The sequence below is a fragment of the Streptomyces sp. NPDC050263 genome, assembly GCF_040655955.1.
GTDB lineage: Bacteria > Actinomycetota > Actinomycetes > Streptomycetales > Streptomycetaceae > Streptomyces.
On sequence record NZ_JBFAKW010000016.1, the window covers coordinates 1 to 55909 of the forward strand.

Below are 55909 nucleotides of genomic sequence, written 5' to 3' on the forward strand. Positions count from 1 at the left end.
CCGGCCTCGTTTCCGACCGCACCGCCGAGCGGTGATCGCCCACCAGCCAACCCGCCAGGCCGGCACACCCCGACCTCAGTCGCGCACCACGTCGTTAGCTTCCCGGGGTGTTCTCTCTCCATGAGCCTCCCCTCTTCACCCGGCTGCGCGATGCGCGCCGGGTGCTTCTCGCGGGCGCGGGCGGCGGTTTCGACGTGTACGCCGGCCTTCCGTTGGCCCTCGCCCTGCGGGCGGCGGGCAAGGAAGTCCACCTGGCCAACCTCTCCTTCACCGACCTGTACGGCCTGCCCTCCGAGGTCTGGCTGGAGCCGGACGTCGCGGCCGTCGGGCCGGACACACCCGTGCGCGGCGACTACTTCCCCGAGCGCACGCTGGCCCGCTGGCTCGACCGGCACGGACTCCCCGCCACCGTGTACGCCTTCCCGCGCACCGGCGTGGCGCCGCTGCGGGCCGCCTACCGAGCGCTCGTCGACCGTCTCGGCGGGGTGGACGCCGTCGTCCTGGTGGACGGCGGCACGGACATCCTGATGCGGGGCGACGAGCACGGTCTGGGCACGCCCGAGGAGGACATGGCCAGCCTGGCGGCCGTACAGGCCCTCGACGACGTCCCGCAGCGGCTGGTGGCCTGCCTCGGCTTCGGCGTGGACGCCTACCACGGGGTGAACCACTCCCTCGTGCTGGAGAACCTGGCCGCGCTGGACCGCGAGGGCGCCTACCTCGGCGCGTTCTCCCTGCCCCGCGAGAGCACGGAGGGCGCCCTCTACCTCGACGCGGTCGCCGACGCCCAGGCGTCCACCCCCGGCCACCCGAGCATCGTCAACGGCTCGGTCGCGGCGTCCGTGCGCGGCGATTTCGGCGATGTGCGCTTCACCGAACGCACCCGCGACAGCGAGCTGTTCGTGAACCCGCTGATGGCGGTGTACTTCTGCGTCGACGCCGTGGGGCTGGCCCGCCGCAACCTCTATCTGGACCGCCTCGCGGACACCGTCCTCATGCGTCAGATCAGCACCCGCATCGAGGAGTTCCGGGAGGAGGTTCCGATCCTGCGCCGGCCGCGGGCGTTCCCGCACTGAGACCGGCCAGGTCCCGGCCGCCGACGACGGCCAGCGCCGCGGTCGACAGCAGGGCGGCCGCGGCCTGGGTCAGGAAGGCGGCCAGCGTCACCGCGGGGACCGGGACGTCGAGCCAGGAGTACAGGGCGGCCAGCCGAAGCGCGAGGACCAGCAGGCCGAGGACCGCGAGCGCCAGGGTGGCCTCCACGTTCCCGGCAGGGCGCCGGGCGCGCCGCACAAGCCGTCCGAGGGCCACGACGAGGAAGCAGGTCGCCGGCGCCCAGACCGGGTCGGCGGCCATCGGCACCAGCACGACCGAGGCGCCCATGACCACACAGCACGCCAGGTAGGCCAGGCCCGGTGGCAGTACGGGCAACTCGGCGGCGGGGGCGTCGCGGTGGTGGGCGGCGCACAGCCCCAGGGCCGTCAGCCAGGCGAAGACCACGCAGACCGAGGCGTACGGCGAATCCGGCAGGAAGGCGTCGGTCACCAACGGCGCCAGGAACGGCCACAGGCTGGGCAGCGCGGCGAGGAGCGCGCCGGCCTGCGCGAGGCGGCGACGGCCGTGCAGGAGCGCGAAGTAGGCGACCGTCCACAGCAGGGGCAGCACCCAGATCGCCCCGGCGGCGATCCCCTGCACGGCCCCGTGGCCGGTGAATCCGGACCGGAACAGCTGCCACTGCGCGGGCCCGCCGGTCGACGCCCAGGTCAGTTCCAGAGCCCGGTCGACGACCGCGGCGGCCGCCTGCAACAGGACGGCGAACAGCGCGAAGAGACGGACGGCCGAGCCGGCGAGCGCGTACCGGCGCGGCGCACCGCCCGCGGCGCCCAGCCGGGTGCGGACGCCGAGGGCGGCGATGCTGGCCACCTCGCCGAGCGTGGGGCGACTCTGGTCCTGGGTGTCCCGGTCGACGTCCCACAGGTAGACCTCGACCATCTCCTCCTCGCGCTCCCGGCGGTAGTAGGCGGGAAGCAGCCGCAGAACGGTGCGGTAGCGCGTTTCGAGGAGGGTCGCAGGGGCGCCGCCGGCCGCGTTGTCGGTCGTCATGCCATGCCTCCGGCGAGTCCGGGCCCGGTGGCGGGCGGAGTGACGGCTCCGGGGGCCCGACGGCCCTCGGCGAGGCGACGTCGGGCAGCACCGGCGCCCGCCGCCATCCGGTCGGCCTCCGCGCCCAGGGCCTGGACGCCCTCGTCGGTGACGCGGTAGTAGCGCCTGAGCCGGCCCTGCCGGACCTCCTCGCGGTCCAGGGCGATGAGTCCGTCGGCGGTGAGCCGGTCGAGCACGCCGTAGAGCGTGCCGACCCTCAACTGCACCTCGCCGTCAGAGAGTTCCGCTATCTCGCGCAGGATCCCGTACCCGTGCCGGGGCTGGTCGGCGAGGGCCGTCAGCACGAAGAAGGCGGCGCGCGTCATGCTAGTCGTTCCCATGGACTGAATATATCGGCTCCCGATATATTCTGCATAGCGAAACACGTCGGCAGGACGCCCTCCCGGGCGAGGCGTTGAATGGTGGGTATGGGTGTTCGACGCAGGAGGGCACACCACCGAGGGAAGGTCCGGGCGGCGGCCGTCGTCCTGGCGCCGCTCCTCGTCGTCCCGGGCGTACTCGCCGCCGCTCCCCCGCCCCAGCCGCCCCCGCAGCTGACGCAGTCGGAGGTGGACGCGGCCGTCGGCAAGCTCGATTCGATCGTGCGCGCAGGGATGGACCGCACCGGCGTGCCCGGGGTCGCGGTGGGCGTCGTGCACAAGGACAAGGTCGTCTACCTGAAGGGCTTCGGCTTCCGGCACGCGGGGCAGTCCGCACGGATCGACCCGGACACGGTGTTCGAACTGGCGTCGCTGTCCAAGCCGCTGACGTCGACCGTCATCGCCGGATCGGTCGGCGACAAGACCATCGACTGGGACGATCCGGTGGCCGGGCAGCTGCCCGGCTTCGCCCTCAAGGACCCCTGGGTCACGCGGCGGGTCACGGTGGCCGACCTGCTCTCGCACCGCAGCGGCCTGCCCGACCACGCGGGCGACCTGCTGGAGGACCTCGGCTACGACCGCACCTACATCCTGAACCACCTCCGGTACGAACCGCTGACCCCGTTCCGCGCCTCGTACGCCTACACCAACTACGGCCCGACGGCGGCTGGGCAGGCGGTCGCGGACGCCGAGGGCACGACCTGGGAGAAGCTCGCCGAGGACACCCTCTACAAGCCCGCCGGGATGGACTCCAGCAGCTACCTCTTCGCCGACTACGAGGCCGCGAAGAACCGGGCCGACGTACACGTCCGGGCGGCCGACGGCACCTGGAAGGCCCAGTTCGTGCGCGACGCCGACGCGCAGTCCCCGGCCGGCGGCGCCAGTTCCTCCGTCCGTGACATGTCCCGCTGGCTGCGCCTGCAACTGGCGAACGGCAAGCTCGACGGCGAGCAGATCATCCCGGCCGAGCAGCTCGAGCACACCCACGTCCCCGCGATCGTCTCCCAGCCCCCGCCCGCACCGGCGGGCCGCACGGGCTTCTACGGCCTCGGCTGGAACGTGAGCTACGACGACCTCGGCCGACTGCGACTGAGCCACTCGGGGGCCTTCGCACTCGGCGCGAACACCAACGTCACGATGCTCCCCGGCGAGGAACTGGGCATCGTGCTCCTCACCAACGGCATGCCCGTCGGCCTCGCCGACTCCATCGCGCAGAACTTCTTCGACACCGCCGAGCACGGGAAGCCCACGACCGACTGGCTCGACCTGATCGGGAAGGTCTACGCGCAGCAGGAGGAGGCGCAGCGCTCACCCACCGACTACGCCGAGCCGCCCGCCGACGCGGCAGCGGCCCGCCCCGACGCCGCCTACACCGGGACGTACGCCAACAGCTACTACGGTCCGCTGACGGTCTCCGTGTCGGGCGACCGACTGACCATGCGGCTGGGCCCGAAGCCGACGACGTTCCGGCTGACCCACTACGACGGGAACACGTTCAGCTTCGCGACCGTCGGCGAGAACGCCGTCGGGCTGTCCGGCGTCACCTTCCAGGGCGACCGGGACGGCAAGGCCGCCCGGGTGACCGTGGAGGCGTTCGACGAGAACGGGCTCGGCACCTTCACCCGCGGCTAGGACCGGCTAGGACCTGTCCGGGCCGCCGGTCACGCTCAGCCGTCGTCGCGCGGGTGGGTCTCTATCACCCGACCGTGCACGTCGGCCTCGATCCAGGCGCTGCCGTAGTCGTCGGACATGTAGACGCTCATCGACGGATCACTGTCGAAGACGGTGGAGGCCGGGCTGATCGACAGGTAGCGGGCCGTGGGATCCGCGATGTTGAGGGTGCTGTCGGCCTTGGCCAGCAGCGCGGGCACGGCGTCCCAGTCGTAGATGCCGAGGTCGACGGGGACCGCTCCCGTCATGATCGTGCCGCCCGGACCGTCCTTCACCGCCACCTCCCCGCCCCGGTAGGTGTACCGGTCGTAGAGCTTGGGGTGGCCGACGACCGGGACGTTGGCCATGGCGTACTCCCCGTACACGACGAAGCTGGTGACCTTCGTCGTGCCCATGGCCGCGGTCAGTTTCGCGACGGCCCGTTTGACGCCGTCCGCGTTGAGCAGGTCGGCCTTCTCCGCGGAGACGCCGTCGGAAGAGGCCCCGGACGAGCCGGACGTCGCCTTCGCGCCCGATGACACCGAGGCGCTCGCCGTGCTGCCGCTGCCACTGCTCTTGTCGTCGGTCCTCGTCTGCGAGAGCAGCGACCACGCCAGGGTCCCCGTCAGGGCTGTGGCGACGACGGCTCCGGTGACGGCCATGACCCGGGCCCGGCGCGCTCGGGGCGGGTCGCCCGCGTTCGGGGCGGTCGCGAGGTAGGGATGCGGGGCGGGCGTCACGTCGGCGACGGCTGCGGCCGCGGGCGGGGAGAGCGGGTAGGAGGTCGGCATCGGCGCGTGCCCGGCGGTCGCCGACGACGGCTGCGAGGACTGCGGCTGGGGCTGGGGGGCGCCGTCGATCACGGCCGCGAGCATCCGGTCGACCTCCGCCGCGTCGGGGCGGGCGAGCGGGTCCCGGACGAGCAGTGCCGTGAGGACGCCGGTCAGGGGTCCGGCGCGGCGCGGCGCGGGAACGTCCTCGCCGAGCACGGCGGCCAGCGTGGCGAGCGTGCTCTCCCGGCGCAGCGGATGGCGGCCCTCCACGGCGACGTACAGCAGCATCGCCAGCGACCAGAGGTCGGCGGCGGGACCGCCCTCCTTGCCCCTGACCCGCTCCGGGGCCATGAAGTCGGGCGAGCCGATGACGGCGCCGGTGGCGGTGAGGCTCGCGGACTCCCGGATGGCGGCGATGCCGAAGTCGGTGAGCACGGGCCGCCCGTCGGGGCGCAGCAGGACGTTGGCGGGTTTCACATCGCGGTGCTCGATGCCGACGGCGTGCGCGGCGCGCAGTGCGAACAGCACCTCGCGCCCCAGCCGTGCGGCCTCCACCGGCGTCATCGGCCCCTGCTGGAGCCGGTCCTGGAGCGAGCCGCCCTCGACCAGCTCCATCACGATCCACGGATACGTGTGCTCGCCGCCGTCGACGATGTGATGGATCGTGACGACGTTCGGGTGGTGGACGCGCGCCAGCGCGCGGGCCTCCCGCAGGACGCGCTCGCGCAGTGTGCGGGCGCCCTCGGGGTCGTATTCGGCCAGCGCCGGATCCGGAGGGCGCACCTCCTTCACGGCCACGTCCCGGTGCAGGGCCAGATCGCGGGCCCGCCACACCAGGCCCATGCCTCCGCCGCCCAGTCGCTTCACCAGTTCGAAGCGGCCGTCGACGACGCGTCTGTGGGGTCCCCCTGTGCTCATGGGAGGGAGCTTAGGGGTACCGACCGACAGTCGGTGTGTCGGCCAGAGGGAGCACATCGCGAATGGTCCGCGAAGCCACGGGCATGCTGTGAACGAGGTCACATCCGGAGGGCCGTACCGGGACACCCCGGACCGCCCCCTCAGGCTCCCCACTCACTCGCCGCCCTCCCCTCCGCCCACGAAGGACATGTGCTTTGGCTCTTATGTACCCCGACGCCCCCTCGGCCCGCCGACCGGGCCGCTGCTGGACGATCCGTGTGGTCGGGCACCGGGACCGCACCGCCTCGGTCACCTGCTCCTCGGCGTGCGCGATGCCGCCGCGCTCCCGGGACCTCACGGCCGTGCGCCGCTTCGCGGTGGCCCATGCGGCCGCGCACGCCAAGGCGGCGGCGGTGCATCCCGACGCCGCCTGCTGGTGCCGCCGCCAGCGCTGCGCGCTGCACGAGGGCACGCGGGTCGCCTGCGCGGGCGCGGTCGTCCTCGTCCTGCGGCACGACCCGGCGGTCGGCCAGGTGTGGACGCTCAGCGAGGTCTGCTCGGCGTGCGCCTCGTCGCTCCCCCACGCACGCGTGCTGAGCCGCCCGGCTCCGCCGCGGCCCCGGGTCGCGGAAGCGACGCCCCCGGCCCCGCGGCCGCCGCGCCTCGTCCCCGGCGGCTTCAGCGCGCCCTCGGCGAAGGCGAAGGCGAAGGCGAAGGCGGAAGCGGCGGTGGAGGCGGAGGTGGAGGACGGCGCGGCGTGACGGGCGCGGGGCGCCGCTGGTTCAGCGCTCGCGCCGGGACTGCGGCGGGATCCGGATGGGCAGCGCGCCGAGCAGCCGTTCGCGGGCCGGCGGTGCCGCGGGCTCGCCGTCGGCGACGGCGGGCCGGTCGGCCGTGAACCGGGCGGCCGCCACCAGTTCGGCGATGCGCGCGCCGCTGCGCCGCCCCTCCAGGTGCAGCCGGCCGACGTTGGCCCGGTCGTCGGCGAGCAGTGTCAGGACGGCGTTCGGCCCGGCCGCGTAGGTCGCCAGGTAGCCGTCGGCCCCGCGCACCAGCAGTTCGCGGAACTCGCCGCGGGCCGCGAGGTCGACCATGCGACTGCCGACGCCGAGGGCCGCAGCGGTGAGCGCGGCCAGCCCCTCCGGCTGTACGTCCGGCATGTCCTGGGCGAGGACCAGACCGTCCACGCTGGCCGCCAGCGCCCCCGTCAACTGCGGCATGCGGGCGCGCAGCCGGTGCAGTTCGTGCAGAACCTCGGCCTCGACGGCCATGACCGGTGTCCCTTCGGCGCGTTGTCGTGCCTCCATGGCCGAGGCTACGGAAAACAGCCGCCGGAATCCATGACTTTGGCATTTTCCAACGGAACATGCTGCACAGCGCATCGTGATCTCAACATGCCTGCGAGCAAGGCGAGTTGAGGGTTGCGTGACCGCTGCGGACGTCCCATGCCGGCCGCATGACCGAGGCCGGGGGCCACGAGATGCGATACGGACGCGGTATACGAGTCGCCGTCTTGCTGAGTGTGCTGACGCTGACGGCCGCCTGCTCGAACGGCGACGACGGCAAGGACGCGGCAGGTGTCACGTCGGCGCCCGAGACCTCGAGCAGCCCGAGCCCGTCCGAGTCTGCGTACTACGACGGCGACGACAACGTGCTGACGGCCAAGGACGACTGCTACGGACCCCCGACAGGTGACCAGCAAGGGAATGCCGTGGAGATGCCCTGCGACGACCCGGACGCCGTCGGCAAGGTCATCAAGCGCGTCGAGGAGGAAATGGGGATGGCCTCCTACGCCGACTGCCCCGACTCCACGGACGACGTGCTGTGCATCACCGGCGAACCCGGATGGGAGATCGCGGGCTCGCGCGACTACGTCAAGTACGCGAGCGGTGTGGGCTACGCCTGTGTGCGCACCCTCAAGGCCCCGCACCCCGGCGAACCGGGCGGCGGCATGGACATCGACGTCGGCGACTGCCTGGAGGCCTCGGACACGGGAGAGAAGTACGAGGATGTCCCCTGCGAAGGGGAGGTCGTCCCCGACGGCAAGGTCGTCGACATGACGGATGCGGACGGCAGGTGTCCGCGTACGGACGACATCGTGGTGAGGGAGGACTCGCTCGGCAGCGTCATCCTCGGCGTTCGCAAGTACTGCGTGCGGGCCTGCACGCAACCGTGAGAACGCCTGACGTACGCCGGTGCCGAGCATGTATCAGACCATGCTGTTGGTCTTCCTGGAACGGGAGTTGGGGCTCGAGGCCTTCGGCATCGGCCTCGTGCTGTCGGGAATGGGCTGTGGCGCCCTGCTGGGCGCCCTGTCGGCGACCGGGATCTCGCGGCGGGTCGGCCACGGTCCGGTCATCTGGCTCGCGCCGCTGGTCACCTGTCCGCCGACCGCCCTGATGCCGTTGGCGCGACCCGGCTGGAGCGTGTGCGTCGCGGCGATCGGACTCGCGGTGCTCTCCCTGGGCGGAGTCGTCCGCGTCGTGGCCCAGTCGAGCGTCCAACTGGCCCTCACGCCGGATCGACTCCTGGGCCGGATGAGCGCGACGGCCCGCTGCGTGTCCTGGGGCGGCCTTCCGCTGGGCGCGCTCCTGGGCGGAGCCTCGGGCTCGGTGTTCGGCGCGACAGCCACCCTGTGGATCGGCGCGGCCGGCATGACGCTGAGCTTCCTCCCGAACTCCCTGTCACCGCTGCGCACCATGCGCGCATTGCCCGCCGACGAGGCATGAACGGCGCGGTGTTGTGCGAAGATCCGGTGCCATGCGTCCACTGGTGCCTGATGACCCGTCGCACATCGGCGCGTACCGGCTGCTCGGGCGGCTCGGGGCCGGCGGGATGGGGCGGGTGTATCTCGGGCGGGCCCCGGGCGGGCGGATCGTCGCGGTCAAGCTGGTCCACGCGGAACTGGCGCGGCAGACGGAGTTCCGGGAGCGCTTCGCGCGGGAGGTGACGGCCGCGCGGCGGGTCGGCGGGGAGTGGACCGCGGCCGTGCTGGACGCCGACACCGACGCCGAGGTGCCGTGGGTGGCGACCGGGTACGTGGCCGGGCCCTCGCTGGAGTCGGTCGTGAGCGAGGGGTACGGGCCGTTGCCGCCCGCCTCCGCACGCGCCCTCGCCCACCGACTCGCCCTCGCGCTGGCCTCGATCCACGACGCGGGCCTGGTGCACCGCGACCTCAAGCCCTCCAACATCCTGCTCACGGTCGACGGACCGCGAGTCATCGACTTCGGCATCGCACGCGCCCTGGACACCGTCACCGGCGGCGGGCTCACCCGGACCGGCGCGCTGATCGGGTCGCCCGGGTTCATGTCGCCGGAGCAGGTCCGGGGCGAGCGCGTCACCAAGGCCTCCGATGTCTTCGCCCTCGGCTCCGTGCTGGCTTACGCGGCGACCGGCCGCATGCCCTTCGGCAGCTCCGAGATCGGACTGCACGCCGTGATGTACCGCATCGCTCAGGACGAACCCGACCTGAGCGAGCTGCCCGAGGAACTCGTCGCGCTGGTCCGCGACTGCCTGGCCAAGGAACCGGGCGAACGCCCCGCTGTGAAAGACATCGTCGAGCGCACCCGTGCCGCCGATACATCGGATGCCTCCGACACGGCCTGGTTGCCCGGCGGCCTGCTCGCCGACCTCGGCAGTCACGCGTTACGGCTGCTGGACACCGACGGACCGGAGCCGACGGTCGTCGACACCCCCGCCCCGCCGCCATCCGCTCCCGCCCCGCCGCCGCCCGCACCCGAACCGTCGGCATCCGCGCCCGGACCGGCCGTCGCCGCCGATGACGCCGAGGGCAAGCCGCCCAAGGTGCGGCGGCGCATCGCCGTCCTCGGCGCCGTGTCGGCGTTGCTCGCGGTGGCGGTCGTGTTCGCCGTGCTGCGGCCCGGCAAAGGCTCCGGGGACGACCAGCAGGGGGCCGAGGGCCCCACCGGCAGGGCGACGACGACCGGGGCGGCGTCCGCGTCCGGCTCCTCCACGCCCTCCTCCTCGTCCTCGGCCTCCGTCTCCCCGTCCGCCTCTCTTTCCCCTTCCTCCTCCGTCCCGGGGGCCGCCGGGGCCGAGCGGATGCCGGAGTCGCTGGTGGGGGCCTGGGAGGGGAAGGTGAAGACCGACGACGGGATGGCCCGCGCACCGCGCGTCCGGATCGAGCTGAAGGCGGGCACGCGGGGGCAGCCGCTCGCGGTCTACACCCGGCTCGGCTACTTCTCCCGCTGCGAGGCACGCAGTCCGCTCCGCTCCGTCGACGGCGACTCGATCACGCTGGGCGAGGCGCGCTGGGTCGACGAGCAGACGGTCGAGGGCGAGAACCGGGAGGAGTGCGGGGCGCCGCCGTCCGGGCAGACGGTGAAGCTGCGGTCCGAGGGCGCCGTCGACTGGTCCGGCGGCGGCGGCAGCCTCGAACTGGCCCGGGCCGCGAGCGGCTCGGCGGCCGTCCCCGAGGAGTACGTCGGCAAGTGGGAGTTCGTCGACCTGGAGAACAACCGCACCGGCGAGTTCCTCACCATCGCGCAGGGCCCGGCCGGCGGCCCGCTCATCACCGTGGGCGGCTGGGCCGGCTGCGAGTACGTCCAGACCCTGACCACCATCGACGACGGTCTCGGCTACGGTCCGGCGCAGCTCAGTCTCGACGACGACAGCGAGGGCGCCGACGCCTGCGAGCGAGGGGCGAACGGCAGCTCGGTCATCGAGCCGTCCGCCGACGGCGGTCTCCTGCTGTGGCAGATGTACGACCTCGGCAGCGAACCGGGCACGCTCGTGCGCGCCCGCTCGTCGTGACCGGGCGCGCGCGGACAGGGCCCGCCCCGACGCGGATGGTGGGCGAGCCCTGTCCGCCGGTCCGATTCTCGGATCCCGGCGCCCGGCGGGCCCATGGGTGCGGGCCCGTCGACGGTCGTGAACGGCGCGCACCCCGTACGGGCGACGCGCACCCCGTACGGGGTCCCGCGGATCCGGACGCGTGGCCCGCCTCGCACCGGGGAAGGCGCACTCCGACAGGGTGCTTTCGGCATCCGCGCCGCCGACCCGCTTGATCGCACACGCGCCGCGGCGAGCGATACTGGCGTTCGTACCTCGCCGCCATGTCGTCGCCGCCCTCACGAATGGACTCATGCACATCTCCGCGACCGTTCCGTCCACGGCTCCCGCCACGGTGTGGCAGTCCCGTGGCCGCCACACCGGCCCCACCGCGCCGGCCGTCCTGCGCAAGAACCTCCAGGCCCTCAAGGACGCCGAGACCGTCCAGGACTTCAAGGAGCTGCCCGACACCGACACGCCCGAGGGGCCGACGGCCTTCGAGGCCCGGTGGCTGGTGGCGGACGACGTGACCGTCCGGGCCCGCCTGACCCTCGCCGAATGGTCGGGCCAGGGCCAGGAATGGACGCTGACGGCGGAGGCCGAGCAGCCCTGGGACCTGCGCTGGCCGTCGCCCGCCGGCATGTTCTGGCCCTGGGAGGCGGACGCCGCGTGGGGGCACGAGACCGTCACCGGTGAGCGCTACCTCGACACCAACCCGCTCCCCGCGGACGAGAAGGAGCTGCGGCGCACGCTCCGCAACGCCCTGCGCGACACCTGGACCGTCCATGTCGTCGTCCACGAGGCCATGACGCCGAACGAGCGGGGCCGGCGGTCGATGGTCCCGCTGCTGCCGCCCGGTCTGCATCACCGGGTCGTCGAGCACCGGGCGGCCCCGCACCAGCTGCGCACCGTGAACTGGGCTCTCAAGGATTCCGGGGTGGAGGTGCCGCGCGGCGGTGCGCTGGTGCTGCCCGGCGTGCCGGCTCCGGCCGACTACGTCGTCGCCGACTTCTCGGTGCGCAGCGTGTTCCTGGACGGCACGCATCCCACCGAAGTACTGGACGCGGTACGCCGCTTCGCCGCCCTGCCCAGGCCGCTGCCGGAGGGCGCCGAGGCCGCGCTCACCGCACTGCGCGAGCAGTGGCAGCTGCTGACCCTGGAGGAGGAGCTGGCGCGCGAGCGCAAGCTGGTGGTGATGTACAAGGAGGCGCTGGAGGCGATGACGGAGTCCCGGGATCTGTACCGGGAGGCCGCCGAGCACGCCCATGAGGCGCTGGCCGCGTACCGGGAGGCGGCCGCCGAGGCCGGTGAGGTCCGGCAGCCGCCGGCCAGGAAGAGCGGCTCGCCGTTCCAGCAGCTGGGCCGGACCCTGGAGCGGCTCAAGGAGACGACCATGGGACTGCGCCCCGCGCCCACGTCGTCCCCCGCCGCTCCTCCGGTCGACCCGCCGACCGACCTGCCGGAGCACACGGGCACCACCCACGGCGCCACCCACGGCACCGCAGACGGCACCGCAGACGGCACCGCAGACGGCACCGCAGACGGCGCCGCCGAGCCGAAGCCGACCGAACGGTAGACCCCCCGGCGGCCCGCAGACACGCTGTCTGCGGCTGCTGAGCCGGCGTCGATCCGAGGCCGTCAGCACCATCGCCGTCCACGAGAGCACCGCGTCGGACGACTCCGGTACGGCCGGTGCCGGGGACCGGGGGTGACGAGCCGGGCGACGTCGTCCAGCGGCCACTCGGACGCGGCACCCGGGTGAGATCCCGCCCGTGACGCGTCCGATGCGGTAATCCCGTCGGAAACGGGAATTCGGAACCCTGAAGCGGGGAAATCGTCAGGGAGACAAACAGGGCAGACGCCGCGCGACGGACCATACGGGAGGGCCCGTGGATGCGCCAACCACGCTCGTCGTCGTCGCGGTGGCGATCGCCGCCGTCCTGTTCGCCGTGGCCGCCGCGGTGCTGGTGCGTCTGGTCCGGGCCCGCCGCGGCCTCAGACGGGCGGGGCTGCCCACCGGCCCGCGCTGGGTGTTCTGGGGGGCGGTCGCGTACTTCGTGCTCCCGGCCGACGCACTGCCCGACCCGGTCTATCTGGACGACATCGGCGTCCTCCTGCTGGCGCTGCGCTCCCTGCGCCGAGCACCCGAGAACACCCCGACAGAAGCTCCCGACTGACGTTCTCCGAAGCGTATTTCAACCATCCCCGAGCCCGATCTCCCCTGCTCCGAGCCCTGGTCGAGGCCCAACTCCCCGATGATCACGGAGAGTAAGGAAACCAACCACCCGTTCGATTCGTATAAGTGACTGAAGGACGCACACATCCAGCAGCACTGAAGCGGGCCCGAGTGACGTCGCACAGCGGCACCGCTTGATCGAGGCAGTACCGACGAGGGAGAGACGATGCAACCGTTCACGCTCAACTACACACGCCCTGCGGCCGAGTTGGAGTTCGCCACTCCGTACGCCTATGACCCCGGACTGCAGTTGAACGTGACTCTCGACGGCCGGATCGCCGCTCGTGATCACGCTCTGCTGAGAGAACTCGGGACCACGACCTCGACTGCGGGCTCCAAGACCCACTTCGACGACTGAACACGGACCGACAAAAATGACCGTGCTCATTCTGACCTGTGAAGAGGACGTCACGGCGGACATGGTGGTCGTGCACCTGAACGCCGCGGGCGTCCCCGTCGTCCGGCTCGATCCCGCCGACCTGACCTGTTCCGTCGCGCTCTCCGGCGAGTACGTGCACGGTGCCTTCCGGGGCCACCTGTCGTCCGCCGGGCGGCTGGTGAGCCTCGACGGGGTCAGGTCCGTGTGGGTCCGCCGGCCCGGCTCCCCCGCGGCCAAGGCGCCCGAACCGTCCGCGTGGCTCACGGAGGAGGCCTCGCAGGCGCTGTACGGCATGCTCCGCGGTACGGACGCGCGCTGGATGAACCACCCGGACGCGTCACTGCGGGCCCGGCACAAGCCCTGGCAGCTGCGGCTCGCGCAGCGCAGCGGGCTGCCCGTGCCGGCCACGCTCATCACCACGTTCCCGCAGGCGGCCCGCGAGTTCGCGGACCGCTACCCGGATCTGGTGGTCAAGCCGGTGTCCGGGGCGCATCCGCAGGATCCGCCCCGTGCCGTGCCCACCACCCGGGTCCCGGCGGGCGCCGACTTCGCCGCCGTCGCCTACGGTCCGACGCTGCTCCAGCGCCGGGTGGCCAAGCGGGCGGACATCCGGCTGACCGCGGTCGGCGACCGGCTCCTGGCCGCCCGCAAGGAGACGGCCCCCGGAAGCGACCCGGAGGTGGTGGACGTGCGCTTCGCGCCGTCCACCGCACCGTGGCGCCCCGCCGACGTCCCGCCGCGTCTCGGCGAGGCCGTGCGGAGGTATCTGCGGGAGGCCGAACTGGCCTACGGCGCCTTCGACTTCGCGGAGGACGCCGACGGGACGTGGTGGTTCCTGGAGTGCAACCAGTCCGGGCAGTTCGGCTTCGTCGAGGTGGACACCGGCCAGCCGGTCGCCCGCACCATCGCGGAGTGGCTGGCCGGGTCGCCCCCGGAGCGGGCCGCCCGGCGAACCGACCGGTGCGGCTCGGCCGCCGGCTGAGGCGCCGGGCTCCTGGCCGTCCTCAGACGGCCAGGGACAGTCCGCTCTCCGCGTCCCTCGCGGGCTTCGAGTCCCTCGCGGGCGTGATGGCCGACGACTCGAGCAGGACGTCCGCCGCGGCGACCGCCTCCCGGACGTCGGCCGTGCCCATGAGCACGCACAAGGTGTAGGTCACGTCCTGGAGTTCACGAGCCGTCTGCGGCCGCTCCCTCTCCGACTGAGCGATCTTCAGCGTCGCGTACCGGGTCAGCAACGTCCTGGCGACCTTCGGGTCCGGAACGATCACGAGCGCCCCTCTCTGTGGTTTTGCGCTGCGTGTGCCCGGACCTGGGCGAATCATGCGCGTCGGGCGGACTTGTCACCCGCCGGGGTCATGATCAGGCCACGTGGAGCGGGCGGGCCGTCACGCGACCTGCCCGCTGTGCAGATCCGTGTACGCGCCGCCGCGCCCCAGGAGTTCGTCGTGCGTGCCGGTCTCCAGGATCCGGCCCTCCCCCATCACCACGATCCGGTCCGCGCCGCGCACGGTGGAGAGGCGGTGTGCCACCACGAAGGTGGTGCGGCCGTGCAGCAGCCGGGCGAGGGCCTGTTGGACGAGCGCCTCGGACCGGGTGTCGAGCGCGGACGTCGCCTCGTCCAGGACCAGCACCTTCGGGTCCCGGATCAGGGCGCGGGCGATGGCGAGGCGCTGCTTCTGCCCGCCCGACAGCCGGGCCCCGCGCTCGCCGACGAGGGTGTTCAGACCGTCCAGGAGCCGCTCGACGAACTCCAGCGCGTTGGCGTCGCGCAGGGCCGCGCGGACCCTCTCCTCGTCGGCCTCGTCCTCCATGCCGTAGGCGACGTTCTCGCGGATCGTGCCGTCGAAGAGGATCGACTCCTGCGGCACCACCGACACGAACCGCCGGTAGGTGCGCAGATCGAGGGTGTTCATGTCGGTTCCGTCGAGCAGCACCCGGCCCGAAGTCGGCCGGATGAAGCCGATGACGAGGTTGAGGACCGTGGACTTGCCCGCGCCGGACGCCCCGACGAGGGCGACGGTCTCGCCCGGTGCGGCCGAGAGGGTGAAGTCGCGCACCGCCGGACTGCCGTCGTCGTAGGCGTAGTCGACGTCCTCGAAGCTCACGGACCCGTGCAGCGCGGTGAGTTCGGTTTTGCCCGCGTTGTCCTCCAGCTCGGGCGCCTGGAGGACCTCGCCGACCGAACGCACCGACTCCAGGCCCTTGGTGATGACCGGGGCCAGCCCGGTCAGGGTGGTGGTGGAGTTGGTGAGGGTGGTCAGAAAGGCGCTGAGCATCACGACGTCGCCGGCGGTGACGCCCCAGAGGCCGTGGTAGGAGATCAGCGCGGCGCCGGTGAGGACGAGCACGCCGATCACGTTGAGCAGCACCCAGGCCAGCGAGCCGAACCGGCCGTTGAGCAGGTCGAGGCGCATGCCGGAGGTGAGGAGCCGGCTGAGGGCGCCGTCCATGCGGCGCAGCGCCTTGCGCTCCAGGCCGTGGGCGCGGGTGACCGGAATGAGCCGGGTCATCTCGGTGACGCGGGAGGAGAGGGTCTCCACCTCGTGCCGGAAGTCCTCGTTGTGGGTGCGCAGCCGGGCCCGCAGGCGGTCCACGAGCAGGGCGGCGGCGGGCACCACGACGAGGAAGACGGGCACGAACTCCGGGGTGCGCCAGGCGATGATGACGAGGCCGCCGGTGAGCACGGTCAGCGCGCCGAGGCCCTGTTCGGCGGTCTGCTGCACCATCTGCTCCACGGTCTCGACGTCCCGCACCACCTTGGCCTGGAGCACTCCGGCGCTGACCCGGGAGTGGTAGCCGATGGACAGCTGCTGCATCCGGGTGCAGAGCGCGGAGCGCACGGTGGTGCCCATGCGGCGGACGCTGCCGTAGAGCAGGCGGACGTAGAGGAGGTGCAGGGGGTAGTTGACCAGCAGGATGAACAGGATGATCCCGGTGCTGGTCCAGAGCCGGCCGATCGGCTGGTGCTCGACGACGGTGTCGATGATGGACGCGGTGATCAGCGGCAGCAGCCAGACCGGGCTGTGCTTGACCGTGAACACGCCGGCCGCGGCGGCGAGGCTGCGGCGGTCGGCGCGCAGGAGGTAGCCGAGGGTGCGGATGGGGTGCTCGCCCCGGTAACGGTGGTCGAGCGGTCCTTCGTGCGACGACGCCATGAACGTCGGTCCTCTCGATCGGTCCTCTCGTGCGGCCCGTTCCTCGGGCGGGTCAGCCGGCGGCGTCCAGTTCCGCGAGTTCCTCGGCCGTGAGGCGGAGTTCCGTCGCGGCGAGGGAGTCGAGGACGGTCTCCGGGCGGCTGGCTCCCGGGATCGGCGCCACGACCGGCGACTTGGCGAGCATCCAGGCCAGGCAGACGCGCTGCGGGCTGACCCCGTGGGCCTCGGCGACATGGGCGAACGGCGCGTAGGAGGAGCCCAGTTCCCGGGCGCGGGCGATGCCGCCGAGCGGGCTCCACGGCAGGAACGCGATGCCGAGCTCGTCGCACAGGCGCAGTTCGGGCTCGCTGGAGCGGAAGGCCGGGGAGAACTGGTTCTGCACGGCGACGAGCCGGCCGCCGAGGATCTCGTTCGCCTGCCTGATCTGCTGGGGGTTCGCGTTGGAGATGCCGGCCGCGCGGATCTTGCCCTCGTCCAGCAGGTCGCGCACCGCGCCGACGGACTCCGCGTACGGGATCCGCGGGTCGGGGCGGTGGAACTGGTACAGGTCGATCGCCTCCACGCCGAGCCGGCGCAGCGAGGCCTCGCAGGCCGCCTTGAGGTGCTCGGGGCTGCCGTCCAGGGTCCAACTGCCGTCGCCGGGGCGCAGATGGCCGCCCTTGGTGGCGACCAGGACCTTCCCGCCCCGGTCGTGGGCGGCGAGGGCCTTGGCGATCAGGGTCTCGTTGTGGCCGACCTCGTCGGCGCCGAGGTGGTAGGCGTCCGCGGTGTCGATGAGCGTGACGCCGGCGTCCAGCGCGGCGTGGATCGTGGCCAGGGAGCGGGCTTCGTCCGGGCGCCCTTCGATCGACATGGGCATGGCGCCCAGACCGATCGCGCTGATGTCCTGGTCACCGATGCGGCGGGTCTGCATGGGCTCGCGACCTCTTTCGGGGTTCGGATGATGCGGGTGGGCATGGGGAAGTCCGGTGCACCGGGAGGTGATCGCGGCGCACCGGACGTCCTCCAGCGTGACCCCGCCCTCGGCCGCGGGTCCAATGCGAGAAAGCGAACGCATTCAGCAGCACGGCCGCTCAATCGCCGGAATCGCCCGAAGCGCCCGAATCGCCTGCGGGCGGCGCGTGGCCGACGCCTATCGTCGGTGGGGATCCCACGAGGTGGGCCGTGCGGGCGAGGGCGGGAGCGTCGGTCGATGCACGAGGAGGAACCGGGCCCGGTACCGAGCCCCCGGGAGGCCGCCGTGACGCTGCGGGCCCTGCTGGGCTTCGAGGACGGCGACGCGGTGCGGCTGCTGTGCGCCCCGGCCGCGCCCGACACCGTCGTACGGCGGATCGCCGTCGGCCTGGACGACCTGGCAGGCCGGGACGACCCGGGTCCGCGCCAGGGCGTCCTGTTGCTGGCCGTGGGCGCCGCCCCGGACGCCGGGACCGTGCGGGAGGCCGCCCTGCGGGGCGCCTGCGCGGTCGTCCTGGGCGGCCCGGGCGAGGAGTTCACCGATGCCGTGGGGGACGCGGTCGCGGCGGCCCGGGAGACCGGCGTCGCCCTGCTCGCCCGCGCCGGGGGCGCCGACTGGGCGGAGGCCGCCGCGCTGCTCAGGTCGGCGCTGTCGTATGTGCGGGTCGGCCGGGCGGACGACGCCGACGACGCCGACGCGCTCCGGGGCCCGGAGACGGCGCCCTCGCTCGCCGTCCTGGCGGCCCGGGTCGCGGCGTACGTGAAGGGGTCGATCACGATCGAGGACACGCGGCTGCGCGTGCTGGCCCACTCCGCCACCGGTCCCGGCGCGGACCCGTTGCGCCGGACCGTCATCCTCGGCGGCCGGGTTCCCGACTGGCGGGTCGCCGAGCTGCGGCGGAGCGGCCTTCTGCGCGCCCTGTGGACCTCGGACGACGTCATCCACCGGCCCGCCGACGGCGACGGCCCGGAGCGGCTGGTCGTCGCCGTGCGCAGCGGGCGGGAGCTCCTCGGCTCGATCTGGGCCGCCGCGGACGGCGCCGCGCTGGCCCCGGACGCCGCCCGGTACCTGCGGACGGCCGCCGGGCTGGCCGCACCGCTCCTGGTGCGCGAGCGGCTGCGCGAGAGCGGCACGGCGCACCGCCGGGAGGCGGCGCTGCGCGGTCTGCTGCACGGCCTCGGGGACGGGCGCACGCACGCCTGGTCGCTGGGGCTGGCCCCGGACGCCCCGTGCGCGGTGGCGGTGGCCGAGCGGCACCCCGGCGGCGGGACCGACGACCGGACCCTGGACGTCCTGGCTCTGGAGATCGCGGCGCACCGCCCCGGGACCGGGATCCTGCGGGACGGCGACCGGCTCACGCTGCTGCTCACCGGGGACGCCTCGGACGCCTCGGCGGCGGAGCACGAGGCCGCCGTGCTGGGCGTCGTGCGCGACCTCGACGCGGCCGTCTCCTCGCTGCCGGGCCCGCCGGCGGTGTGGCTGGGGGCCGGTCCGGTCGTCACCCCGGAGCGGGCCGAGCGGTCCCACGAGCGGGCGGTGCTCGTGGTGCGGGCGCTGCGGGAGCGGGAGGCCCGGGCGGCGGCGGCCGGACGGCCCCGGCCCGCGCGGTACGCCGACGCGGCCGGGGCGGGCGCGTCGCTGGAGGTGTTGCGGATCCTGGACGCGGCGCGTCCGGTGTGGGAGTCGGGCGACGGGCCGGTCCACGAGCTGATCCGCACGGATCTCGCGGCGGGCGGGGAGCTCGTGCGGACCCTGGCGGCGTATTTCGACGCCGGGGGCGACGTCCCGGAGGCGGCCCGTCGCCTGGTCGTGCACGCCAACACGCTCCGCTACCGCCTGGGCCGGGTCCGGGCGCGGTACGGGGTGGACCTGGACGACCCCGACACCCGGCTGCTGCTGACCCTCGCGGCGCGGTTGTGCGCGGACACAAGGGTTCCGGTCGTCTTTGTGCGGCCCCCCGAAGACGAATGACGGGCGGGGGGCGAGTCTGGAAGTGTCACCGTCCGAAGGAGAAGACGACGTGAACCGTCAGACCGACGCCTCGCCCGTCACACCCGCCTCGCCCGTCATGCCCGCCTCGCCCGTCGCACTCGCCGTCCGTCAGGCCGTCGCGGACGGGCTGATCGGGGAGGACCGGCCGGTCGCCGGGTTCCTCGACGTGCGGGGCGTGCGCGACACCGTCGCCGGACTGCACGCCGCGTTCGCGCAGGTGCCGGACGTCCTGCACACCTTCGCCGCCAAGGCCTGTTCGCTGGTGCCCGTGCTGCGGCTGCTCGCCGACGCCGGGATGGGCTGCGAGGTGGCCAGCCCCGGCGAGCTGCGGCTGGCGCTGGACGCGGGGTTCGCCCCGGCGCGCATCGTGCTGGACTCGCCCGCCAAGACCCGCGGGGAGCTCCGCGAGGCCCTCGCCCTGGGCGTCGCGCTCAACGCGGACAACCTCGACGAGCTCGACCGGATCGACGCCCTGCGCCCCGCGGACTGCGCCTCCGTGCTCGGACTGCGGGTCAATCCCCAGGTCGGCGGCGGGTCCATCGGGGCGATGAGCACAGCCACGGCGACCTCCAAGTTCGGCGTGGCCCTGCGCGATCCGGGGGCCCGCACCCGGGTCGTCGAGGCCTTCGCGCGGCGCCCGTGGCTGACCCGGCTGCACGCGCACGTGGGCTCGCAGGGCTGCCCGCTGTCCCTGATCGCGGAGGGCCTCGCGGCGACGCACCGGCTCGCCGAGGAGATCAACGCCCACGTCGGCCGCCGTCAGGTGACCAGCCTCGACCTGGGCGGCGGGCTGCCGGTGAACTTCGCCGACGACACGGTCACGCCGACCTACGCCGACTATGTCGCCGCGCTCACGGCTGCGGAGCCGGCGCTGCTGGACGGCCGCTACCAGGTGGTCACCGAGTTCGGCCGCTCGCTGATCGCCAAGAACGGCTTCACGGCGGCCCTCGTCGAGTACGTGAAGGACGCGGGCGGCCGCCGGGTCGCGCTCACGCACGCGGGCGGGCAGGTGGCCACCCGTACCGTGTTCATGCCGCAGGCGTGGCCGCTGCGGGTGTCCGCGTTCGGCCCGGACGGCACGCCCAAGCGGACGCCTCTCGTACGGCAGGACGTCGCCGGGCCGCTCTGCTTCGCCGGGGACGTCGTGGCGCACGAGAGGCCGCTGCCGGAGCTCGCCGAGGGGGATCTGGTCGTGCTCCACGACACGGGCGGCTACTACTTCTCGGCGCACTGGTCGTACAACAGCCTGCCGAGGCCCGCCGTGTACGGCTATCTGCTGGACGCCGGGCACGTCGCGTTCGCCACGGTCCGGCCCGCGCAGACGGTGCGGGAGATCTCCGCGGAGAGCGGCCTGGCCCAGGCGGACGCCCTGCTCACGGGCTTCACCGCAGCGGCCCGCCGCTGAGACGGGGCTGTCCAGGGCGGCGCTGTCTGTGCGAGGCTCGCTCACGGCAGAGATCACTTGAGTGTTGGACAGCAGCAGGGAGAGTCAGCGGTATGCGCATCGGTCTGCTCGGCACCGGCCCTTGGGCGCAGATGGTCCACGCGCCCGTCCTCGCCGCCCACGACAAGCTCGACTTCGTCGGTGTCTGGGGTCGGCGCCCGGAGGCCGCGAAGGAACTGGCCGACCGCCACGGCACCCGGGCCTACGACGACGTCGACGCCCTGCTGGCGGACGTGGACGCGGTGGCCGTCGCCCTGCCGCCGGACGTCCAGGCGCAGCTCGCGGTCCGGGCCGCCGGGGCAGGCTGTCATCTCCTGCTGGACAAGCCCGTCGCGGCGACGGTGGAGGGGGCGCGGGCCGTGGTGACGGCGGCTCGGGAGGCCAAGGTCGCCTCGGCCGTCTTCTTCACCACCCGGTACGTCGCCGAGCCCAGCGCCTGGATCACCGAACAGGCGGCCGCCGGAGGGTGGTTCACGGGACACGCCCAGTGGCTCGGGGACGTCTTCCACAGCGAGGGCGACAGCCCGTTCGCCACGCCCTGGCGCGGCGAGAAGGGCGCCCTGTGGGACGTCGGTCCGCACGCGCTGTCCGTGCTGCTGCCGGTCCTCGGCGACGTCCGCCGGGTGGCGGCCGCGGCCCAGGGCCCCGGCGACACCGTCCACCTCGTGCTGGACCATGCCGCCGGCGCCTCCAGCACGCTGACGCTCAGTCTGACGGCCCCGCCCGCGGCGACGGGCTCGAGCCTCGAACTGCGCGGAACGGCCGGGGTGACCCGGCTTCCCCAGGGCACCGGAGACGCCCACAGCGCCCTGACCCGGGCCGTGGACGAGCTGCTCGCCGCGGCCCGCGCCGGCCGGCCCCACCCCTGCGACGCGGCTTTCGGTCTGCGCGTGACGGAGATACTGGCCGAGGCGGAGGCGCTGTTGGAGGGCGAGACGCGCTGACTCAGTCCGCCGCGTCCGCCCTTTCCTCCGCTTCGTCCGCGTCCGCCGCTGCCTCCGTCTCCTCCGCGAACGGCTCGTCGCTCCACCGGAACCAGGCCTCGTCCCCCTCGATGTGCAGGAGGAACTCCGGGACGGGCCCGCGGGGCGAGATCAGCGCCACCCGGCGGCGTATCTCGGACTGGAGGACTTCCCACTGCGCCCAGTCCTCGGCCTCCATGAGCGCCAGGTCGCGGGTGAAGAGGGGCTCGACGGCGGCGTACGCCGGACGGGCGGTGAAGCGTCCCGACAGCCAGGGGAAGTCGGCCTCGGCGACGACGATCTCGCCGAGGTCCTCCCCGCCGGCGGGACCGCGCACCGTCCAGACCTCGCCGTCGAACCCCATCACGCCTCCGTCACCCGCCGGTCACCCGGCGAACTCGAAATTGACCCGTTCCCGGACGACCGGGTAGCCGGCCTTGGCGAAGTGGGCCGCCATCGGGAAGTTGCCCTGGTCGGTCGCGGCGGCGATGAACTCGGCGCCGCGCTCGACGAGGTAGTGGGTGCACTCGGCGAGCAGGTCGTAGGCGTAGCCGTGGCCCCGCTGTGCCGGCAGGACGCCGATGAACCCGATGCAGGGGCCGGAGGGGTTGTGCGCCGGAATGTGGATGCCGGCCAGGTCGCCGTCCGGGGTGCGGGCGACCTGCCACCACTCGCGCGGGGACGGGCACCAGCGGAAGAAGTCCATCTCCTCCTGGGCGGCCTGGTCGAGGCCGCCCTCCTTGATGGCCTTGCGGGCGTGGGCGTCGAGGGTGTCGGAGTGGATGCGGCGCAGGGCGTCGAAGAAGACCGCGTCGTCGGGTTCGGAAGAGAAGGTCAGCCGGCCCGGGCGCGCGGGCAGGCCGCACTCCGGGGTCCAGCGGTACACGAAGCGTTCCACCAGCGGGGTGTGGCCGGCCGCGCGGGCGGCGGCGTGCCGGGCCTCGGCGGCGGCTCGCAGGGCGGGGTCGTCGCGCCAGCCGCCGGGCATGACCAGCTCCAGGCCGACCTGCCAGGGCGCGGTGCGCAGGAGTTCGGCGCCCGCCTCCTCCTCGCCGTCGGCGAAGTCGAACCACTCGACGACGAGGGGTTCGGCGTCGTCGGGACCGCCCCACCACACGGCGCGGGCGACGACCCGGCCGTCGCGCAGGGCGACGCGCTTCCACTGCGGGCGGTAGGCGATCTTGCCGAACGCCTCGACGGCGCGCAGCGGGTCGGGCAGGGTGTCGAACAGATGGACGTCGCTCTCGTCGAGAGCGCGGATGACCAGATCGGTCATGGATTCCTCCGGGATGCGTACAGCTCGGGTGCGCTCCCGGGCCGTCGGGCACAGAGATCGGACACAGAGGTCGGACTCAGTGGTCAGACGGGACACGCCGGGGCCACGGGGTGGGAGCGCGGAATGGGTGTGAACTTCATGGCGCTCGCCTCCTTCCGTGGGTTTCCGGGCGTGCGCTCACACCGTAGAGGGTCGCTCTCGCCCGCGTCCACCGGTTTTCTCGGCGTGCGCGGGCCCGTGCCGGGGTGGAGCGTGGGGGGTGTGGGACGACAGGACGGGCACGGGCCGGGCCGGCCGGGCCGGCGGGGCTGGCTGCGGGGCGCGCCCCCGCCGCGCTGGGTGCGGGCGCTGCCGCTCGTCCTGATCGCGGGCGTCTGCGCCGCCACGCTGACCAGCCCCGACCCGCTGGACATCGGCTTCGTGCTGGGCGCGATCCCGCCGCTGGCGGTCCTGTCCTACGGTCCCGTGGCCACCGGGCTGCTCGGCGCGGCGGTCGTCGTGATGCTCGACGTGCCCGCGTTCCAGCTGGACCGGCCGGGGCAGACCGATGTGCTGACGGTGTGTTTCGTGGCCGTGCTGAGCGTGTTCGTGGCGTTCGTGCGCCGCCGCCGGGACGCCCAGCTGGACATGGAGCGCACGATCGCCGAGGCCGCGCAGCGCGCCCTGGTGCCGCCGGTGCCCGACCGGGTCGGGCCGGTGCGCTGCGCGGGTCTGTACCGGGCGGCGCAGGAGGGGACGCTGGTCGGCGGCGACTTCTTCGACGTGCGGACGAGCGCCCACGGGGTGCGGGCGGTGCTGGGGGATGTGCAGGGGCACGGGCTGGCGGCGGTGGCGACGGTGGCCTCGCTGCTCGGCGCGTTCCGGGAGGCGGTGCTCGACCTGCCGACCGTGGAGGAGGTGGCCGCCCGCCTGGACCGGCGGCTGGCGGTGGACTCGGCGCGGGTCGCCCATGCCGAGCTGTTCGCGACGGCCGTCCTGCTGGAGTTCACGCCGGACGCGGACGCGGTGCGCGTCGTCGTCTGCGGGCATCCGCCGCCGGTGCTGCTGCGCGACGGCCGCGCGACCGAGGTGGACGCCGTCCCGTGGACGCCGCTGGGGCTCGGCCTCCCGCAGGGCGCCGCGCTCACCGCGCACGTCCTGCCGCTGCGCCCCGGCGACCGGCTCTTCCTCGCCTCGGACGGCGTCTCGGAGGCCCGGGACGACGCCGGCGCCTTCTACCCGCTCCTCGACCGGCTGCCCGCCCTCGCCGCGGACGGCGACACCGACCCGGCGACGACGGCCGACCGGGTGTGGGCGGACGTCCTGCGGCACTCCCCCACCGTCCGCGACGACGTCACGATGCTGGTGCTCGCCCCGGCCCGTCCGGGGAGTCCGGAGCGTCGGTGAGGCTCTCCGCGTCCCCCTCCGCGTCGATGTGCGGCAGAATCCGGTCCAGCCAACGCGGCGTCCACCAGGCGTGCTTCCCGAGCAGCGTCATCACGGCGGGCACCATGAGCAGCCGGACGACGGTGGCGTCGATGAGCACGCTGACCGCGAGGCCCAGGCCCAGCATCTTGACGACGATGTTGTCGCTGATGATGAACGCGGCGAACACGCTCACCATGATCAGGGCGGCGCAGGTGATGACCCGGGCGGTGATCTCCAGCGCGTGGGCGACGGAGTCCTTGGCGTCGCCGGTGCGCAGCCAGGCCTCGTGGACGCGGGAGAGCAGGAAGATCTCGTAGTCCATGCTGAGGCCGAAGATGATCGCGAACATCATCATCGGCACATAGCTCTCGATGGGCACGTCGCCGTTGACGCCCAGCGCGGGCCCGCCCCAGCCCCACTGGAAGACGGCGACGACGACGCCGTACGAGGCCGTGATCGACAGGACGTTGAGGACGGCGGCCTTGACCGCGACGAGGAGGCCGCGGAAGACCGCGAGGATGATCAGGAAGGCCAGGGCGACGACGACCGCGATGATCAGCGGCAGCCGGCTGGCGACGATGTCGCGGAAGTCGACCTGGGCGGCGGTGGTTCCGGTGACGTAGCCCTTGGCGTCGTAGCCGGAGACCGCGTCCGGCAGGGTCGTGTCCTTGAGCCGGTTCGTCAGTTCGGTGGTGACGGCGTCCTGCGGGGCCTGGCTGGAGTAGACGGTGGCGAGCAGGATGTCGCCGTCCTGGGTGGCCGTCAGCGGGGTGACGGTGGCCGCGTCGGGGACCGCGTTCAGGCTCTTCTGCGCCTGGGACTGGAGGTCGGAGCGTTTGTCGGAGGGGACCGACGTCTGATCGAGGACGACGGTGAGGGGCCCGTTGGAGCCGGGGCCGAAGGCGTCGGTCATCAGGTCGTAGGCCCGCCGGTCGGTGAAGGAGGTGGGATCGGCCCCGTCGCCGATGTGACCGAGCTGGATGGAGAAGACGGGGATGGCGAGGATCGCGATGACGGCGACGCCGCCCCCGAGGTACTGCCAGGGTCTGCGCTCGACGCGCTTGGCGTAGCGGTGCCAGGTGCCGTGCGGGGTGGCGCCCGGTTCGGCGTCGGTCTCGGCGACGGGCTTGCGCACATGCCAGCGGTCGATGTGGTGGCCGATGAGCCCGAGCAGGGCGGGGACGAGGGTGAGGGCGCCGATGACGGCCGAGACCACGGTGATGGCGGCGGCGAGGCCGAGTTTGCCGATGAAGGACACCCCGGACGCGTACAGGCCCATCAGCGCGATGATCACGGTGGTGCCGGAGACGAGAACGGCGCGGCCGCTGGTGGCGGTGGCATGCCCGGCGGCCTCGGCGGGGTCGGCGCCGTTCATCAGGTTCTGCCGGTGCCGGGTGATCAGGAACAGGGCGTAGTCGATGCCCACGCCGAGGCCGATCATGGTGGCGAGGGTCGGTGAGACGGTCGCGAAGGTGAACGCGGCGGCCAGCAGCCCGAGGACGGCGAGCCCGCCGACGACCCCGATGAGCGCGGTGACCAGGGGCAGTCCGGCCGCGATGACACTGCCGAAGCCGATGAGCAGGACGACGACGGCGACCGCGAAGCCGATCGCCTCGCTGATGAGGTCATTGGCCTTGGGCCGGGCCAGTTCGCCGAGCGTGCCGCCGTACTCGACGTCGGCGCCGGCAGCCCGCAGCGGCTGGACGGCCTGGTCGACGCCGGTCAGGTAGTCGTCGCCGAGGGTGTTGGGCTGCTCGTCGAAGCGGACGGTGATGTAGCCGGTCTTTCCGTCGCTCGACACCGGACCGACCTTGGTCGGGCTGACCGAGAGGGGGTTCTGCACCGAGAGGACGTGGGGCAGCTTCTGCAGGTCGCCGACCGTGGTGGACATCTGCGAGCTCAGTGCGCTCAGGGCCTGTTCGTCGTCGCGCAGGACGATCTGGGCGCTGTATCCGCCCGCTTGCGGGTCGTGCTCCTTGAGGACGTCGAGGCCCTTCTGGGACTGGGTGTCCGGCAACTGGAAGTTGTCCTCGTAGGTCCCGCCGACGGACCGGTCGATCACCTGGACGGCGACGAGTGCCACCAGCCAGGCGACGATCACGAAGAGGAAGTGGCGGGCGCACCAGGCACCGAGCCTGCGCAGTCCCCCGCGTCGCGGTTTCCCGGCGGTGGTGGGTGCCATGGGCCCATTACACGCCCACCCGATCTTCGCGGCATCTCGGACGCACCCGATCCGGAACTGATCGCGATTGCAGGGTGCGGCAACAGGATGAATGGTGTTAGTACATTCCTTCGGACGCGAGGAGCAGATGCCATGCCGAAGTCACAGCCAGGCGCTTCCGGGCCGTCCCCGGACCGCGTCACCCCGGACGACCTGCTCCACACGCGCACCGGCACCGAGGTGTCGCCGGAGGACATGGTCCTCGTCACCGGGCGGGATCTCACGCCGCGCAACCTCGAATGGGCTCGCCGCAAGCTGGACGAGGAGGGACCGGCCGCCATCGAGAAGCTGCTGCCGTGAGGTAGCCGCCCCTTCCGCCGCGGGCACCGCAACTGTCAGACTGCGGAGGATGCCCGACTTCGACATGCTCGTCCTCGGATCAGGTCCCGGCGGTCAGAAGGCCGCCATCGCCGCGGCCAAACTCGGCCGCCGGGTCGCCGTCGTCGAAAGCCAGTTGTCCCGCAACCATGTCGCCCTGTTCGCCGGCACCGGCCGTTTCGTCGACCCGCACACGGTCGCCCTGCGCGAGATCACCGGGCAGGACCGGCTGATCACCGCCGAGCACATCGTGATCGCCACCGGGACCCGGCCGGCCCGGCCGGCCCGGCCGGCCCGGCCGGACAGCGTGGAGTTCGACGGGCGGACCATCCTCGACTCGGACAACGTGCTGACGGTCGAGCGGGTGCCGCAGTCGATGGTGATCGTCGGCGCGGGTGTCATAGGAATGGAAACAGCCTAATCACTATGACTCGCGAAGGTCTCCCGTCGGGCACAGGGCATGTGGTCATGGCGCGAAGTAGCCCTGCCGGGCAGGGCTTCCGGTCCGCCGCCCGGCAGGGCCAGCGGTACGCACATCACCTTGACGCCGGAGGGCCCGATTCGGCACCGCGCGTGCGGCATATGACTGGGGGATCCCGTCACACGGGGTGCGGAGGCGATCCCGGCGCACGTGCACTGACGCCACGAGAAGAACCCCGCCCCGTCCAGCCTCTTCCGGGAGACCAAACGGGGCGGGAGCCGCTCAACCCGAGACCAAATCTGACACTTAGTCATGAAAAGCCTCTGGGCTGGTGCTGACATCTGACCATGGTCAGTCGAACTTTGTCGAGTGCCTCGCGACTCCCCGAACTGGATCACCGAACGGCGTCGCGACCTGGGCGAACGCATCGGCGACTTACGCGCGGCAGCGCACCACACCCAGGAAACCCTCTGCGCGGCCACCGGCATCAGCCGCAGTCACCTGCAGCGCATCGAGGCCGGCCAGACCGACCCCCGCTACGGCGAGCTGCTACTCATCGCGGCCGCCCTGGACCAGACGATCTCAGTCCTGGTCGACCTCCCGGAATAGGCCAAGGCCCCGCCCATCCGCCACGGGGGAAGGCAGACGAGCGGGGCCAGCTCAGATGTCCCAGGCCTCCGTCGGACGGTCCAGCCAGGCCTGTTGACCGTCGGCCGTGGCCGTCAGCCCGAAGCGCTCAAAGCCGGGCTCACCCGCCGCCCGCCACCAGGCGAGCGCCGCGGCGACCTGGTCCCACAGCCTGCGAGGGCCCGCCTGCCAGACCTGGGCCTCGGCCCGCCCGTCGGTGAACATGACGCACGCCCACGACCGGTCCGTCAGACCGTAGAACCACACCGGCCGAGCACCGTCCCGCTTCTCGGCCGGCTGGTGGAGGCAGTCGCGCACCCGCAGTCCCACCGCGAACGGCGCAGCCGCGAACCGGCCTTCGCCGAGCAGCTCGGCCTCCGTCACCGTCGTGGTGCCCCGGTCGGCGCCTGTGACGCCCTCCATCACGTACACGTCGTGCCCGGCGAACGGTGACCGCTGGCTGCGCAGCTTCATGAATTCCACCGGTCCGGTGAACCTCCCCGAGGCGTTGGTCGCGTCGTCGGCGACCTTGAGACGGGCCACCGCGTCCAGGCTGGTGAAGTGCGTCCCCCACGGTGCCAGGATCAGGCCGCCGGGCTTGACGTCGGCGATCCAGGCAGGCGGGATCCGACGCACGCCTGCGGTGGCGATGAGGCGGTCGTACGGGCCGCCCGAAGGGTCGCCCTGTTCCCCGTCGCGGGTGAGCACGGTGATGGCCGGCTGGGTCCGGGCGAGCCGGTCCCGTGCGACGGCCGCCACGTCGGCGTCGACTTCGACGGTGACGACGTTTCCGCCGCCGACCCGGTAGCCGAGCAGCGCCGCGTTCCATCCCGTGCCGGTGCCGATCTCCAGGATGCGCTGACCGGGCTGTACGTCCAGGTCGTGCAGCATGCGGAAGACCACGGACGGCATGGACGCGGATGAGGTGGGCACGTGGCCGCGGCCCTCGCTCGTGCCGTCGTCCCACTGGGTCACGACCGGCACGTCCGCGTGCGCGTAGGAGAACCACAGGCCCGGTTCGTCGCGCAGGTCCACGGCGACGGTCGCGCCGGAGTCCATGTCGAACGGCCAGATCAGTTCCGGCAGGAACGCGGACCGGGGAACAGCCGTGAAGGCCGGCATCCAGTCCGACGTCAGGGCCTTGCGTTGGAGGAGGGAGCGGCCCAACTCGGACTGCCCCTCCTCGTCCACTCCGCTGAGTGTCATGTCAGGCGCAGACCTTCGGGCCGCCGTCGGGGGACGGTGGAACCGGCGGACCGGGCCACGGCTCCCCGGGCAGGCCGTCGCCGCCGTCGCCATCTCCGCCGCCGCCGGCCATTCGGTAGATCACGTCTGCCTTCATGCTGCTCTCCTTGTCGTGGATCCATGGTGCTGCGGCCTGCCCTGTGCGGGAAGGCGCCGGGACCCGTCCCGCCGGACTCTTCCGGAGACCCGGCGGGACGGGCGTTCTGGGTGCGACCCTGACCCTGCGGTCGCCATGGGGCCCCGCACGCCGGGGCTGGCGGCATGCGTCAGCGAGCGTCGCGGCGCACGATGTCAGCGCAATGGCGGTGGATGTGGCCCGAGCAGCCGTTGCCGCTGGTCGGGCTGAACTGCGCGTACGGCATGGCGTCGGACGGCGTCTCGATCACGCCGTCGCAGGCGAGGCACATCCACGTCCCGGTGAGCGCGTCGTAGTGGGCGCGCAGCGCCAGGACGGAGCGAGCGAGCCGTTTCACGCGCTCTACCTCGCCGCGCAGTCCCGGGCGCTCTGCCACGCTCAGCCGTCGACGGGCCTCGTGGGCTCCGGCCAGGGCGACCATGGCGGGCACGTCGTCCTTGCCGCGGCTCGCGGCCAACTCCTCGACCTGCGGGATCAGGTCTTCGAGGAAGTCTCTGAAGTCGTCGCCGAAGAGCTTCACCGTCTGGTGGCGCGGCAGCGTCTCCTGGCCGAGGAACCAGCTGGCGGCGGCCCTCATCGAGGGCTTGGTCAGTTGCGGGGCGTCGCCCGCGATCGCGGCGTTCACCGGGCACCGGCCACACGGTGGCGGGAGCACTGGCACGGCGGGTATCCGGTGGTACCCAGCTCGGCCAGCACAGGCGGCCCCTCGTAGGTCAGGGTGCGGGTGCCGCGGTCGCTGGTGATCCTGCCGTCGCGGGCCACGGTGTAGACCCTGATCGTCATCCCGGGGTCCTGTGGGCCTTCCGGGGGCGGCGCTGTACCGTTCGTCATGTCGACGCTCCTACGTAGCGTGGGCCAGCCCCCGGGCCGTTCGCGCGGCCGCGGGGGTCTCGTCTGCTAGCAGAGTGCCGACATGAAAAGGCCAGAACTATCAGACCTTCCGATAGCCCTGGCCATTACTTGACGCTACGTCACACGCCAAGCCATGCACCGAAGTTGTGGAACGTGTCAGGCATCCGGCGCTTCGCGGCCTCCAGGCCGGCATACGTCTCCCGCACCGTCGGGTGATACCGCGTCTGCTGAGGGGCCAGCTTGCGCGCAGCGAGCAGGCTCTTGAAGGCGGCCTCCGTGCCTCCCGTCCACATCTGCGCCCGGGCAACCTCAGCGTGGTGGTGGGAGAGCCTGGACGGCGGCCAGTCATCCGGGATGACAACACTCTCCGCCTGGTGAACGGCCTCCGCGTACAGGTCCAGTTCCGCGAGCACGCTTACCCGGTGCACGCCCACGTTGGTCGGCCCGAACGACAGCCAGTGCACCTTCTCGGCCGGGCCGGTCCGCTGCGCGATGCGGGCCGCTTCGCCCAGATGCCCTTCCGCCGCCGCCTTGTCCTTGTCCCGGCCCGCCAGAACGGCAGCCCCGAGATGCATCTGGCCGGTGACGACCTCGAGCGCGCGCCCGGACTCGGCCTGTTGCAGGGTCGACATGCCCAAGCTGATCAGGCGCTTGCCCGTCTTGTAGTCGCTCGCCCGTAGGTAGGCGAGCGCGCGCAGGTACTGCCGCATCCCGCCCAGCACTGGGTCGGACGCCCGCTGCGCCGCCCAGTCCATCCGGTCGAGCGCGACCGTGCACAGGTCCGGGAAGCCCAGCTTCGTCGTCACGTCGTAGGCGGTCCGATAGACACTCGCCAGCAGCTGCCAGTTCCGGTCGGCCGGAGCGGCGTAGGCCGCGGTCGTCGCCTCACAGATCAAGCCGGGCAGGTCCGCAGCGACCTGCTTGATGTGGGTGGCGCGGACCATGGCGCACAGCTTGTCCGCATGCGCCTCCAGCTCCTCCACTGAACGCGGCCTCACGTCCGGGTCTGCGCCGAGGTCGTACAGGTTCAGGGCCTCCCGGATCGGGTTGATCAGCCCGTCGAGCTGGTCGGCGCGCAGCTCATCGAGGTACGGCTGTCCGTTGAGTTCGGCGACCGGCACCGACAGGGCGCGCGCGAGCGCTCCTATGACCGAGGGGCTCGCAGGCAGGGCACCCTGCTCCACCTTCGTCAGGGTGCTGTACGAGACATTCGACAGGTCCGCCAGTTCTCGTTGCGTCAGCCGGCGGACTTTTCGTGCGTGCTTGATGCGTGCGCCTGTGTGTTCTGCACTGGAGGAGGGCATACTGGCTCCGTTCTGAACTCGACACTCAGAACGGTACCCCGGGGCCGCAGTCTGGGGACCTTCTCAACGGCTCCCGCCTTGCTGGCGGGGGCCGTTGTTGCGTCCCCTTCCGTTGCGTTCCCGGAGTTCGTCGGTGTGCGGGTCAGACGGTCGGTTCTTCTGGCCACGTTCTCCGAACGCGAGCGGCAGCACGGCATCCAGGCGCGGCCCCCCGCCCCGGAGTGGATCATCGAGCGCGGCCTATCCGGACAGACCGCGATGTACGTGCACGTCGGCGATTGCTGGAACGAGGTCATCGAGTCGCTCAAGTACCACCTGCGGGACCTGGCGGTGGCCTTCCGGTTCGGGGAGACCGTGGCCGCCGTGGAGCGGCATCCGCGGGGCACGCTGACCGTGCTGGAGAGCGGCACGAAGATCCCGGCGGACGCGGTGATGTACTCGGCGGGCCGGCAGGGCCTGACCGACGAACTCGACCTGGACAAGGCGGGGTTGGCGGCGGACCGGCGCGGCCGGATCGAGGTCGACGAGCACTACCGCACGCCGGTCCCGCACATCTACGCCGTCGGTGACGTGATCGGCTTCCCGGCGCTCGCGGCGACGTCGATGGAGCAGGGCCGGGCGGCCGCGTACCACGCCTGCGGCGAACCCGTCGGGCAGATGCACCACCTCCAGCCGATCGGCATCTACACCATCCCGGAGATCAGCTTCGTGGGGCGGACGGAGGACCACCTCACCGAGGAGCGGGTGCCGTTCGAGGTGGGCGTCGCCCGGTACCGCGAACTGGCCCGCGGGCAGATCATCGGCGACGCGCACGGCATGCTCAAACTGCTGGTCTCGCCCGCGGACCGCAAGCTGCTCGGCGTGCACTGCTTCGGCACCGGGGCGGCCGAGCTGATCCACATCGGTCAGTCGGTGATGGGCTGCGGCGGGACCGTCGACTATCTGGTCAATGCGGTGTTCAACTACCCGACGCTGGCGGAGTCGTACAAGGTCGCCGCCCTGGACGCCACCAACCGGCTACGGCAGTTGGACCGCATCGGGGACTGACCCGGCGGTCATGAACATTACCCATCCGTCAATCTTGAAAGCTCAATCTTTAGGGCTATAGCCACTCGCACACTCGGTGTCACCGTCCGCCGACACAGTGCTGGAACGGACCCTCCGCGCGCCCCTCCGTCGACGTTCTCCCGAGGTCATCCCCTCTCGATGCGCGGCGGCGTCCCACCCTGCTCGACCTTTCACCCCCCCCATACGCCGCCGGGTGGTTTCCCGCATCCGGCGGCGTGCACGACGGAAAGCGGCACAACGATGAGCAACAGCACCGGAAGAGGGCTCCAGGCGAACGTGCTGGGCACCTTCGACACGGTGGTGATGGCGGTCGCGGACAGCGCCCCGGCCTACTCCATCGCCGCCACCACGGCGGTCCTGGCCGGCGCCGTGGGCCTGGCCGGTCCGGCGGCGCTGCTCTACTGCGCGACACCCATGCTGGGCATCGCGCTGGCCTTCAGCCGGCTCAGCCGGATCGACGTCAACGCCGGCGCCGGCTACTCGTGGGTGGGGCGCACGCTCCGCCCCTTCCTGGGCTTCATCAGCGGCTGGGCGCTGGTCGTCTCGGCGACGATCTTCATGGTGGCGGGCTCGCTGCCGGCCGGCTCGATGACGCTCGCCCTGTTCGACGACGACCTCGCCGACAACACCGCCCTGTATCTCGACGACCCGACGCCGTGGGCCTCGCTGATCTCGGTCGCCCGGCTCTACCCGTCCGGGGTCCGGCGGCAGGAACTGGCCCGCTGGTGGGACGAGTTGCACCGGCGGGACCCCTACAGCATGGAGGGCCACCTCCAGGTCCTGCACTACTACTCCGCCCGCTGGCACGGCTCGCACGGCCTGATGTACGACTTCGCCCGGGACGCGGCCGGCGTGGCCCCGCCGGGCTGTCCGCTGCCGGTGCTGGTGCAGTACGCGCGCGTCGAGGAGTTCCGCCACACCCTCGACGCCGCGCAGGGCCGTACCGCCTCGGTGGCGCTGAGCCAGCACTGGAAGAACGACGGCGCCGTCGGCGCCGTCCGCCGCACCTGGGAACGCTGGATCACGGGCCGCGCGCAGGACGCCGTCGCGCCGGGCGAGCTGCGGGACTTCAACTACCTCGCGCACGCGGCGTGTTCGGCGGGCGCCGCGGACGTGGCGGCGCCGCTTCTGGGGATCCTCGGCCGCCGGGCGACCCGCACCCCCTGGTCGTTCACCGGGGATCCCGCGCAGCAGCTCGTCAAGTGGCGCAAGGAGTGGGGGGTACGCGACTGAACCGTGCCCGGTCCGGCGGCGCGGTCACGGCGTGGCGTTCGGTCCGTCCGGCCTGCTGCTGCGGCGCTCGACCATCTCGCGGCTGAGCCCCTCCGTCTCCGGCTGGGACAGCCGCTCGAAGCCCTCCTCGGTGATCACCGAGACGATCGGGAAGATCCGGCGGCTGATGTCCGGGCCGCCGGTGGCGGAGTCGTCGTCGGCCGCGTCGTACAGGGCCTGGAGCGCGGCGAGGGCCGCCTCCCGCCGGGACATGTCGGCGCGGTACAGCTTCTTCAACGCGCCCCGGGCGTACGGGGAGCCGGAGCCCTCGGCGTGGAAGGGCGACTGCTCGTACAGGCCGCCGGCCACGTCGAAGCTGAAGATGCGGCCCCGGGCGGCCGGGGCGGCGGCCGCGGTGTCGTAGCCGACGAGGAGCGGGACGACGGCGAGGCCCTGCATGGCCTGGCCGAGATTCTGCCGAATCATCGTGGCCAGTCGGCGCGCCTTCGCGCCGAGGGTCATGGGGACGCCCTCGACCTTCTCGAAGTGCTTGAGCTCGACCTGGTACAGCTTCACCATGTCCAGGGCGAGTCCGACGGTGCCGGCGAACGCGACGGCGGTGTGCTCGTCGGCCGGGTGCACCTTCTCCAGGTCGCGCTGGGCGATGAGGTTGCCCATCGTGGCTCTGCGGTCACCGGCGATCAGCACGCCGTCGCGGTAGGTGAGGGCCAGCACCGTGGTGCCGTGCGGGAAGCTGTCCGGGGCGGCCCGGACGCCGTCCGGGAACGGCGGGCGCGTCGGGAGCAGCTCGGGGCGGTGCACCGCCAGGAACTCGCTGAACGACGAGCCTCCCGCCGTGAAGAACTCCTCCGCCAGCCGACCGTCCTGCCCGCTGCCTGCCGTCATGCCGTTCCCCCTCGCCCGCCGCCGTCGACGTCACCGCCACTCTCCTACCTACCTGCGCCCGGCGGCCGGGAAACCCGGGCCCGGCGGGTGCGGTCGGTGCGGTCGGTCGGTGCGGTCAGTCGTGCGGGAACGAGTGGTGCTCGTGGGCGATCAGCCAGCGGCCGCGCTCCTTGCGCAGGCCGAAGGTGAGCCGCAGCCGCAGGGTGGGCTGCGCGGCCAGTTCCTGTGGCGTGCCGCAGCGCAGCAGGGCGTGGGCGTAGGCGACGTCGTGCCCGGCGGTGACGTCGAGCGTGTCGATGTCGAACCGGGCGCCCTGCGCCTGCCAGGCGAAGAACGGCGGCCAGCAGGCGCGGTAGGCGGCCAGCCCGCGGATGCCGTCGTGCGGCGCCGGCACGTCGTACATCACGAGGTCCTCCGCGTGTCCGGCGACGACGGTGTCGAGGTCGCCGCGGTGGACGGCGGCGGCCCAGCGGGTGATCAGGACGCGGATCTGCGCCTCGTCGTCATACACGGTCGTCCTCCTTTCGATACGAGCTGTCGATACGGGCTGTCGATACGGGACTGTCCATGGGGACTCTCGATCCGGACCTCCGTGGGGTCTCCTTCCAGGAGACTGCGACACTCGGCTGTGTGCTCACTTTCGACGATCTGCTGCTGCGGGCCCACGCGCTCGCCGGGGACGGGCGGCGGCGCGTGCTGCTCGGCATCGCGGGCAGCCCAGGCGCGGGCAAGACCACCCTCGCCGAGCGCCTGGTGCGGGAGCTGGACCACGCCGCGCATGTCCCGATGGACGGCTTCCACCTCGCCGACGTGGAACTGGACCGGCTCGGCCGCCGGGACCGCAAGGGCGCGCCGGACACCTTCGACGCGGCCGGGTACGCGGCCCTGCTGCGACGGCTGCGGGAGGACACGGACGACGTGGTGTACGCGCCCGGCTTCGAGCGGGTGCTGGAGCAGCCGATCGCGGGGGCCGTCCCGGTGCCGCCGTCCGCCCGGCTGATCGTCACCGAGGGCAACTACCTGCTTCTCGGCACGGGCGCGTGGACACACGTGCGGGCCGAGCTGGACGAGGTGTGGTTCTGCGAGACGGACGAGGAGCAGCGGATCCGCCGGCTGATCGCGCGGCACGAGGAGTTCGGCAAGGGGTACGCGGAGGCGGTGGCGTGGGTGGAGCGGAGCGACCGGCGCAACGCCGAGCTGGTGGCGGCGACGCGGGAGGGGGCGGATCTGGTGGTCGCCCTAGACTGCCCGCATGGGGACGGACATCACTGTGCTGGCGGTGGACTGGGGGCGACTGGAGCGGACGCCGACGGGTGAGCGGGAGCGCCTCCTGTACCAGGCCGCCGAGCCGGCGGACGACACCGGCCGGGGCGCCGAGCCCGAGGTGGGCTGGATGTTCCCCGCCTCCGCGAAGACGCCGTGGTGCGGGCGGTACGAGTTCCGCGACACCCTCGGCTCGTACAAACCCCACTTCTGGGCGGCGAACGGCTGGGACACCGTCCGGGAGTCGGCCGATCCCGGCCTGCGGGAGGCCTTGGACGCGTTTCTCCTCGGCTTGATCTGGTGGGGAGCGGACGCGGACGACGAGGAGGACAGGCCGGACGCGGGCCTGTTCCCGTCAGACCCCGAAGCGTGGCGGCCGCGCCTGCATCTCGTTTGCCCGCCGGTCGTCGTCCCCACCCTCGCCGCCCGCTGGGCCCGGGCCGAGCCGCTCCTCGGCGGGCTGGAGCGGACGTACGACGCGCACGCCTCGCGCCCGGGGCGCTGGATCGCGGACTTCGGCGAGTTCGCCGGGCTGCTGCGGCAGTGGGCCGTCGTGGTCGACGAGAGCGCGCGGCGCGGCTGGGGGCTGCTGGGGTTGCCCGTCTGACCACCCCCGATCGCGCCGCGCGCGGCTCTCAGCCGCCGACCGCCCGCAGCGTCAGCTGCGGCTCGGCGTGCGCGTCGTCAGGCCCGAGTACGGCGGTGAAGGCGTCCGTGCGCACGACGAGCCCTTCCTCGCCCCGCTCTACGGACACGACCAGCGGCTCCTCGGCGCCGTAGCGCACGGCGAAGACGTGGAGGTCGTCCGGCGCGTCCGCGATCGGGCCGGCCTCCAGGGCGCTCGAACTGACCAGGTGGGCCCAGCCCTCGTCCGGGTTGCCGTAGCCGCGCGGGTCCTCCGCGAGGGCGAACGCGGCCTGTTCCTGGGTGAGTTCGGCGCGGGAGTCGAAGTGGTCCGGGCCCTGCGCCTCCGGGTGGGTCAGGCGCAGGTCGCCCGCCGACGTGACGGCCGCGTGGGCCGTGCGCCGGACCCGGTCGCCGTCGTCCTCGGCGTAGGGCAGGCCGGCCAGCAGGTACGGCGTGCCGGCGAGGCGTTCCACGGCGACCGTCGTCCACAGGGTCGTGCCGTCGGTGACGTACAGGGAGCGCACGGACCGCAGGACGTGGTCGCGGCCGACGACCGGCTTGGTGACCAGTTTGGCGGTGAGTCCGTCGGCCCGGACGTCACGGACGCGGACCTCGCCCATGGGGCGGCAGAGCAGGAAGCCGTCGGTGACGGGGCCGAAGCCGTGCTGGCGGCTCACCGCGGCGGGCAGGCAGTAGGCGCCGGCCGCCTCGATCACCGCCGGGGTCATCCGGTCGTCGAAGGCCACCGAGACCGTGCCGGCGCGCAGTTGGTGCCGTGCGGGCCCGGCCGAGGGCGTGCGGTGCCAGGGTGTGCCGTCCTGGATCTGCCAGACCAGCATCCACGCGAAGTGGCCGTCCACCCCGCCGTCCGCCTTGACCGCGTGCCGGGCCCAGCGGCTGTCGCCCCGGTAGCGGCCCAGGTCGGAGCCGATGCGGGCGCCGAAGCAGCGCAGGCCGAGGACCGACTCGAAGGCGGAGTGCTGCTCGCTGTAGCGGGGGCCGCCGTTGTCGAAGCCGCCGCCGGTGAGGCGGGCGTCGATATAGCGGGCGAGGGCGTCGCCGTCCTCGGCGAAGATCTCCGCGCCGCTGACCCGGTGGGCCTGGGCGAGGAAGGAGAGGGAGATCGGGCCGTAGTTGTTGTCGTAGGCGCCGCCGTGCTCGGGGGGCAGCAGGGCGCCCCGGTCGCGCACCCGGTGGGCGCGGATCTCGGCGGCGTACAGCTCCAGTGCCCGGGCGCGGACCTCGCCGTCCTCGGGGGCGGGCAGCAGTCGGGCCAGCATCAGGCCGCCGACCACGCAGCCGATGGCCTGGTTGCCGGCCTCCTGCGGGTTGAAGAAGGTGGCCTCGGTGAGCCAGCTCCAGTAGCCGCGCGCCACGTCGAGGAGTTCGGCGCGCTGCTCGTCGTCGACGAGGCCGTCGGCCGTGTCGAGGACGTTGACGGCCTGGAGCAGCGCCCACACCGTGCTGGGCCAGTCGCCGATCGGGTGCGCGCCGGCCGCCAGGGTGTACCGGGCGTACGGCAGACGGGAGTCGCGCACCCTCAGGTTCGGGTAGCCGGGGTTGTCGTCCCGGTAGACCCGCTCGCGCAGATGGAAGGCGAGGCTGCGGCGGACCGCGTCCGGCAGCCGCGGGTCCTTGCCGCGCTGCCAGGCCAGGGCCAGCAGGGAGGTGATGCCGAGCGAGGTGTCGCCGATGTCGTCGACGCAGTCGGGGTGCTCGAGGTTGCCCTCCGGCGTGAGCCGCCGCAGGGCCTGCTCGACGACGTCGGCGAGGACGGCGTCGTATGCCTCGGGAGTGTCGGGCAGGTCGTGCAGCGGGCCGCGCTGGTGCGTGAGGTACACGGGAGGGGGCGTGAGGTGCACGGGGATCAACCCTTCATGCCTGGGGTGGCCATGGCGTGGTTCGTCGGGGTCACACGACGGGTGCGGGCCGGCGGGCGCGCAGTGCGACGGTCACTGCGTGCGGGCCGTGTCCACCGATGTAGACGCGGTTCCCGGTCGTCGCATCGGTGCCGCCCACCACGGTGTAGTCCTGGCCCGGGTCGTACCGCAGTACGTCGCTCCGGTCCGGCCCGGCAAGCGGTTCGCCTGCCTCGACGTCGGCCTCGACCCGGATCTCGTCGTCACCGACCCGGTAGGTCATCGGCCCGGTCGTCAGGCACCAGCGTCCGTCGCCGATCGGCACGGCGCCCGTCGGCACGCCGCCCGGCCGGAAGGTGAGTTCGAGGGCCCAGGGCACCCGTGGCCCGCTGATGTCGATCCGCAGGTCGGCGCCGTCCTCCCTCAGGTCCACCTCGACGCGGGTCGTGTGGGAGACCTCGTCCCGAGGCCGGTCCGGGAAGGCCATCGCGGCCGAGAAGCGTCCCTCGTCCGCCAGCCGGTAGGAGCCGTCGTCCCGCCGATGGTCCGGCGGGAGCGGCTGGTAGTAGGCGGCCGACAGGGCTTCGGTGAGTCGGTAGCGGCTGTCGGCGAGGCGTTGCATGTCGGCGGCGCGGAACGGACCCAGGTCGAAGAACCCCCGCGAGAGACGGACCGCGTCGAGGACGGCGTCGCCGGCGAACAGGCGCAGGAAGGTGGGGTTGCAGGCCAGGCCCGAGCGGATGCGGCGGCGCTCGGGCACGTCGGAGCCGCCGTACACCACGGTGTGCGCGGTGGCCGAGACTCCTGCGGCGAGGCGTGCGGTGGTGAGGTACCGGTCGCGCGGAAGGGACTCCGGGGCCGGGGCCGGCAGGGCGCGGCACAGGTCCGGGGTGAGGAGGCTCTGGGCGAGCAGGTCGGCGTCGTCGATGCCGCCGGCGGCCGCCAGCCGCGCCGCCCGGGCGAAGTCGCCCCGGCCGGTGCGGACCGCGAGCAGCCGGTAGTGCGGCAGGTAGGGCGGCAGCGGGAACGGGTGGTTCTGGTCCTGGCGTCGCGAGTGGACGGTCTCCACCGTGCCGTCCGGCCTGATGAGGTCCAGGGTCGTGGCGAGATTGCGTTCGACGGCGTCCCGCAGGTCGGCGCGGCCGAGCACGTCGGCCAGCAGCAGCAAGGACGGGTTCGTCACGTGGGACGCGTAGACGGCGCTGCGTTCCGAGTACAGGCCCTCCGCGTCGATGTCGACGCCCTCGGCGAGCCACTCCTCGACGCGGTCGAGGAGCCGGTCGTCGGGGAAGGACCGGTGCAGCCGGGCCAGTGCCGCCGACAGCTCCCAGCGGTGGTTCGGGGTGTGCACCCCGCCGGTGAGGAGACTGTCGGAGGCTGCGCCGGCGATCTCGGCGAGCGCGGCCGTGACGTCGCGCAGTTCCGGCCCCGCGCCCGCGGCGAGGACGTGCGCGTCGCACACGTCGTTGACGGTGAACGCGGAGTCCGGCGGTGACTGCACGTTGTCGCCGCCGGCGAAGAGGCCGGTGGTGGTCTGCGTGGCCCGCAGGGCGCGGAGGTGGGTCGTCGCGGCGGCGACGGCCTGCCCGCTGCCGTGCAGTGCCGAGTCCGGGGAACGGTATGCCGCGATCAGGGTCTTCACCCGCCGCGCCAGACCACGGTGCGGCACACCGGCGGGTTCCTCGTCGGGGCGAACCGCCGGCGGGGCGGCCTGCCGGTCGGCGGCGAGGGCCGCCGCACGGACGAACTCGTGGTCGAGCGGGACGTACAAGGTCAGTCCTTCAGGCCGGCGTTGATGTCGGCGTTCATGACGTACTTCTGGAACACCAGGAAGACGACGATCAGCGGGATCATGGAGATGACCGAACCGCCGAGCAGCACCGACCAGTTGATGTTCTGCGCCCCTACGAGGCTCTGGATGCCGATCTGCACGGTGAACTTCTCGGGGTCGTTGAGCATCAGCAGCGGCCAGATGTAGTCGTTCCACCGCCACTGGAAGGACAGGATGGCGAGGGTCAGCATGATGGGCCGGGAGAGCGGCACCATGATCCGCAGGAAGATCGACAGTTCGCGGGCGCCGTCGATGCGGGCGGCCTCGATGAGCTCGTCGGGGACCGTCAGGAAGAACTGGCGGAACATGAAGCACCCGGTCGCGGTCAGCAGCGCCGGGAGGATGATGCCGGCGAGCGAGTTGTAGAAGCCGAGGTCGCGGACCACCAGGAACAGCGGGGCGAGCATGACCTCGGCCGGCAGCATCGTGGTGGCCAGGATGCAGAGGAAGAAGGCCTTGAGCCATTTGTTGTCGTACTTGGCCAGCGCGTACCCGGTGCAGCAGCTGACTCCCACCGTGAGGATCGTCGCGATCACACACACGAGGGTCGTGTTGATGAAGTACTGGGCGAAGTTGGCGCTTGCCCACGCTTCCTTGTAACCCGACACGGTGGGATTGTCCGGGAACACCGTCAGCGGAAGGGAGAACAGGTCTCCCGCCGGCTTGAAGGAGCTGAGGACGAACCACAGCACCGGAATCCCGTAGAGGCCCGCCAGGACCCACAGCAGAGTCGTCGGGGCGATCGCGCGCCGAAGCCCGCCGGTTGCCGAGCCACGGTGCCTCTTCTTGGAGACGGCCCGTACGGAGTCGGCGTCGACCTTGCGCGGCATGTCTGTGGTTGTCATCGGTTCTCCACCCGCCGGTTGACCATCATCTGGATGATCGCGACGCCCATCAGGATGAGCATGAGCACGAACGACGCGGCGCTCGCGTAGCCGATCTGGCCTGACTTGAACCCCGTCTGGTAGATGTACTGGACAAGCAGGTTGTTCGACGTTCCGGGTCCGCCGCTGTTGAGGGAGGCGAACACCGCGTATTCCTTCATCGCGTGGATCGTGTTGAGCAGGATCACGATGAAGGAGGTGGGCGCGATGCTCGGCAGAGTGATGCTGATGAACTGGCGCCACGGACCGGCGCCGTCGAGCGCGGCCGCCTCGTAGTAGGACGTCGGTACGTTCTTGATCGCCGCGATGAACAGCAGCATGGAGAAGCCCGTCCAGGCCCAGGCTGCCGCCACCACGACCACGATCAGTGACAGGTCCGCGTTCGACTGCCACGGAACGGCGCTTCCGCCGACCTTCTCGATGAGGTAGTTGACCAGTCCGAAGTTCTCACCGAACAGCCATCGCCACAGGACACCCACGATGATGGGCGACAGAAGCCACGGGATGAAGAAGAAGAGGCGGGCGACCGACGCGCCCTTGGCGTGCTTGCTCACCAGCACGTTGGCGATGAGCAGCGACAGCACGAAGTTCAGCGGGACGAAGAGCACGGTGTACAGCAGCGTGCGGGTCGTCGCGTCGTAGAAGGTCGAGTCCCCGAGCAGCTTCTGGTAGTTGTCCAGTCCGACGAACTGGAACGCCCCCACGCCCGTGTAGTTCGTGAAGGAGTAAACGAGCCCGATCACCGCCGGCCAGACGAAGAACAGCGCGAAGAGCACGACATTGGCCGCGATGAGGACGAACGGCGCGAGGGTGTACTTACTGCGGCTCCTGGGCGGGCTCACGGACACGTCCGAGGCTCGTTTTGTCATCTTCCTGACTCCGTGCTGGTGGATGGGATTGCGGTGGGCTCACGCCATGAGCCCGGCATCACGCGGACGTCCAGGTCCGGGCGGCGGTGGCTCGTACCGCCGCCCGGACCTGGGGCCTACGATGCGCCGCCGACCTGCTGGTTGTAGCCGGCCACGATGTTCTCCAGGGCCTTGTCGGCCGACTGCTCACCGTTGATCGCCTTGCCGATCTCCGCCTTGGTCGGGTCGTCGGTGAGGCTCTTGCCCTTCAGCGCCCAGTTCGTCTGCGCGACGTTGAAGTAGCCGGAGATGGGGGCGTAGAGCGGGATCGACTCGTTGTAGAGCTTGAACGCCGCCTGCGCCGCCTCGGACTTGAAGGGGTACGTCGGGTTCAGACCGCTCTCGACCGGCAGGAACCCGGACGCCTCGCACAGCGCCTTGTAGTGCTCGGGCTCGTACAGCCAGGAGATGAACTTGTTCGCGGCGGTGGCCGCATCGCTGTTGTTGTTGAAGCCCACGACCATGCCGCCGCTGTTGACGTCGCTGGCCTGCACCGGCTCGGCGGGGGTCGGGACGCTCGCCCACTCGAACTTCGTGACGCTCTCCGCGAAGGAGGCGACCTGCCACACACCGGACCAGTAGGCGACGACGTCACCGCTCTGGAACATGGCCGACGGGTCGGCGCCGCTGGTCCACACCGACTTCGGCATGGTCTTGTCGTCGTTCCATCCGACGAAGGTGTTCACGGCCTTCTTGGTGGCCGCGTCCGCCGAGAACTTGCCGGAGGAGTCCGCGTGCATGTACTGCCCGCCCATCTCGTACACCATGGCGCGGAGTCTGGACGGCGACTGGTCGAACGTCAGGGAGTACTTGGCGTCGGTCTTCTCCCGGACCTCGTTCGCCGCCTTGATGAACTCGGTCCAGGTCCAGGTCTTGGAGGGCGACGTCGGGTAGGAGACGCCGGCCTTCTCGAAGAGCGACTTGTTGATGAACATGCCGGACGCGGTGACGTCCGAGGGGATGGACAGCACCTTCCCGGACGAGTCCTTGGCGACGAAGTTGGCGTTGATCTTGTTGCTCTTGTTGTTGGCGATGGAGCTGAGGTCGAGCAGCTTGTTCGACCAGATCGGGTCCAGCTTCGGCACCGCCGCCACGTCGGGCAGGGAGCTCGCCTGCGCGGCGTTGCGCAGCTTCGCGTCGTAGCCGTCGTAGGGAATGTTGACGAGCTTGACGTCGACGCCGGTTTCCTTCTTGTACGCCGCCACCGACTTCTTCCAGCCCGCGTCCTGCCCCGGAACCGTGGAGATCCAGAAGGTCAGCGACTTGGAGGTCCCGCCCGAGTCGCCTCCCGACCCGCAGGCGGAGAGCAGCAGGGCGCCTGCCGTGGCCACGGCAGCGAGGGGAACCATACGGCGCATGCCGCCGCGGCCGAGTCGGCGAGAGCGCCGCACACCTACAGTGGTCATCTTCGATCCCTTTTCGTCGTACGGGACGGAGCACGGCGCCGACCAAGGCGGCACAGGTGCATTTTGGAGGAAATCCGCTTTCCGAGGGCGCGGCCTCGCCCGGCCGCGTCGTTCCTACGGGTGGGGTCCCCGGCCTCCAGGCCGTCGCCCAGCGAGCACGCCCTCGCATGGCTGCCGTACATCTTCGTGTACCGGCGGGACGCTACCCCAAGCCGACGTCCCGGCCGACTTAGAAAGCGCTTGTCCGGACATTGGCAGACTGAGTCCGAGGCCGTCAATCCTCAGCCCCCGCGGCCTCGGTCACGGTTTGGACTCCCCGGGCGACCGCGAGCCGTGCGGCGCCCGCCACGGTGCCGGAATCCCCCACCGTGCTGCTGACCACCTCGGTGGGCCAGCTCAGCCGCGCCAGCTCGGCCCGCACACCGGGCAGGAGCTGCGGATCCGCGCCCGTGCTGCCCCCCAGCACGATCAGGCCCGGGTCCAGCACGGCGGTCACGGCGGCGGCCAGTCGGCCCACGTCCGCGGCATGCCGTCCGACGACCTCGCGGGCCGTGGCCCGGCCCTCGCCGGCGAGCGCGAAGAGCCGCTCGGTGGTGCGGGGGCAGGGGCCGTCCGCGCGGCTCCAGGCCGCCGCGGCCCGGCGCAGCAGGGAACGGGCGCCGATGTACTCCTCCAGGGCCTCCCGGCGCGGCTCACGGCCCTCGTCCCACGGATAGGGCAGCCGGGCCAGCTCACCGGCGGCGCCGTTCGAGCCGCGCAGCACCTGGCCCCCCACGACGATGCCGAGGCCGATGCCCACGCCGATCCGCAGGTAGCCGAAGGTGTGGCGGCCGTGGGCGGCGCCCTCGTGCAGCTCCGCGAGCGCGGCGCAGTTGACGTTGTTCTCCAGGTGGACGGGAACGCCCGGCGGCAGCGCGACGGTCACGGCGTCGAAGACCGGGCCGGCCTTGGCGGTCGCGGGCCGCATGCCGCTGCCCTGCCGGTCCCGCTCGGCGACGTCGCCGACGGCGACGACGATGGAGCGCAGCGGAAGGCCCTCGGGCAGCGCGGCGAGCGCCTCGCGTACGGCGTCGGCGGCGTCCTTGCGGGAGGCGGTGGCCTCGGCGAGCAGGGCGCCGTCCAGGGCGCAGCCCCGGACCCGGGTGAGGGCGGGCCCCAGGTCGACGGCGAGGACGGCGCCGGCGGCCGGCCCGAGACGGTATACGGCGGGGGAACGGCCGGTGCCGCCGGACACGGTGCCGGAGTGCGCGGCGAGCCGGACGCCCTCCAGCTCCGCCACGGCGGAGGACACCGTCGGCTTGGACAGCCCCGCCATGCTCGCGAGCTGCGGCCGGGTCGCGCTGCCGGCCCGGGCCAGCACCGCGAACACCGCACTGGCGCTCTCGGTGAGGCGGGGGGCTTCAGCCACGTCGAGTTCCACAGTTTCCCCCACACGGGTACAGGGCCGCGCGCCCGGACCGATCGGCTCGGCGGGCTGCGGCGATGGGATGCACCGACGTCGCGCGTTCCCGCCCCGCGGCGGCCCGGACGGGCCCTGCGGTGGTCGAGCGCGCGATTACTCTTGACGCACTGTACTTCGTTAGTTAACTTCCTAACGAACTTCACGGTACTCGCCTACCGTGTTTCGTCCAGAGGCCCGTCCCGGGGCTTCCCTAGTCCACCGAACCTCGCTTTTCCGCAGGTCACGGTTCGCCCGCCGTCGTATGTCAGCGCATCGACGAAAGAGGATCCGTGCAGGACTCTCCCCCTTCGAGCCCCCTCGTGGTCGGCGTCGACGTGGGCGGTACCAAGACTCATCTGCGTGCGCTCGCCGGCGCGGAGGTCGTCGCCGACCATGTCCGCGCCAGCACGGGCTGGCGGCCGCACGACCCGGCCGCCGCCGCGCGCCGGCTGGCCGACCTGCTCCACGAGGCGCTGCCCGCGGGCCGCCGCCCCACCGCGATCGCCGTGGGGGCACACGCCTGCGAGACCCCTCTTCAGTGCGCGCGGATCCGCGTCGCGCTCCAAGAACTTCTCGGCGTTCCCGCACACATCGTGGGCGACGCCGAACTGCTCGTTCCCGCCGCCGGGTTGGAGAAGGGCGTCGGCCTGGTGGCCTGCACCGGCTCGGTCGCGGTCGGCCTGGGCCCCGACGGTCACCCCGTCCAGGTGGGCGGCTGGGGCGCGGTCCTCGGCGACGAGGGCGGCGCCGCCGGTCTGGTCCGCGAGGCGGCCCGGGCCGTGTGGGCGGCCCACGACCGCGGGGCGGAACCCGACGCCCTGGCCCGTGGCCTGGTCGCCGCGTTCGGCGTGCCCGAGGTCCCGGCGCTGGGCGCGGCCCTGGAGGCCGCCTCCGACGTCTCCGCCGAGTGGGGACGGCACGCACCCGTCGTCTTCGCGGCCGCCGCCGAGGGCTCCGCGCTCGCCCGGTCCGTGATCGCCGAGGCCGGTCGGGCGCTCGCCGCGCTCGTCGCCCGGCTCGCCGCGCGCGGGGTCCCGGTCGACGACGTCGTCGTGGCCGGCGGCACCGTGCTCGGGCAGCCCGCGCTGTACGAGGCGTTCACCGTCGCCCTCGACACCGCCGTACCGGGTGCGCGGCCGCAACCGCTGTCCGTGCCGCCGGTCGAGGGCGCGGTGGCGCTGGCCCGGGCACTGCTGGCGCGTTCCCTCCTGTGAGACGCCGATCTCACGTTCACCCGCAGGACATGTACCGGTCGCCGGGCCATCGCAGAAGAGTCACAGCCCGGCCGTAGATCTTCGCTCGTACGCGTCATCCGGCTCACAGGTCGTCAGAAGACCCACGGGCCACAAGCGATCGCACCTCTTCCCTCTGGCCCCTCGGCCGTAGAACTCAAGAGAGGCATTCCCATGCCGTCAACCACCGGGACCCCCGCCCACAAGGCCGTGAACAGAAGGCGCTTTCTGAAGGTCTCCTTCGGTGGCTCGGCGGCCCTGGTCGCCGCCCCGACGCTGGTGTCGTGGCTGGGCGCCGCCGACGCCAAGGCCAGCGCGAGCCTCCCGTTCGTCGACGACTACAAGACGAACCTCACGACCAACCTCACGCCCGAGACCAACGCGGTGGTGCGGATCCTCGGCGGCTTCGCCCAGGTGTGGAAGACCGGCTCCGCCTGGAACACCGGCACCCCGCTGCGGCCCGAAATACTGCGCGCCAACATGCGCTACTGCATCGCGCTCACCTCCAAGCGCACCGAGGCGCAGGGCAAGGAGGCGTTCGTCTACGACCGCCAGCACCAGAGCTACGCGATGATCGCCGCCCTCGGTCCGCTGACGGAGCTGTACAAGGCCGGCGCCAAGGCCGTCACCTCGATCACCAGCGCGCCGGACACCACCCCCGCGACCACCGTCAGCGACGCCGTGCCCGCCGACGCGCCCGCCGGTTCCGCGATCGGCGCCGGCTCGTACGCCTCCGACCTGGGCCAGGTCGCCAAGCTCGTCGACACCGTGCGCGGCCCGTTCGCCTCGGGCAACCCGGGCAAGTACGCCTTCCAGTACCCGCGTCCGTGGCGCATGAACGAGAACAGCCAGGTCGTCGACACCGGGAAGACCGACGCCCTCGGCTACCCGGTGTACGACTCCAAGGTGGTCGTGGTCCCGCAGCTGCTGCGCCAGCGCAGCACCTCACCCGTCGACGACGGCGGTTTCCCGAGCGGTCACACCAACGCCTTCCACCTGGCCGCGCTGGCGTTCGCGTACGCGGTGCCCGAGCGGTTCCAGGAGCTGGTGACTCGCGCCCTGGAGCTCAGCCACACCCGGATCATGTCCGGCATGCACTCCACCGTCGACGTCCTCGGCGGCCGCATCATGGCCACCGCGCTGGCCGCCGCCACGCTCGCCGATCCGGCCAACGCCGACCTCAAGGCGGCCGCCCGCGCCCAGGCCCTGGCCTACTTCACCGCGCAGACCGGCACCACCGCCGACACCCTGGCCGCCTACGCGCACTCCGACGCCTCGGACAAGTACGCCGACCGGGACGCCAACGAGCGGGCCAACACGCCGCGGCTGACCTATGTCCTGGAGCGCCAGGGCCGCAGGACGCCGCTCACCGTGCCCAAGGGCGCCGAGGTGCTGCTGGAGACCCGCCAGCCGTACCTGACCGCCGAGCAGCGCCGCGCGGTGCTGCGCACGACCGCGCTGGACTCCGGCTATGTGCTGCTGGACGGCCTCGAGCAGTGGGGCCGGCTGAACCTGTTCGCCGCCGCCGACGGTTACGCCGCGTTCGACTCCGACGTGACGGTCACCCTGGACGCGTCCAAGGGCGGCTTCCACGCGGCCGACGCGTGGCGCAACGACATCGACGGCGAGGGCGGTCTGACCAAGCGCGGCTCCGGCACGCTGACCCTGACCGGCCACAACAATTACCACGGCGCCACCGTGGTGGAGGCGGGCACGCTCGTCGCCGGGCACGCAAACGCGCTCGGCCAGGGCGAGGTGCGGCTCACCGGCGGCACCGTGCGCGCCGAACTGCCGGTGCGGGTGCGCGGTGCGTGGACGCAGACCGAGGGCGCGACCCTGGACCTGCCGCTGCGCCGCAACCACGGCGCGGTGCTCACCGTCTCGGGCCGGGTCACCCTGGGCCAGGGCTCGGTGCTGTCGCTGCGGCTGGACGCCGAGCAGCCCGCCGTCGCCGGGACCGTCGTCCCGGTGATCGACGCCGGCTCGCTGCGCGGCCAGTTCGACGAGGTGGAGCTGAACTCCGACACGCTGCGAGCCGTACCCGTGTACACGGCAGACGGTCTGTCGGTACGACTCCTGAAGCGGTAACGCCCCCAGTGGCGGGAGCTGATGCAGAGTGGGCCCATGAGGCCGCTCCCTGATCGCTCCCGCCACCGCCCGGCCGGTGTCACCGCGGGGCGGATGATGGCGCGCGAACCGCACTCGGTCCTGGAGACCGCTCCCGACGCGCGACCGGCGCGGCCCGCCGGCCCCTGCGCCTGCGCCTGCGCCGCTGCCTGCCGCTGCTCGTCCCGGTCCTGGCGGTCGTCCTGCTCGCGCAGCTGGCCGTCGCGATGGTCACCGCCGCGGTGCAGGAGACGCCGACCATCGACGAGCCCGTGTACGTCGCCGCGGCGGCCGAGTACCTGCACGAGCACCGCGTGCGCCTCAACCCCGAGCATCCGCCCCTCGGCAAGCTCGCCGTCGCGGTCGGTGTGGCCCTCGCCCACCCGCACATCGACCCCGCGTTCTCCGGCAGTCAGGAGGAGACGGGGCAGCACCTGTTGTACGAGTCGGGCAACGATCCCTGGCGGCTGATGCTGTGGGCCAGGCTGCCGGTGATCGTGCTGACGCTGCTGTTCGGCCTGGTGGTGTTCGCCTTCGCCCGCGACCTGGGCGGCCCCGCGGCCGCGCTGACGGCGCTCGCCCTGTACTCCCTCACCCCCGACGTCGTGGCGCACGGCTCGCTGGCCACGCTGGACGTCCCGGCGGCGGGCTTCGTGCTGACGTCGGCCTGGCTGCTGTGGCGGGCCCGCCGAGGCAGGCCGGCCCTGTGTCTGCCGCTCGCCGGGGCCGCGCTCGGCGCCGCGCTCGCCACGAAGATGAGCACGCTGGCCGCGGTCCCCGTCCTGCTGGCCCTGGCGGCGCTGACGGTGTGGGTCCGGCGGCCTCGCGACGTCCGCAGGTGCCTGCTGGGGGCCGGTGTCGTGGCGGCGGCCGCCGTGGCCGTCGTCTGGGCCTCGTACCTCGCGGTCGATCCCCGGCTGCGCTGGGATCCGAGTTCCGCCCACGTGCCCGCCGTGCGCGGTCTGCACGGGCTCCTCGTGCGGGCGCTGCCCTTCCCGGAGGCGTACCGGGACGGCATGCGGATCCAGTTCGGTCTGGAGAACCGGTCGTGGCAGGGCTTCCTGTTCGGGCACGTGTACTCCGGCGGGCGCTGGTACTACCTGCCGGTCGCGCTGGTCGTGAAGACCCCGCTCGGCATGCTCGCCCTGTGGACGGCCGGGGCGGTCGCGATGCTCGCGGTGCGCCGGCTGCGGCCCGCCGCGCCGTACGTGCTCCTGCCGGCCGGCGTGCTGCTCGCCGCGGCCATGACCGGGACGCGGGACCTGGGCACCCGGTACGCCGTCTTCCTGCCGATGTTCCTGGCGGTGGCCGCGGGCTCCGTCCTGACGGTGCGCCGGCGCTGGACGCCGGTGGCGGCCACGGTGCTGGTGGCGTTCGTGGCCGTCAGCTCGCTGCACACCTTCCCGTACTACCTGCCGTACTCCAACGAGGCGTTCGGCGGGCCCGCGAAGACGCATCTGCGGCTGCACGACTCCAACGTGGACTGGGGCCAGGACCTCGGACGGCTCGCGGGCCGGCTGCACACCCGCTACCGGGGCGAGCGGGTGTGGCTCGTCTACAAGGGCAGCGGCGAGCCCGCCTACTACGGCATCCACGCCTCCGATCCGCTGCGGGCGCCCGTGCGCAAGGTGCGCGGACTGCTGGTCGTGTCGGACTCCGCCGCCGCCAAGGCGAAGGGCCGACTGGCGCTGCTGCTGCGCACCAGCCGCCCGGTCGACGAGGTGGGGCACTCCATCACGCTGTACCGGCGGTAAGCCGCGATCACCGGGCGGGCGAAGGGGCTCTCTTCGCCCTCCCTGGCCGACCCGGTCCCTGAGCTATGTTGAGCTTCGTGGAAGACAAAGGAGGCGCACCGGTGCCATCGCCGCAGCAGGCACGCGCACAGGCATCCGCGATCACCTCGGGCAGAACCGGTCCGGAGACGGAGGCATCCCCGACCTCCCGGCTCCGGGCCCTCTTCGACGGACCCCATCTGTCCCCGGGCCAACGACGCATCGCCCAGTATCTGATCGAGCACATCACCGAGGCCGCGTTCCTTTCGATCACCGACCTCGCGGAACGGGTCGGCGTCAGCCAGCCGTCGGTGACCCGGTTCGCCGCGGCGGTCGGCTTCAGCGGGTATCCCGCGCTGCGGGAGAGGCTCCAGTCGATCGCGCTGGGCACCCTGGCCGCCGGCGGCCCCGCGGCGGCGGAGGTGAACCGGAGCAACGAACTCCAGGCGGCGGTCGACGCGGAGATCGAGAACCTGGAGAACCTGCGGCGCGACTTCGCCGACCCGGACCGGGTCATCGACGTCGGCCGCCAGTTGTCGCAGTCGACGCCGCTGACCATCCTGGGGCTGCGCATCTCCGCCTCGCTCGCCGAGTACTTCGCCTACGCCGCCCGCCGGGTCCACCCTGACGTACGGCTGGTGACCCGGGGCGGCAGCGTCGCCTACGACGCGCTGCTGCAGTCCAGGGAGGCGGGCGGGACCTGGGTGCTGGCGTTCTCGATGCCCCGGCACGCGCAGGAGACGCTGACGGCCGTGCGGGTCGCGCGCAGCGCCGGTCTCAAGGTCGCGCTGATCACCGACCTGGCGCTGGGGCCGGTGGCCGACGAGGCGGACGCCACCTTCGCCAGCGGCACCGGCTCCCGCCTGGTCTTCGACTCCTACGCCGCCCCCGGCGTGATGGCCGCGGCGCTGCTCCAGGCCATGAGCGACGCGGGCCCCGAACGCACCCAGGCGCGGCTCGAGGAGTACGAGCAGATCGCCGAGCAGCACCAGTTCTTCCTCCGGGAGTGACCCGCCCGCTCACCGTCCGCAGAAGCCCCCACCCCCCTCCGCAGAAAAGACCAAAGGGATCATTGCGGGTATTTCACGTATGAATGTTTTCATACGCCTTGCAAAGCGGAAGGCATATATAAATACTGCTCACGGCCGCACCGCCCGCGAAGGGCTCCTGTACGGGCACCCGAAGCCGCCGTCCCCTACCCGCGTCGGCGCCCCAGGGTGTTCGGGGCATCGCTTGCGCGAGCGCCCGTGGCGGCGGCCCCGGTCACCCCCTGGACCGGGGCCGCCCCGAACCGTCGGACCACCGTCACGACGCAATAGACCCGGAAGCGATGATCATGACCCTGACGACGACGCGCATCAGCTCGGACTGGCCGTGCCAGGTCAAGACTCCCGGCAGCTACGACTGGGAGCGCTCGGCCGCCAAGTGGCTGCGCGAGCTGGTCCCCGCGCGCTACGCGAGCTACCCGGCCCTGCTGCGCCACCCGGTGCTGCTCGCCCGGCACGCGCAGATCCAGGTCCAGAACGAGGTCCGGGTGGCCCGCACCGCGCTGCAGACCGCCCGCGCCGACCTGCCCCGGCTCGGCCTGCCGGAGTCGGTCATCGAGCACACGATCAAGATGTACGCGGCCGAGGTCATGCAGTTGCAGCACATCGCCCGCAGCGTCCGCGCGGTCACCCAGGCCCTGGTGGACCAGAACCCCGGACGTTAGAGCCCGTCCGGGGGCCCGTCAGGCGCCCGAGGCGGTGCGGGACTCCAGGTCGCGGCGGGTGTCGTCGCCGTAGACGCCGGTCTCGTCGCCGCGGATGCCGTACCAGAGCTGGAAGCGCGCCACGGCCTCGGTGAGCACGGTGTCGTAACGGCCGTCGGTGGGGCCGTTGTCGTACACGTTCGGGATCCGCAGCAGGCGCTGCTGGAGGTCGGTGACCTCGGGGCCGCTGTCGCCCTCCCGGAGCGTGCCGGCTCCGTCGGGGTCGACGGACCCGGCCGCCGTGGCGGTCACGGTCGGGGTGGGCGCGGGCGTGGACGGCTGGGTCTGCGCGGCGGCCTCGTTGCCCCGGCCGGGCAGCAGCAGGGCGCAGGCGAAGCCGACGAGCGCCGCCCCGAGCACGGCGACCGCGGCCACGGCGGCGCGCGGCGGCCCGGAGGCTCGTCCGGAGCGTGGACGGCGTTCCCGCCGCAGGTTCCTGACGCGGTCCGTCACAGGCGGCAGTTGCCGGGTCACGTCCTCGTTGCCGAGCGGCTCCTTCGGCAGCGGCACGGCCTCGTAGCTGCCGGTGGCGTCCTCGGTCATCTCGCGGAACAGCTCCGCGAGGGCGTCGGTGTTGCGCGGTCGCAGTACCCGGATGGGTTCCAGGACCGGGCGTTCGTGCGGCTTTCCGGGTTCCTCCGGTGTCGGCACGCTCGTCTCCCTCCCGTCGGTCCCCCGGGAGAGATACGTGCGGACCGGCGGCCGGGTTCAGCCGCCGAGGAAGCGGTGCAGGGAACGGGCCGTCGCGGCGACGAAGGCGTCCCGTCCGGCGTCGTCGAGGGCGTCCAGGGACAGATACGGGTTGAGGTCCTCCAGCTCCATCAGCAGCAGTTCGCCGTCGGGGGCGCGGCAGGCGTCGACGCGCTGGATGCCGTGCTCAAGGCTGTTCCAGTCGACGAAGCGATGGGCGAACTCCAGGTCCCGCGCGGTGGGCCGGTACGGCTGCAGCTCCCAGCGGCGCTCGGGGTGCGGAGCGTAGAGGGCGTACTGGAAGTCGTGGTCGACGTAGTAGAAGGACACCTCGTGGACGAAGTCGACGCACGGCTGGACGAGGACGGAGCCGTCGGCCAGGGCGGGCAGGGCGTCGGCCGTGACGATCCGCAGGCCTATGGAGTCCGCGCCCAGCTTGGGCTTGACGACGTACCGGTCGGCCTCGGGCAGCCGGTGCAGGTCCTCGGGGCGGTCGACGGTGGGGACGACCGGGAAGCCCGCGGCGCTCAGGTCGAGGAGGTACTGCTTGCCGGCCATGTCGGCGCGTCCGGTGAGGGGGTTGTAGACGCGCACGCCGTCCCGGAGGGCGCGCTCCCGGAAGGCCTCGTACTCCTTCCGGTAGCCCAGGACCGGGCCGCTGTTGCGGACGACGACGCCGTCGAAGTGTTCCATGAGCTCGGCCGCGTCCAGCGGATGGCACAGGGCGAGGTCGAAGTGGGCGCGCAGCCGGGAGGTGAGGAAGACGTCCTCGTCGCAGTAGCGTCGCCCGCGGGCCTCGTAGGCCAGGTCCGTGACATAGAGAAGACGAGGGCGGACGGCGGCGGGCATGGAGTCTCCTGGTGAGCTGCCTGGGGAGCGGTGCCGAAAGGTTACGTCAGGCGGGCACGGCGGCCCGGGGCGGCCCCGGGCGGTCTCCGGCGGTCTCCGGCGGTCCCGGGTGGTCCCGGGTGGTCCCAGGTGGGACGGCCGCGACGGGCGGGACTCCTGGGCGGCGGCGGACGAGCGGGTCGTACGATGACAGGACCGCCGTTTTCTCCCGAAGGGCTCGTCGACTCCCGTGACCACCGCAACCCTCCTCGACGGCAAGGCCGCCGCAGCCGACATCAAGAGCGAACTCGCCCTCCGCGTCCAGGCGTTGAAGGAGCGCGGCGTCGCCCCGGGACTCGGCACGATCCTCGTCGGCGACGACGCGGGCAGCCGTTCCTACGTGGGCGGCAAGCACCGCGACTGCGCGCAGGTCGGCATCGCCTCGATCCGCGTGGAACTGCCCGCCGACGCCTCCCAGGCCGATGTCGAGGCAGCGGTGCTGCGGCTCAACGCCGATCCGGCGTGCACCGGCTTCATCGTGCAGCTCCCGCTCCCCGCGCACATCGACACCCATGCCGTGCTGGAGCTGATCGACCCGGTCAAGGACGCCGACGGCCTCCACCCGACCAACCTGGGTCGCCTGGTGCTGGGCATCCCGGGCCCGCTGCCCTGCACCCCGCGCGGCATCATCGACCTGCTGCGCCGCAACCTCGTGCCGATCACGGGCCAGCAGTTCTGCGTCATCGGCTGCGGGGTCACCGTCGGCCGGCCGCTGGGCCTGATGCTGACCCGCAGCACCGAGCACGCCACGGTGACCCTGTGCCACGAGGCCACCCAGGACACCGCCGCGCACGCCCGCGAGGCGGACGTGGTGGTGGCCGCGGCCGGCGTGGCCCACCTGGTCCGGCCGGACTGGATCAAGCCGGGTGCGACGGTGCTGTCCGTGGGCCTGACCCGCACGGTCGAGGGCATCCTCGGCGACGTCCACCCGGACGTGAGCGATGTCGCCGGTTCCTTCGCGCCGCCGATCGGCGGGGTCGGGCCCATGACCCGGGCGATGCTGCTGACGAACGTGGTGGAGGCGGCGGAGCGGATCTGACGTCCGCACGTTTCCCCTGGCAAACGGTTTTCGGGCACTCGGTTCCCCGCCGAGGGAACTGAGTGCCATGGGTGGCGCTCAGGTGTTACGTTCCCGTCCATGAGCACCACTCACAAGGCGGAGGCCAAGCCGCCCATGCGGGACGCCCTGGTCGCGGCGGCCTTCCGGCTGTTCCTGGAGCGGGGCTACGAGCAGACCACCGTCGACGACATCGTGGCCCTCGCCGGGGTCGGCCGACGGTCCTTCTTCCGCTACTTCCCCTCCAAGGAGGACGTGGTCTTCCCCGACCACGAGCGGTGCCTGGCCGACATGACCGCGTTCCTCACGGCGAGCGGGAAAGAGCACGAGCCGGTGCGACGCGTCTGCGACGCGGCCCGGCTCGTGCTGCTCATGTACGCGGAGAACCCCTCCTTCTCCGTGCAGCGCTACCGGCTCACCAAACAGGTGCCCGGGCTGCGCGCCTACGAGCTCTCGGTGGTCTGGCGCTACGAACGCGCCCTCGCCGAGTATCTGCGCAGCCGTTTCGCCGGCCGGCCCGACGGCACCCTCCAGGCCGACGTGATCGCGGCCGCGGTGGTCGCCGCCCACAACAACGCGCTGCGCTCCTGGCTGCGTTCGGACGGCCAGGGCGAGGCGACCGCGACCGTGGACCACGCGCTGCGCTACGTGCAGTCGGCGTTCGGCACAGGTCCGGCGCCGGCCCCGCAACCGGCCCCGGAGACGCTCGTCGGCGGGCGGCCGGAGGACGTCGTCGTGGTGGTCTCCCGGCGCGGCGCGCCCCTGTGGCGGGTGGTCCAGGAGATCGAGACGACCCTCGGGCGGGACTGACGCGGGACCCATGGGCGGGACCCAGGAGCGGGACCGACCCCTGACTTCGGATTTAGGGGTACGCAGTACCTTTACCGTTGGCACTGAGTGCCATACCCTGTGGGCGTGCACGGTGGCACGGCGAACCGGGCACGTGCGTGCACGGGTGAGCCGCGCACGCGGATTCCGGCCGAGTGCAGGGAGTTGACCCGCGTGTACCACTACTCAGGAAACGCCGTTCAGCAGGTCGCCGGCTCCGCTGCGGGCGTCCTCGACCGCATGAGCGCCGACGGCGACACGATCCTCTTCCAGCGCTGCACGTGGTGCGCCACCGCCATGTACCACCGGCTCCTGTGCCCGGTGTGCCAGGGCAGCGACCTGCGCACCGAGCGCAGCGAGGGCACCGGCACGGTGCGCCACGCCACGGTGGTCAACCGCAACACCCCCGGCGCGCGCAACGTCTCCCTCGTCGAGATGGCCGAGGGGTTCGTCGTACGCGGCCGGGTCATGGGCCCGCTCATCGGCATCCACAGCGGCGACCGCGTCCGGCTCTCCACGGTCAAGGACCCGGTACGCGGCGAGCCGGTCTTCCAACTCCTCGACGAGCCGTTCCGCGCCTGGCACTAGGGGGCTTCTGATGGATCTCCGCGGCGTCGCGAC

General features: G+C 72.4%; 52 protein-coding genes and 2 pseudogenes. 29 read left to right on the forward strand and 25 right to left on the reverse strand.

The genetic code is table 11. The features are described from left to right. Window positions 1-107 precede the first annotated feature (107 nt). On the forward strand, window positions 108-1073 hold the full coding sequence (locus AB0J04_RS10250) for a DUF1152 domain-containing protein (protein ID WP_363167921.1): 966 nt from the start codon (window positions 108-110) through the stop codon (window positions 1071-1073). Here AB0J04_RS10250 and AB0J04_RS10255 read toward each other — a convergent pair. Beyond that, the gene (locus AB0J04_RS10255) at window positions 1003-2100 is read right to left on the reverse strand and encodes a hypothetical protein (protein ID WP_363167922.1); all 1098 of its coding nucleotides are present in this window, start codon (window positions 2098-2100) and stop codon (window positions 1003-1005) included. The genes AB0J04_RS10250 and AB0J04_RS10255 overlap by 71 nt on opposite strands. Then, entirely contained in the window at window positions 2097-2465 is a 369-nt protein-coding gene (locus tag AB0J04_RS10260; RefSeq protein WP_363168013.1) for a PadR family transcriptional regulator, read from the reverse strand. Before AB0J04_RS10260 ends, AB0J04_RS10255 begins: the two co-directional genes overlap by 4 nt. 93 nt (window positions 2466-2558) lie before the next feature. Here AB0J04_RS10260 and AB0J04_RS10265 point away from each other — a divergent pair, with 93 nt between their 5' ends. Next, on the forward strand, window positions 2559-4151 hold the full coding sequence (locus AB0J04_RS10265) for a serine hydrolase (protein ID WP_363167923.1): 1593 nt from the start codon (window positions 2559-2561) through the stop codon (window positions 4149-4151). A gap of 35 nt (window positions 4152-4186) precedes the next feature. Here the strand turns inward: AB0J04_RS10265 and AB0J04_RS10270 are convergent, their stop codons facing one another. After that, window positions 4187-5860: a serine/threonine-protein kinase gene (locus tag AB0J04_RS10270; RefSeq protein WP_363167924.1), complete on the reverse strand. Its 1674-nt coding sequence runs from the start codon at window positions 5858-5860 to the stop codon at window positions 4187-4189. 203 nt (window positions 5861-6063) lie between these two features. Between AB0J04_RS10270 and AB0J04_RS10275 the strand changes: the two genes are divergently transcribed. Then, a complete protein-coding gene (locus AB0J04_RS10275; protein ID WP_363168014.1) occupies window positions 6064-6600 on the forward strand; it encodes a hypothetical protein in 537 nt (178 codons plus the stop codon). 21 nt (window positions 6601-6621) lie between these two features. Here the strand turns inward: AB0J04_RS10275 and AB0J04_RS10280 are convergent, their stop codons facing one another. Then, window positions 6622-7110, reverse strand: coding sequence for a roadblock/LC7 domain-containing protein (locus AB0J04_RS10280; protein WP_363167925.1), 489 nt, complete (start codon window positions 7108-7110; stop codon window positions 6622-6624). 242 nt (window positions 7111-7352) lie between these two features. Between AB0J04_RS10280 and AB0J04_RS10285 the strand changes: the two genes are divergently transcribed. The 7 genes from AB0J04_RS10285 to tgmB all read left to right on the forward strand — a co-directional run bounded on the left by AB0J04_RS10285 (window position 7353) and on the right by tgmB (window position 14227). After that, complete coding sequence (locus AB0J04_RS10285) at window positions 7353-8015, forward strand: hypothetical protein (protein WP_363167926.1); 663 nt, start codon at window positions 7353-7355, stop codon at window positions 8013-8015. Between the two features lie 28 nt (window positions 8016-8043). Further along, window positions 8044-8568 carry an MFS transporter gene (locus tag AB0J04_RS10290; RefSeq protein ID WP_363167927.1) on the forward strand — a complete coding sequence of 175 codons (525 nt, stop codon included), beginning with the start codon at window positions 8044-8046 and terminating at the stop codon, window positions 8566-8568. A gap of 31 nt (window positions 8569-8599) precedes the next feature. Continuing rightward, window positions 8600-10612, forward strand: a complete 2013-nt coding sequence (locus AB0J04_RS10295; RefSeq protein ID WP_363167928.1) for a serine/threonine-protein kinase — start codon at window positions 8600-8602, stop codon at window positions 10610-10612. A gap of 331 nt (window positions 10613-10943) precedes the next feature. After that, a complete protein-coding gene (locus AB0J04_RS10300) occupies window positions 10944-12206 on the forward strand; it encodes a hypothetical protein (protein ID WP_363167929.1) in 1263 nt (420 codons plus the stop codon). A gap of 313 nt (window positions 12207-12519) precedes the next feature. Beyond that, window positions 12520-12807 carry a YkvA family protein gene (locus AB0J04_RS10305; RefSeq protein WP_363167930.1) on the forward strand — a complete coding sequence of 96 codons (288 nt, stop codon included), beginning with the start codon at window positions 12520-12522 and terminating at the stop codon, window positions 12805-12807. A 225-nt stretch (window positions 12808-13032) separates the two neighbouring features. Next, window positions 13033-13224, forward strand: a complete 192-nt coding sequence (gene tgmA, locus AB0J04_RS10310; protein ID WP_363167931.1) for a putative ATP-grasp-modified RiPP — start codon at window positions 13033-13035, stop codon at window positions 13222-13224. A 16-nt stretch (window positions 13225-13240) separates the two neighbouring features. Beyond that, window positions 13241-14227 carry an ATP-grasp ribosomal peptide maturase gene (gene tgmB / locus AB0J04_RS10315; protein ID WP_363167932.1) on the forward strand — a complete coding sequence of 329 codons (987 nt, stop codon included), beginning with the start codon at window positions 13241-13243 and terminating at the stop codon, window positions 14225-14227. A 22-nt stretch (window positions 14228-14249) separates the two neighbouring features. Here the strand turns inward: tgmB and AB0J04_RS10320 are convergent, their stop codons facing one another. The 3 genes from AB0J04_RS10320 to AB0J04_RS10330 all read right to left on the reverse strand — a co-directional run bounded on the left by AB0J04_RS10320 (window position 14250) and on the right by AB0J04_RS10330 (window position 17313). Then, on the reverse strand, window positions 14250-14513 hold the full coding sequence (locus tag AB0J04_RS10320; RefSeq protein ID WP_363167933.1) for a DUF5133 domain-containing protein: 264 nt from the start codon (window positions 14511-14513) through the stop codon (window positions 14250-14252). A 117-nt stretch (window positions 14514-14630) separates the two neighbouring features. Next, the gene (locus tag AB0J04_RS10325; protein ID WP_363167934.1) at window positions 14631-16400 is read right to left on the reverse strand and encodes an ABC transporter ATP-binding protein; all 1770 of its coding nucleotides are present in this window, start codon (window positions 16398-16400) and stop codon (window positions 14631-14633) included. A 52-nt stretch (window positions 16401-16452) separates the two neighbouring features. Next, window positions 16453-17313, reverse strand: coding sequence for an aldo/keto reductase (locus tag AB0J04_RS10330; protein ID WP_363167935.1), 861 nt, complete (start codon window positions 17311-17313; stop codon window positions 16453-16455). 279 nt (window positions 17314-17592) lie between these two features. Between AB0J04_RS10330 and AB0J04_RS10335 the strand changes: the two genes are divergently transcribed. The 3 genes from AB0J04_RS10335 to AB0J04_RS10345 all read left to right on the forward strand — a co-directional run bounded on the left by AB0J04_RS10335 (window position 17593) and on the right by AB0J04_RS10345 (window position 21735). Next, a complete protein-coding gene (locus tag AB0J04_RS10335) occupies window positions 17593-19326 on the forward strand; it encodes a helix-turn-helix domain-containing protein (protein ID WP_363167936.1) in 1734 nt (577 codons plus the stop codon). 97 nt (window positions 19327-19423) lie between these two features. Then, window positions 19424-20752 (forward strand): diaminopimelate decarboxylase, encoded by a 1329-nt coding sequence (locus AB0J04_RS10340; RefSeq protein ID WP_363168015.1) that lies wholly within the window; start codon window positions 19424-19426, stop codon window positions 20750-20752. A 92-nt stretch (window positions 20753-20844) separates the two neighbouring features. Continuing rightward, the gene (locus AB0J04_RS10345; RefSeq protein WP_363167937.1) at window positions 20845-21735 is read left to right on the forward strand and encodes a Gfo/Idh/MocA family oxidoreductase; all 891 of its coding nucleotides are present in this window, start codon (window positions 20845-20847) and stop codon (window positions 21733-21735) included. A gap of 1 nt (window position 21736) precedes the next feature. Here AB0J04_RS10345 and AB0J04_RS10350 read toward each other — a convergent pair whose 3' ends face one another. Together AB0J04_RS10350 and AB0J04_RS10355 are read right to left on the reverse strand one after the other, a co-directional pair. Next, window positions 21737-22117, reverse strand: a complete 381-nt coding sequence (locus AB0J04_RS10350; protein WP_363167938.1) for a hypothetical protein — start codon at window positions 22115-22117, stop codon at window positions 21737-21739. Between the two features lie 21 nt (window positions 22118-22138). Further along, entirely contained in the window at window positions 22139-23029 is an 891-nt protein-coding gene (locus tag AB0J04_RS10355) for a GNAT family N-acetyltransferase (protein ID WP_363167939.1), read from the reverse strand. A 261-nt stretch (window positions 23030-23290) separates the two neighbouring features. Between AB0J04_RS10355 and AB0J04_RS10360 the strand changes: the two genes are divergently transcribed. Then, window positions 23291-24415 carry a PP2C family protein-serine/threonine phosphatase gene (locus tag AB0J04_RS10360; protein WP_363167940.1) on the forward strand — a complete coding sequence of 375 codons (1125 nt, stop codon included), beginning with the start codon at window positions 23291-23293 and terminating at the stop codon, window positions 24413-24415. Here the strand turns inward: AB0J04_RS10360 and AB0J04_RS10365 are convergent. Then, complete coding sequence (locus tag AB0J04_RS10365; RefSeq protein ID WP_363167941.1) at window positions 24363-26618, reverse strand: MMPL family transporter; 2256 nt, start codon at window positions 26616-26618, stop codon at window positions 24363-24365. The genes AB0J04_RS10360 and AB0J04_RS10365 overlap by 53 nt on opposite strands. Window positions 26619-26750: 132 nt before the next feature. On the opposite strand from AB0J04_RS10365, the gene AB0J04_RS10370 reads away from it, so the two are divergent. From AB0J04_RS10370 to AB0J04_RS10380, 3 genes and pseudogenes are all read left to right on the forward strand, one after another. Further along, window positions 26751-26957 carry a hypothetical protein gene (locus AB0J04_RS10370; protein WP_363167942.1) on the forward strand — a complete coding sequence of 69 codons (207 nt, stop codon included), beginning with the start codon at window positions 26751-26753 and terminating at the stop codon, window positions 26955-26957. A 49-nt stretch (window positions 26958-27006) separates the two neighbouring features. Beyond that, window positions 27007-27387: pseudogene (locus tag AB0J04_RS10375) on the forward strand (FAD-dependent oxidoreductase); the annotation flags it as partial. Between the two features lie 378 nt (window positions 27388-27765). Beyond that, complete coding sequence (locus tag AB0J04_RS10380; protein ID WP_363167943.1) at window positions 27766-28005, forward strand: helix-turn-helix transcriptional regulator; 240 nt, start codon at window positions 27766-27768, stop codon at window positions 28003-28005. A 51-nt stretch (window positions 28006-28056) separates the two neighbouring features. On the opposite strand, the gene AB0J04_RS10385 is transcribed toward AB0J04_RS10380, so the two are convergent. The 5 genes from AB0J04_RS10385 to AB0J04_RS10405 all read right to left on the reverse strand — a co-directional run bounded on the left by AB0J04_RS10385 (window position 28057) and on the right by AB0J04_RS10405 (window position 31560). After that, window positions 28057-29229: a methyltransferase domain-containing protein gene (locus AB0J04_RS10385; RefSeq protein ID WP_363167944.1), complete on the reverse strand. Its 1173-nt coding sequence runs from the start codon at window positions 29227-29229 to the stop codon at window positions 28057-28059. Between the two features lies 1 nt (window position 29230). Further along, window positions 29231-29365 carry a hypothetical protein gene (locus AB0J04_RS10390; RefSeq protein ID WP_363167945.1) on the reverse strand — a complete coding sequence of 45 codons (135 nt, stop codon included), beginning with the start codon at window positions 29363-29365 and terminating at the stop codon, window positions 29231-29233. 169 nt (window positions 29366-29534) lie between these two features. Then, the gene (locus AB0J04_RS10395; protein ID WP_363167946.1) at window positions 29535-30029 is read right to left on the reverse strand and encodes a DUF6415 family natural product biosynthesis protein; all 495 of its coding nucleotides are present in this window, start codon (window positions 30027-30029) and stop codon (window positions 29535-29537) included. Then, a complete protein-coding gene (locus tag AB0J04_RS10400) occupies window positions 30026-30235 on the reverse strand; it encodes a hypothetical protein (protein ID WP_363167947.1) in 210 nt (69 codons plus the stop codon). Before AB0J04_RS10400 ends, AB0J04_RS10395 begins: the two co-directional genes overlap by 4 nt. A gap of 140 nt (window positions 30236-30375) precedes the next feature. Further along, on the reverse strand, window positions 30376-31560 hold the full coding sequence (locus tag AB0J04_RS10405; RefSeq protein ID WP_363167948.1) for a helix-turn-helix transcriptional regulator: 1185 nt from the start codon (window positions 31558-31560) through the stop codon (window positions 30376-30378). 288 nt (window positions 31561-31848) lie between these two features. On the opposite strand from AB0J04_RS10405, the pseudogene AB0J04_RS10410 reads away from it, so the two are divergent. Both AB0J04_RS10410 and AB0J04_RS10415 read left to right on the forward strand, forming a co-directional pair. Further along, window positions 31849-32607, forward strand: a pseudogene (locus AB0J04_RS10410) (FAD-dependent oxidoreductase); the annotation flags it as partial. Between the two features lie 261 nt (window positions 32608-32868). Further along, entirely contained in the window at window positions 32869-33861 is a 993-nt protein-coding gene (locus AB0J04_RS10415; protein WP_363167949.1) for an APC family permease, read from the forward strand. A gap of 24 nt (window positions 33862-33885) precedes the next feature. Here the strand turns inward: AB0J04_RS10415 and prcB are convergent, their stop codons facing one another. After that, window positions 33886-34746, reverse strand: a complete 861-nt coding sequence (prcB, locus tag AB0J04_RS10420) for a proteasome subunit beta (protein ID WP_363167950.1) — start codon at window positions 34744-34746, stop codon at window positions 33886-33888. Window positions 34747-34861: 115 nt separating this feature from the next. Then, window positions 34862-35257 (reverse strand): SgcJ/EcaC family oxidoreductase, encoded by a 396-nt coding sequence (locus tag AB0J04_RS10425; protein ID WP_363167951.1) that lies wholly within the window; start codon window positions 35255-35257, stop codon window positions 34862-34864. Between the two features lie 119 nt (window positions 35258-35376). Between AB0J04_RS10425 and AB0J04_RS10430 the strand changes: the two genes are divergently transcribed. Both AB0J04_RS10430 and AB0J04_RS10435 read left to right on the forward strand, forming a co-directional pair. Continuing rightward, entirely contained in the window at window positions 35377-36063 is a 687-nt protein-coding gene (locus AB0J04_RS10430; protein WP_363167952.1) for a nucleoside/nucleotide kinase family protein, read from the forward strand. After that, window positions 35999-36616 (forward strand): hypothetical protein, encoded by a 618-nt coding sequence (locus AB0J04_RS10435; protein WP_363167953.1) that lies wholly within the window; start codon window positions 35999-36001, stop codon window positions 36614-36616. Before AB0J04_RS10430 ends, AB0J04_RS10435 begins: the two co-directional genes overlap by 65 nt. Before the next feature lie 28 nt (window positions 36617-36644). Here AB0J04_RS10435 and AB0J04_RS10440 read toward each other — a convergent pair whose 3' ends face one another. The 6 genes from AB0J04_RS10440 to AB0J04_RS10465 all read right to left on the reverse strand — a co-directional run bounded on the left by AB0J04_RS10440 (window position 36645) and on the right by AB0J04_RS10465 (window position 44944). Further along, window positions 36645-38477 (reverse strand): hypothetical protein, encoded by a 1833-nt coding sequence (locus AB0J04_RS10440; RefSeq protein ID WP_363167954.1) that lies wholly within the window; start codon window positions 38475-38477, stop codon window positions 36645-36647. Window positions 38478-38547: 70 nt separating this feature from the next. Beyond that, window positions 38548-40266 carry a hypothetical protein gene (locus tag AB0J04_RS10445; protein WP_363167955.1) on the reverse strand — a complete coding sequence of 573 codons (1719 nt, stop codon included), beginning with the start codon at window positions 40264-40266 and terminating at the stop codon, window positions 38548-38550. Between the two features lie 2 nt (window positions 40267-40268). Continuing rightward, complete coding sequence (locus AB0J04_RS10450; protein WP_363167956.1) at window positions 40269-41171, reverse strand: carbohydrate ABC transporter permease; 903 nt, start codon at window positions 41169-41171, stop codon at window positions 40269-40271. Beyond that, window positions 41168-42079, reverse strand: a complete 912-nt coding sequence (locus tag AB0J04_RS10455; protein ID WP_363167957.1) for a sugar ABC transporter permease — start codon at window positions 42077-42079, stop codon at window positions 41168-41170. The genes AB0J04_RS10450 and AB0J04_RS10455 overlap by 4 nt, the downstream gene beginning before the upstream one ends. A 116-nt stretch (window positions 42080-42195) precedes the next feature. After that, the gene (locus AB0J04_RS10460) at window positions 42196-43524 is read right to left on the reverse strand and encodes an extracellular solute-binding protein (RefSeq protein ID WP_363167958.1); all 1329 of its coding nucleotides are present in this window, start codon (window positions 43522-43524) and stop codon (window positions 42196-42198) included. Between the two features lie 274 nt (window positions 43525-43798). Continuing rightward, window positions 43799-44944 (reverse strand): ROK family transcriptional regulator, encoded by a 1146-nt coding sequence (locus AB0J04_RS10465; RefSeq protein WP_363167959.1) that lies wholly within the window; start codon window positions 44942-44944, stop codon window positions 43799-43801. Between the two features lie 311 nt (window positions 44945-45255). On the opposite strand from AB0J04_RS10465, the gene AB0J04_RS10470 reads away from it, so the two are divergent. From AB0J04_RS10470 to AB0J04_RS10490, 5 genes are all read left to right on the forward strand, one after another. Next, window positions 45256-46179: a BadF/BadG/BcrA/BcrD ATPase family protein gene (locus AB0J04_RS10470; protein WP_363167960.1), complete on the forward strand. Its 924-nt coding sequence runs from the start codon at window positions 45256-45258 to the stop codon at window positions 46177-46179. 192 nt (window positions 46180-46371) lie between these two features. Then, a complete protein-coding gene (locus tag AB0J04_RS10475; protein ID WP_363167961.1) occupies window positions 46372-48285 on the forward strand; it encodes a phosphatase PAP2 family protein in 1914 nt (637 codons plus the stop codon). A 245-nt stretch (window positions 48286-48530) separates the two neighbouring features. Then, a complete protein-coding gene (locus AB0J04_RS10480) occupies window positions 48531-50057 on the forward strand; it encodes a phospholipid carrier-dependent glycosyltransferase (protein WP_363167962.1) in 1527 nt (508 codons plus the stop codon). Between the two features lie 101 nt (window positions 50058-50158). Beyond that, window positions 50159-51085 (forward strand): MurR/RpiR family transcriptional regulator, encoded by a 927-nt coding sequence (locus AB0J04_RS10485; RefSeq protein ID WP_363167963.1) that lies wholly within the window; start codon window positions 50159-50161, stop codon window positions 51083-51085. A gap of 320 nt (window positions 51086-51405) precedes the next feature. After that, complete coding sequence (locus AB0J04_RS10490) at window positions 51406-51786, forward strand: hypothetical protein (protein WP_363167964.1); 381 nt, start codon at window positions 51406-51408, stop codon at window positions 51784-51786. Window positions 51787-51804: 18 nt separating this feature from the next. Here the strand turns inward: AB0J04_RS10490 and AB0J04_RS10495 are convergent, their stop codons facing one another. Both AB0J04_RS10495 and AB0J04_RS10500 read right to left on the reverse strand, forming a co-directional pair. Next, window positions 51805-52476, reverse strand: a complete 672-nt coding sequence (locus AB0J04_RS10495; RefSeq protein ID WP_363167965.1) for a peptidoglycan-binding domain-containing protein — start codon at window positions 52474-52476, stop codon at window positions 51805-51807. A gap of 57 nt (window positions 52477-52533) precedes the next feature. After that, complete coding sequence (locus AB0J04_RS10500) at window positions 52534-53364, reverse strand: hypothetical protein (RefSeq protein ID WP_363167966.1); 831 nt, start codon at window positions 53362-53364, stop codon at window positions 52534-52536. Window positions 53365-53593: 229 nt separating this feature from the next. Between AB0J04_RS10500 and AB0J04_RS10505 the strand changes: the two genes are divergently transcribed. The 3 genes from AB0J04_RS10505 (at window position 53594) to AB0J04_RS10515 (ending at window position 55876) form a co-directional block, all read left to right on the forward strand. Then, window positions 53594-54442 (forward strand): bifunctional methylenetetrahydrofolate dehydrogenase/methenyltetrahydrofolate cyclohydrolase, encoded by an 849-nt coding sequence (locus AB0J04_RS10505; protein WP_363167967.1) that lies wholly within the window; start codon window positions 53594-53596, stop codon window positions 54440-54442. A 135-nt stretch (window positions 54443-54577) separates the two neighbouring features. Further along, a complete protein-coding gene (locus AB0J04_RS10510; protein WP_363168016.1) occupies window positions 54578-55270 on the forward strand; it encodes a TetR family transcriptional regulator in 693 nt (230 codons plus the stop codon). A 192-nt stretch (window positions 55271-55462) separates the two neighbouring features. Next, complete coding sequence (locus AB0J04_RS10515) at window positions 55463-55876, forward strand: hypothetical protein (RefSeq protein ID WP_363167968.1); 414 nt, start codon at window positions 55463-55465, stop codon at window positions 55874-55876. Window positions 55877-55909 lie beyond the last annotated feature (33 nt).

What these genes read in the sequence shown, in the direction of transcription:
- AB0J04_RS10255 (WP_363167922.1), bottom strand. Translation starts at nt 2,100, where the DNA reads ATGACGACCGACAACGCGGCCGGCGGCGCCCCTGCGACCCTCCTCGAA.
- AB0J04_RS10260 (WP_363168013.1), bottom strand. Translation starts at nt 2,465, where the DNA reads ATGACGCGCGCCGCCTTCTTCGTGCTGACGGCCCTCGCCGACCAGCCC.
- AB0J04_RS10265 (WP_363167923.1), top strand. Translation starts at nt 2,559, where the DNA reads ATGGTGGGTATGGGTGTTCGACGCAGGAGGGCACACCACCGAGGGAAG.
- AB0J04_RS10270 (WP_363167924.1), bottom strand. Translation starts at nt 5,860, where the DNA reads ATGAGCACAGGGGGACCCCACAGACGCGTCGTCGACGGCCGCTTCGAA.
- AB0J04_RS10275 (WP_363168014.1), top strand. Translation starts at nt 6,064, where the DNA reads ATGTACCCCGACGCCCCCTCGGCCCGCCGACCGGGCCGCTGCTGGACG.
- AB0J04_RS10280 (WP_363167925.1), bottom strand. Translation starts at nt 7,110, where the DNA reads ATGGCCGTCGAGGCCGAGGTTCTGCACGAACTGCACCGGCTGCGCGCC.
- AB0J04_RS10290 (WP_363167927.1), top strand. Translation starts at nt 8,044, where the DNA reads ATGTATCAGACCATGCTGTTGGTCTTCCTGGAACGGGAGTTGGGGCTC.
- AB0J04_RS10295 (WP_363167928.1), top strand. Translation starts at nt 8,600, where the DNA reads ATGCGTCCACTGGTGCCTGATGACCCGTCGCACATCGGCGCGTACCGG.
- AB0J04_RS10300 (WP_363167929.1), top strand. Translation starts at nt 10,944, where the DNA reads ATGCACATCTCCGCGACCGTTCCGTCCACGGCTCCCGCCACGGTGTGG.
- tgmA (WP_363167931.1), top strand. Translation starts at nt 13,033, where the DNA reads ATGCAACCGTTCACGCTCAACTACACACGCCCTGCGGCCGAGTTGGAG.
- tgmB (WP_363167932.1), top strand. Translation starts at nt 13,241, where the DNA reads ATGACCGTGCTCATTCTGACCTGTGAAGAGGACGTCACGGCGGACATG.
- AB0J04_RS10325 (WP_363167934.1), bottom strand. Translation starts at nt 16,400, where the DNA reads ATGGCGTCGTCGCACGAAGGACCGCTCGACCACCGTTACCGGGGCGAG.
- AB0J04_RS10330 (WP_363167935.1), bottom strand. Translation starts at nt 17,313, where the DNA reads ATGCAGACCCGCCGCATCGGTGACCAGGACATCAGCGCGATCGGTCTG.
- AB0J04_RS10335 (WP_363167936.1), top strand. Translation starts at nt 17,593, where the DNA reads ATGCACGAGGAGGAACCGGGCCCGGTACCGAGCCCCCGGGAGGCCGCC.
- AB0J04_RS10340 (WP_363168015.1), top strand. Translation starts at nt 19,424, where the DNA reads ATGCCCGCCTCGCCCGTCGCACTCGCCGTCCGTCAGGCCGTCGCGGAC.
- AB0J04_RS10345 (WP_363167937.1), top strand. Translation starts at nt 20,845, where the DNA reads ATGCGCATCGGTCTGCTCGGCACCGGCCCTTGGGCGCAGATGGTCCAC.
- AB0J04_RS10350 (WP_363167938.1), bottom strand. Translation starts at nt 22,117, where the DNA reads ATGGGGTTCGACGGCGAGGTCTGGACGGTGCGCGGTCCCGCCGGCGGG.
- AB0J04_RS10355 (WP_363167939.1), bottom strand. Translation starts at nt 23,029, where the DNA reads ATGACCGATCTGGTCATCCGCGCTCTCGACGAGAGCGACGTCCATCTG.
- AB0J04_RS10365 (WP_363167941.1), bottom strand. Translation starts at nt 26,618, where the DNA reads ATGGCACCCACCACCGCCGGGAAACCGCGACGCGGGGGACTGCGCAGG.
- AB0J04_RS10370 (WP_363167942.1), top strand. Translation starts at nt 26,751, where the DNA reads ATGCCGAAGTCACAGCCAGGCGCTTCCGGGCCGTCCCCGGACCGCGTC.
- AB0J04_RS10385 (WP_363167944.1), bottom strand. Translation starts at nt 29,229, where the DNA reads ATGACACTCAGCGGAGTGGACGAGGAGGGGCAGTCCGAGTTGGGCCGC.
- AB0J04_RS10390 (WP_363167945.1), bottom strand. Translation starts at nt 29,365, where the DNA reads ATGAAGGCAGACGTGATCTACCGAATGGCCGGCGGCGGCGGAGATGGC.
- AB0J04_RS10400 (WP_363167947.1), bottom strand. Translation starts at nt 30,235, where the DNA reads ATGACGAACGGTACAGCGCCGCCCCCGGAAGGCCCACAGGACCCCGGG.
- AB0J04_RS10405 (WP_363167948.1), bottom strand. Translation starts at nt 31,560, where the DNA reads ATGCCCTCCTCCAGTGCAGAACACACAGGCGCACGCATCAAGCACGCA.
- AB0J04_RS10415 (WP_363167949.1), top strand. Translation starts at nt 32,869, where the DNA reads ATGAGCAACAGCACCGGAAGAGGGCTCCAGGCGAACGTGCTGGGCACC.
- prcB (WP_363167950.1), bottom strand. Translation starts at nt 34,746, where the DNA reads ATGACGGCAGGCAGCGGGCAGGACGGTCGGCTGGCGGAGGAGTTCTTC.
- AB0J04_RS10435 (WP_363167953.1), top strand. Translation starts at nt 35,999, where the DNA reads ATGGGGACGGACATCACTGTGCTGGCGGTGGACTGGGGGCGACTGGAG.
- AB0J04_RS10450 (WP_363167956.1), bottom strand. Translation starts at nt 41,171, where the DNA reads ATGACAACCACAGACATGCCGCGCAAGGTCGACGCCGACTCCGTACGG.
- AB0J04_RS10455 (WP_363167957.1), bottom strand. Translation starts at nt 42,079, where the DNA reads ATGACAAAACGAGCCTCGGACGTGTCCGTGAGCCCGCCCAGGAGCCGC.
- AB0J04_RS10460 (WP_363167958.1), bottom strand. Translation starts at nt 43,524, where the DNA reads ATGACCACTGTAGGTGTGCGGCGCTCTCGCCGACTCGGCCGCGGCGGC.
- AB0J04_RS10475 (WP_363167961.1), top strand. Translation starts at nt 46,372, where the DNA reads ATGCCGTCAACCACCGGGACCCCCGCCCACAAGGCCGTGAACAGAAGG.
- AB0J04_RS10480 (WP_363167962.1), top strand. Translation starts at nt 48,531, where the DNA reads ATGGTCACCGCCGCGGTGCAGGAGACGCCGACCATCGACGAGCCCGTG.
- AB0J04_RS10490 (WP_363167964.1), top strand. Translation starts at nt 51,406, where the DNA reads ATGATCATGACCCTGACGACGACGCGCATCAGCTCGGACTGGCCGTGC.
- AB0J04_RS10500 (WP_363167966.1), bottom strand. Translation starts at nt 53,364, where the DNA reads ATGCCCGCCGCCGTCCGCCCTCGTCTTCTCTATGTCACGGACCTGGCC.
- AB0J04_RS10510 (WP_363168016.1), top strand. Translation starts at nt 54,578, where the DNA reads ATGCGGGACGCCCTGGTCGCGGCGGCCTTCCGGCTGTTCCTGGAGCGG.